This is a genomic window from Microbacterium trichothecenolyticum, assembly GCF_030818955.1.
Lineage (GTDB): Bacteria > Actinomycetota > Actinomycetes > Actinomycetales > Microbacteriaceae > Microbacterium > Microbacterium trichothecenolyticum_B.
The window spans coordinates 170,261-227,931 of the sequence record NZ_JAUTBF010000001.1; the positions used below are offsets into that span (position 1 = coordinate 170,261).

At 67.3% G+C, this 57,671-nt stretch carries 43 protein-coding genes (1 of these 43 cut by a window edge); 21 read left to right on the forward strand and 22 right to left on the reverse strand.

The genetic code is table 11. The annotated features are described in order from the left end of the window. Positions 1-24 precede the first annotated feature (24 nt). Genes QE412_RS00825 through QE412_RS00835 form a run of 3 tightly spaced genes read left to right on the forward strand, consistent with a single transcriptional unit; the run spans position 25 to position 2,833 of the window. On the forward strand, positions 25-1,356 hold the full coding sequence (locus QE412_RS00825; RefSeq protein WP_307478941.1) for a sensor histidine kinase: 1,332 nt from the start codon (positions 25-27) through the stop codon (positions 1,354-1,356). Continuing rightward, positions 1,344-2,009, forward strand: coding sequence for a LuxR C-terminal-related transcriptional regulator (locus QE412_RS00830; protein ID WP_307478944.1), 666 nt, complete (start codon positions 1,344-1,346; stop codon positions 2,007-2,009). The genes QE412_RS00825 and QE412_RS00830 overlap by 13 nt, the downstream gene beginning before the upstream one ends. Beyond that, positions 2,006-2,833, forward strand: a complete 828-nt coding sequence (locus QE412_RS00835) for a hypothetical protein (protein ID WP_307478947.1) — start codon at positions 2,006-2,008, stop codon at positions 2,831-2,833. The genes QE412_RS00830 and QE412_RS00835 overlap by 4 nt, the downstream gene beginning before the upstream one ends. A 20-nt stretch (positions 2,834-2,853) precedes the next feature. Here QE412_RS00835 and QE412_RS00840 read toward each other — a convergent pair whose 3' ends face one another. The 4 genes from QE412_RS00840 to QE412_RS00850 form a co-directional block, all read right to left on the reverse strand. Beyond that, positions 2,854-3,135, reverse strand: a complete 282-nt coding sequence (locus QE412_RS00840; RefSeq protein ID WP_307478950.1) for an EamA family transporter — start codon at positions 3,133-3,135, stop codon at positions 2,854-2,856. A 162-nt stretch (positions 3,136-3,297) separates the two neighbouring features. Further along, positions 3,298-3,828, reverse strand: a complete 531-nt coding sequence (locus tag QE412_RS17650) for an RNA polymerase sigma factor (protein ID WP_373426516.1) — start codon at positions 3,826-3,828, stop codon at positions 3,298-3,300. Then, on the reverse strand, positions 3,825-4,415 hold the full coding sequence (locus QE412_RS00845) for a hypothetical protein (protein ID WP_307478953.1): 591 nt from the start codon (positions 4,413-4,415) through the stop codon (positions 3,825-3,827). Before QE412_RS00845 ends, QE412_RS17650 begins: the two co-directional genes overlap by 4 nt. A gap of 267 nt (positions 4,416-4,682) precedes the next feature. Then, positions 4,683-5,129, reverse strand: a complete 447-nt coding sequence (locus tag QE412_RS00850; protein ID WP_307478956.1) for a MarR family transcriptional regulator — start codon at positions 5,127-5,129, stop codon at positions 4,683-4,685. A 63-nt stretch (positions 5,130-5,192) separates the two neighbouring features. On the opposite strand from QE412_RS00850, the gene QE412_RS00855 reads away from it, so the two are divergent. From QE412_RS00855 to QE412_RS00865, 3 genes are read left to right on the forward strand one after another with little or no spacing between them, the layout of a single operon-like run. Continuing rightward, the gene (locus QE412_RS00855; protein WP_307478958.1) at positions 5,193-5,588 is read left to right on the forward strand and encodes a hypothetical protein; all 396 of its coding nucleotides are present in this window, start codon (positions 5,193-5,195) and stop codon (positions 5,586-5,588) included. Then, positions 5,585-5,935 carry a hypothetical protein gene (locus QE412_RS00860; protein WP_307478961.1) on the forward strand — a complete coding sequence of 117 codons (351 nt, stop codon included), beginning with the start codon at positions 5,585-5,587 and terminating at the stop codon, positions 5,933-5,935. The genes QE412_RS00855 and QE412_RS00860 overlap by 4 nt, the downstream gene beginning before the upstream one ends. A 42-nt stretch (positions 5,936-5,977) precedes the next feature. Next, on the forward strand, positions 5,978-6,214 hold the full coding sequence (locus QE412_RS00865) for a hypothetical protein (protein WP_307478963.1): 237 nt from the start codon (positions 5,978-5,980) through the stop codon (positions 6,212-6,214). A 598-nt stretch (positions 6,215-6,812) separates the two neighbouring features. On the opposite strand, the gene QE412_RS00870 is transcribed toward QE412_RS00865, so the two are convergent. From QE412_RS00870 to QE412_RS00920, 11 genes are all read right to left on the reverse strand, one after another. Next, the gene (locus QE412_RS00870) at positions 6,813-7,661 is read right to left on the reverse strand and encodes a hypothetical protein (RefSeq protein WP_307478966.1); all 849 of its coding nucleotides are present in this window, start codon (positions 7,659-7,661) and stop codon (positions 6,813-6,815) included. A 254-nt stretch (positions 7,662-7,915) separates the two neighbouring features. Continuing rightward, the gene (gene hrpA, locus QE412_RS00875) at positions 7,916-12,055 is read right to left on the reverse strand and encodes an ATP-dependent RNA helicase HrpA (RefSeq protein WP_307478969.1); all 4,140 of its coding nucleotides are present in this window, start codon (positions 12,053-12,055) and stop codon (positions 7,916-7,918) included. Positions 12,056-12,267: 212 nt separating this feature from the next. Continuing rightward, positions 12,268-13,431: a glycoside hydrolase family 3 N-terminal domain-containing protein gene (locus QE412_RS00880; RefSeq protein WP_307478971.1), complete on the reverse strand. Its 1,164-nt coding sequence runs from the start codon at positions 13,429-13,431 to the stop codon at positions 12,268-12,270. Positions 13,432-13,480: 49 nt separating this feature from the next. After that, positions 13,481-14,719: an LCP family protein gene (locus QE412_RS00885; RefSeq protein WP_307478973.1), complete on the reverse strand. Its 1,239-nt coding sequence runs from the start codon at positions 14,717-14,719 to the stop codon at positions 13,481-13,483. A gap of 149 nt (positions 14,720-14,868) precedes the next feature. After that, complete coding sequence (locus QE412_RS00890; RefSeq protein ID WP_307478975.1) at positions 14,869-16,041, reverse strand: ABC transporter substrate-binding protein; 1,173 nt, start codon at positions 16,039-16,041, stop codon at positions 14,869-14,871. A 58-nt stretch (positions 16,042-16,099) separates the two neighbouring features. Continuing rightward, complete coding sequence (locus QE412_RS00895; RefSeq protein WP_307478977.1) at positions 16,100-16,876, reverse strand: ABC transporter permease; 777 nt, start codon at positions 16,874-16,876, stop codon at positions 16,100-16,102. A 73-nt stretch (positions 16,877-16,949) separates the two neighbouring features. Next, positions 16,950-17,750 carry an ABC transporter ATP-binding protein gene (locus QE412_RS00900; RefSeq protein WP_307478979.1) on the reverse strand — a complete coding sequence of 267 codons (801 nt, stop codon included), beginning with the start codon at positions 17,748-17,750 and terminating at the stop codon, positions 16,950-16,952. Beyond that, positions 17,747-18,721 (reverse strand): ABC transporter permease, encoded by a 975-nt coding sequence (locus QE412_RS00905; RefSeq protein WP_307478981.1) that lies wholly within the window; start codon positions 18,719-18,721, stop codon positions 17,747-17,749. Before QE412_RS00905 ends, QE412_RS00900 begins: the two co-directional genes overlap by 4 nt. Beyond that, the gene (locus QE412_RS00910) at positions 18,718-19,764 is read right to left on the reverse strand and encodes a TIGR03842 family LLM class F420-dependent oxidoreductase (RefSeq protein WP_307478984.1); all 1,047 of its coding nucleotides are present in this window, start codon (positions 19,762-19,764) and stop codon (positions 18,718-18,720) included. The genes QE412_RS00905 and QE412_RS00910 overlap by 4 nt, the downstream gene beginning before the upstream one ends. Positions 19,765-19,775: 11 nt before the next feature. Beyond that, positions 19,776-21,212: a dihydropyrimidinase gene (gene hydA, locus QE412_RS00915; RefSeq protein ID WP_307478987.1), complete on the reverse strand. Its 1,437-nt coding sequence runs from the start codon at positions 21,210-21,212 to the stop codon at positions 19,776-19,778. 1 nt (position 21,213) lies between these two features. Further along, complete coding sequence (locus QE412_RS00920) at positions 21,214-22,062, reverse strand: nitrilase-related carbon-nitrogen hydrolase (RefSeq protein ID WP_307478990.1); 849 nt, start codon at positions 22,060-22,062, stop codon at positions 21,214-21,216. A 137-nt stretch (positions 22,063-22,199) separates the two neighbouring features. Here QE412_RS00920 and QE412_RS00925 point away from each other — a divergent pair, with 137 nt between their 5' ends. The 4 genes from QE412_RS00925 (at position 22,200) to QE412_RS00940 (ending at position 31,465) form a co-directional block, all read left to right on the forward strand. Further along, positions 22,200-23,591: an aminotransferase class I/II-fold pyridoxal phosphate-dependent enzyme gene (locus QE412_RS00925; RefSeq protein ID WP_307478992.1), complete on the forward strand. Its 1,392-nt coding sequence runs from the start codon at positions 22,200-22,202 to the stop codon at positions 23,589-23,591. A gap of 53 nt (positions 23,592-23,644) precedes the next feature. Beyond that, positions 23,645-24,481 (forward strand): aldo/keto reductase, encoded by an 837-nt coding sequence (locus tag QE412_RS00930; protein WP_307478996.1) that lies wholly within the window; start codon positions 23,645-23,647, stop codon positions 24,479-24,481. A 16-nt stretch (positions 24,482-24,497) separates the two neighbouring features. Next, positions 24,498-26,315 (forward strand): thioredoxin domain-containing protein, encoded by a 1,818-nt coding sequence (locus QE412_RS00935; protein ID WP_307478999.1) that lies wholly within the window; start codon positions 24,498-24,500, stop codon positions 26,313-26,315. 431 nt (positions 26,316-26,746) lie between these two features. After that, complete coding sequence (locus QE412_RS00940; RefSeq protein ID WP_307479002.1) at positions 26,747-31,465, forward strand: PA14 domain-containing protein; 4,719 nt, start codon at positions 26,747-26,749, stop codon at positions 31,463-31,465. Here QE412_RS00940 and QE412_RS00945 read toward each other — a convergent pair. After that, entirely contained in the window at positions 31,418-31,699 is a 282-nt protein-coding gene (locus tag QE412_RS00945; RefSeq protein WP_307479005.1) for a hypothetical protein, read from the reverse strand. The genes QE412_RS00940 and QE412_RS00945 overlap by 48 nt on opposite strands. Positions 31,700-31,739: 40 nt before the next feature. Here QE412_RS00945 and QE412_RS00950 point away from each other — a divergent pair, with 40 nt between their 5' ends. The 8 genes from QE412_RS00950 (at position 31,740) to QE412_RS00985 (ending at position 46,839) form a co-directional block, all read left to right on the forward strand. Beyond that, positions 31,740-33,464 carry a hypothetical protein gene (locus tag QE412_RS00950; protein WP_307479008.1) on the forward strand — a complete coding sequence of 575 codons (1,725 nt, stop codon included), beginning with the start codon at positions 31,740-31,742 and terminating at the stop codon, positions 33,462-33,464. 1,181 nt (positions 33,465-34,645) lie between these two features. Beyond that, the gene (locus tag QE412_RS00955) at positions 34,646-35,281 is read left to right on the forward strand and encodes a tetratricopeptide repeat protein (protein WP_307479011.1); all 636 of its coding nucleotides are present in this window, start codon (positions 34,646-34,648) and stop codon (positions 35,279-35,281) included. A gap of 12 nt (positions 35,282-35,293) precedes the next feature. Then, positions 35,294-36,712: a hypothetical protein gene (locus QE412_RS00960; protein ID WP_307479014.1), complete on the forward strand. Its 1,419-nt coding sequence runs from the start codon at positions 35,294-35,296 to the stop codon at positions 36,710-36,712. A gap of 1,085 nt (positions 36,713-37,797) precedes the next feature. Beyond that, the gene (locus tag QE412_RS00965; protein ID WP_307479017.1) at positions 37,798-38,973 is read left to right on the forward strand and encodes a hypothetical protein; all 1,176 of its coding nucleotides are present in this window, start codon (positions 37,798-37,800) and stop codon (positions 38,971-38,973) included. Further along, entirely contained in the window at positions 38,967-39,452 is a 486-nt protein-coding gene (locus QE412_RS00970) for a hypothetical protein (protein WP_307479019.1), read from the forward strand. Before QE412_RS00965 ends, QE412_RS00970 begins: the two co-directional genes overlap by 7 nt. 426 nt (positions 39,453-39,878) lie before the next feature. After that, positions 39,879-41,570: a hypothetical protein gene (locus tag QE412_RS00975; RefSeq protein ID WP_307479022.1), complete on the forward strand. Its 1,692-nt coding sequence runs from the start codon at positions 39,879-39,881 to the stop codon at positions 41,568-41,570. A 2,035-nt stretch (positions 41,571-43,605) separates the two neighbouring features. Further along, positions 43,606-44,805, forward strand: coding sequence for a hypothetical protein (locus QE412_RS00980; RefSeq protein WP_307479024.1), 1,200 nt, complete (start codon positions 43,606-43,608; stop codon positions 44,803-44,805). 1,059 nt (positions 44,806-45,864) lie between these two features. Beyond that, the gene (locus QE412_RS00985) at positions 45,865-46,839 is read left to right on the forward strand and encodes a hypothetical protein (protein WP_307479027.1); all 975 of its coding nucleotides are present in this window, start codon (positions 45,865-45,867) and stop codon (positions 46,837-46,839) included. 1,890 nt (positions 46,840-48,729) lie between these two features. Here QE412_RS00985 and QE412_RS00990 read toward each other — a convergent pair. Together QE412_RS00990 and QE412_RS00995 are read right to left on the reverse strand one after the other, a co-directional pair. After that, entirely contained in the window at positions 48,730-49,491 is a 762-nt protein-coding gene (locus tag QE412_RS00990) for an AAA family ATPase (RefSeq protein ID WP_307479029.1), read from the reverse strand. A 4-nt stretch (positions 49,492-49,495) separates the two neighbouring features. Further along, complete coding sequence (locus QE412_RS00995; RefSeq protein ID WP_307479032.1) at positions 49,496-51,064, reverse strand: dolichyl-phosphate-mannose--protein mannosyltransferase; 1,569 nt, start codon at positions 51,062-51,064, stop codon at positions 49,496-49,498. Between the two features lie 23 nt (positions 51,065-51,087). Between QE412_RS00995 and rsmI the strand changes: the two genes are divergently transcribed. Beyond that, entirely contained in the window at positions 51,088-51,906 is an 819-nt protein-coding gene (gene rsmI / locus QE412_RS01000) for a 16S rRNA (cytidine(1402)-2'-O)-methyltransferase (RefSeq protein ID WP_307479035.1), read from the forward strand. Positions 51,907-51,949: 43 nt separating this feature from the next. Here rsmI and QE412_RS01005 read toward each other — a convergent pair whose 3' ends face one another. From QE412_RS01005 to QE412_RS01020, 4 genes are read right to left on the reverse strand one after another with little or no spacing between them, the layout of a single operon-like run. Further along, entirely contained in the window at positions 51,950-52,414 is a 465-nt protein-coding gene (locus tag QE412_RS01005; RefSeq protein WP_307479037.1) for a hypothetical protein, read from the reverse strand. A 39-nt stretch (positions 52,415-52,453) separates the two neighbouring features. Continuing rightward, positions 52,454-53,710 (reverse strand): oligosaccharide flippase family protein, encoded by a 1,257-nt coding sequence (locus QE412_RS01010; protein ID WP_307479040.1) that lies wholly within the window; start codon positions 53,708-53,710, stop codon positions 52,454-52,456. Further along, positions 53,707-54,909 (reverse strand): CDP-glycerol glycerophosphotransferase family protein, encoded by a 1,203-nt coding sequence (locus QE412_RS01015; protein ID WP_307479043.1) that lies wholly within the window; start codon positions 54,907-54,909, stop codon positions 53,707-53,709. The genes QE412_RS01010 and QE412_RS01015 overlap by 4 nt, the downstream gene beginning before the upstream one ends. 60 nt (positions 54,910-54,969) lie before the next feature. Next, positions 54,970-55,746, reverse strand: a complete 777-nt coding sequence (locus QE412_RS01020; RefSeq protein WP_307479046.1) for an IspD/TarI family cytidylyltransferase — start codon at positions 55,744-55,746, stop codon at positions 54,970-54,972. A gap of 166 nt (positions 55,747-55,912) precedes the next feature. Between QE412_RS01020 and metG the strand changes: the two genes are divergently transcribed. Beyond that, a complete protein-coding gene (gene metG / locus QE412_RS01025) occupies positions 55,913-57,487 on the forward strand; it encodes a methionine--tRNA ligase (RefSeq protein ID WP_307479049.1) in 1,575 nt (524 codons plus the stop codon). Between the two features lie 2 nt (positions 57,488-57,489). Beyond that, a protein-coding gene (locus QE412_RS01030) for a TatD family hydrolase (RefSeq protein ID WP_307479052.1) crosses the window boundary here: on the forward strand, positions 57,490-57,671 show its beginning. It continues 757 nt past the right edge of the window; the window shows 182 of its 939 coding nt (coding positions 1-182); the start codon lies at positions 57,490-57,492; its stop codon lies beyond the right edge, outside the window.

Below are 57,671 nucleotides of genomic sequence, written 5' to 3' on the forward strand. Positions count from 1 at the left end.
GGGCCGCGCTCTAGCGTGGAACCCATGACCACGGCATCCGTTCTCCCGCCCCCGCCGCCGACCGCGTCGAGCGGCGAACCCCGTCCCGCTGCCGCGGCCGGGGCGCCCGCCCTCACCCCCCGTGTGCGCATCGCCTCGCCCGGCCGTGTGGCGGCCGCGGCCGCGCACCTCATCGCCCTCGGTGTGATCGGCCCGACCGTCTTCACTGCGCTGTTCGGCCTCCTCGGGGTCGGGTTCGGCCTGCTCTTCGCCCTGCTCTTCGGGGTGGTGCTGCTCGCGGGTCTCGTCTACGCGCTGTTCGCCCTCGCGTGGTTCGAGCGGGCGCGCGTCGACGGCCTCTACGACATCGGCCTGGCGCCCCTCCGCCCGCGGCGCAGTCCCCGCACCGGCTTCGTGGGCGTGCTGCACACGGTCTGGCTGCAGGCGACCGACCCGGTGCAGTGGCGGGCTGTGGCGTCGTTCGCCATCGCCACGATCCTCGGACTCGTCGCCGTCTCTGCAGCCGGAGCGGTGGCGTGGGGGATCGCGCTGGCGGTCAGCCCCGTGTTCGGATGGTCCAACACCCGGCTGTTCGGGATCTTCCCCTTCGACGGGGCGCTCGTCCCCATCGCCGGCGTCCTGACCACGGTCGTCGCGCTCGCGGTCGTGATCGGCGCCGCTCTGCTGCACGGGCTCATCGTTCGCACCCTTTTCGTGCCCTCCCGCGAGGCGCAGCTCGAAGAGGCCGCGCGGACCTCCGACACCCGGCGCGAGGGTGCCGTGCGCGCCGCCGAGGTGGAGCGCACGCGCATCGAGCGCGACCTGCACGACGGCGTCCAACCGCGCCTCGTCTCCATCGGCATGACCCTGGGCCTGGCCCAGACCAAGATCGACGACGATCCGGAGGCTGCCAAGGCCCTCGTGGCCGAGGCCCACGCGTCGACCAAGTCGGCCATCACGGAGCTCCGGCAGTTGGCGCGTGGCATCCACGCCTCGGTGCTGGACGACCGGGGACTGGATGCCGCGCTCTCGGCCCTCGCCTCGCGCTCGCATATCCCCGTCACCCTCGACGTGCGGCTCCCGCGTCGCTGCACCCGGGCGGCGGAGGCGGCGGTGTACTTCGCCCTCGCGGAGGCGCTCACCAACGCCGCGAAGCACTCCCGGGCGACCGGATGCCGCGTGCACGTGCGCGTGCGCGACGACGGGACCCTGTGGGCCAAGGTCGAGGACGACGGCCTCGGCGGCGCGCGCGTCGTCCCGGGCGGCGGCCTGGACGGCATCGTCAACCGCGTCACCGCCGCGGGCGGGACGGCCCGGATCGACAGCCCCCAGGGCGGTCCCACGACGGTGGAGGTGAGCGTGCCGTGCGCGTCCTGATCTGCGAGGACTCCGTTCTCCTGCGCGAGGGCCTGGTCCGTCTCCTGGCCGACGACGGGCATGAGATCGTCGCCGCTCTCGCCGACACCGACGGGCTGGAGGCCGCGGTGGCGGACACCTCGCCCGACCTCTGCATCCTGGACGTGCGGTTGCCGCCGACCTGGACCGACGAGGGCATCCGCGCCGCGATCGCGCTGAGGTCGCGGCATCCCGGGCTCGCGGTCCTCGTGCTGTCGCAGTACGTCGAGGAACGCTATGCGAGCGATCTCATCGCCGACGGACAGGGTTCGCTCGGCTACCTGCTGAAGGACCGCGTGGCCGACGTCCGCGACTTCCTCGAGGCGCTGGGCCGCATCGCCGGGGGCGCGACCGTGCTCGACCCCGAGGTCGTGTCGCAGCTGCTGACCCGGCGCCGACGGGACGAGCGGCTGCAGAGCCTCACGGAGCGCGAGCGCTCCGTGCTCGCCCTCATCGCCGAAGGCCGATCGAACCAGTCCATCGCGCAGACGCTGTTCGTCTCCCCGGCGAGCGTCGAGAAGTACATCACCGCCATCTTCACCAAGCTGGGCCTCGAGCCCGACGAGACCGGCAATCGCCGCGTCATCGCCGCCCTGGTCCACCTGGGCCACGACCACCCCGGAGCCTCGTCATGACCTCGCCCACCCCCATCGGCACCCCGTCCGCGCCCCGCCGCCGCGGGGCCGCCCTGGCGATCTCGATCACCACGACCGTGGTGGGCGGATGCCTCCTGCTCGGCACGCTCGTCGGCACGGGCCTGTCCGCGGCGGCGAGTCTGCGCGACACCGGCACCGCGTTCGACGGCGGCTCGGTCGCGTCGCGCGGCCTCACCGACCTCGACATCGACGTGGCCGGTGGGGCGCTCACGGTCGAGTACGGCGATGTCGACGAGGCGCGGCTGGACACCGCGGGCCGCGGGCCCGGTGGATGGACGTTCGAGCGCGACGGCGACACGCTGCGGGTGGAGTCGCCCCGCGGTGGTTTCCTGAACGGCGCCGGCGGGGGGTCACACGCGACCCTGGTGCTGCCGCAGGCTCTGGCCGACCGTGCCGTCGACGCCCGGGTCGAGGTCGCCGGCGGCTCGCTCGACCTCGACGCCGATCTGCGATCCTTGTCGATTCAGCTCGCCGGCGGCGAGATCGACGTGACCGGGAGTGCGCGAGACGTCGACGTGTCCGTGACGGGCGGCTCGGCCTCGACCGACCTGTCCGGGGTGGAGACCGCCGCCTTCGACGTGGCCGGCGGCGAACTGTCGACCGAGCTCAGCGGCAACGCGCCGCAGAAGACCTCGGTGACGCTGACCGCCGGCTCCGCCGACATCACCCTCCCGGACGAGGAGTACCGGGTGACCAGCGACGGGAGCCTGGGGTCGGTCGACAACCGCCTGCGCACGTCATCCTCGGCCACCGCGGTCGTCGAGGTCCAGGCATCCCTCGGTCGGGTGACGCTCCGGTCGTGAGCCGCGCGAGGGGTCCTTCCCTATCGCTTGCGGCGCGCCCGAGCGACAGGGAATGACCCCTTGCGCGCGTGGGCGCTGGCGATCGCCGCCAGGACCAGCAGGATGCCGAGCAGCAGCGGTGGAGCGAGCGTCTCGCCGCCGACCGCGACGCCGAGCAGGACCCCGGTCACGGGGTTGAGCAGGCCGATGACCCCGACCGTTCCCGCGGGCAGGTGCCGGAGCCCGGTGAACCAGCACACGAAAGCCAGCGCCGTGGCCACGACGGCGATGCTGACGGAGGCGGCGACTCCTGTGGCATCCACTCGGGGCGGGGGGACCCTCGACGACACCCGCGACGATGACCAGCACGATGGTTTCGCACGCAAGCGAGGACTGGCGACCGGCCTGTCGTCTGTCTTTCGAAGTGCGGGTGTTGTCATCCCTGGACTGGCGGGCGTCCATGATGTGGCAGCAGCAGAAGGTATCTAACCTGCTGGCGAATGGTCGTCCCGAGTGAGACGCGCTGCGAGACGTCCCTTTGCTCGCGCGTAGCGTGTCCGCGCTGTTGACGGATTGAGCCGTAGAAGCGCGGCGGCCTCCGTGAGTGTGAAACCGTCCCAATGCACGAGCGTAATAATCTCTCGGTCTTGCGCAGACATACGGCGCAAGGCGAAGCGGATGGCGGCGTGGCGCTCGGCAGCTTCAACGAGATCGGCCGGGTCGGCGGGTAGTCCCACCTCCGCAGTGCGCACCGCGCTCTCAACCGCGAGGTCATGAGTTCGCCGACGGCGTTGGTGGCGACGCAGGATGTTGCGTGCCACACCGAAGCTCCACATCCGGGCAGCTGTCGCTTCGATCGGCAGATGTTCGCGGCGTCTCCAGATCACAGCGAATGTCTCATGAAGCAAATCGTGGTGGTCGACCGTGTCGCGGCGGAGAAAGTAACGCCGAAGGTCAGGGCCGTTGGTTCGAACAACCGTGGTCGCCCGCTCTTCGCGGGTCGTAGCCTCGCTCACCGGAATGGCCCCGTGCAGGTGTCGGTGCTGCCCCAGTGGGATGCCGCTCCCTGCAGCTCTGCGGGTAGTCGCCGCTCCATGACAGGGAGGATCGCGAGCTTGAAAGAGATCGCGTCTCGAACTTCCTGAGTGTCGACCGCCCACGTCTCGCCCGGTTGAGGTACTCGCGGGTTCGCTATCGCCTGGTCGTAGATGTCTTGACCAACACCATCCCAATCCGTTGCAGCAAGGGCCTCGGCAACGCGCTCTTCCAACGGCGTCCGCTCCGCGTCCCCGATATGTACCGCCCAGGTGCAGCTCACCTCGACCCCCGAGAGCGTGGTGTAGCTGACAGGGATTTGCGCGTCTGGCTCAACGTGGACGCCATTGATGCCCAACCACACCGGCGCAGCGATCGCAGCTCCAGTCGTGACCGCCACCGCCGCAAGCCCCGCGGGCACGAATACTCGCCAGTCATAACGTGACGAGCGACTCGGGCCGGCTGAGGCAGCTCGAACCCATGCTGCACGGACGAGACGAGTCGCCGATTCATCATCCAGGTGTCGGGCGGGGTCGATGGCTGTGAGCTCTTCGTCGGCGGAATGCACGGCGGGTCCTTCCACGTCGGGTTCTTTCGCGGCGCCTCTTCAACGGCACACACTCCATACATGCCACGAACGACGCTCAACGTCTCACAAATTCGAGCTCCACCCGGTTCGCCTCATCAAACTGAAGATGCACGCGCCACCCCCGCGCGTCTCGGGTGGTGCGAAACCGATCGGTTCCGGACCGATCGACGGCTCGCCGACTTGCTCGCGTGTGATTCGCATGGATTGGTGGCCGGAATTTCTCGGCGGTAACTGTCGTCTTGTGGATCACGTCCGAGTGGACGAGGTCTGCTTCTGTAGCAGCGTGGTGACGTTCTCGAGATAACGGGCGATGGCCGCCCGCTCTGCGTCCGAGAAACTGCTCGACACATCAACGAGCTGCGCGACGTAGCGCTCGGATGCTGAGGAAATCAACTCGGTGTCCAGGTGAACGAGGGAGATCAGTACTCGCCGCCGGTCGTTCACGTCGGCGTTGCGAGCGACGTGGCCGCGGGCAACGAGCCGGTCGGTGATCTTGGTGGCTGCGGCGGGTGTAATCGACAGGCGTTCCGCTAGCTCTCCTGTCGAAATGGCATCGGTGTCGAACAGGATCGCAAGCGTGTAGAGCTCCTTGATGGACAGCCCCAGTTCGGTCGCGAGGGCACTCTGGAAGACCGCAGCAGAGACATTCAGTCGCTGTTGAAGGTTGATGAGTGCATGGACCGACGTTGACATGGTTCCTTAACCCGAGTTAACTATTAACTCTAGTTAGCCAACTCTAAGCAAGGCTCCTCAAACGTGTCAAAGATTCAGAACGCCAGCCCGGGATGGCAATACGTTGCGGCAACTCTGCACATGATGGCGCTTGCCGCGCTGAACGCTACTGTCCTCGTGCTGTTGCTCATCGTGCGCCCCGAGCCGTTCCTTCTGCTTCTGCTCAGGACGATCTTCGCCCTCCTGCTCAGCGTGTACGCCATGTATCTCACCCGTGGGCTGCGGGAGCGCACCGGGCGTCGCGTGATCACGGTCCTTGCCATCATCTCGGCCTACGCGTTGTTCGCCTCGGCGATCTTCCTGTGGCTCATCGATAACCTGCCCTGGTGGATGGTCGTCACGCAGTGGGCGACCGTGGTCGTCTACATCACCTTTGGGCTGTTGCTGACTTCCCTCCCGCGAGTCAGGAGTCGCACATGACCCTGGAACGGCTTATTCGCCGCGATGGCGACGCTGAGATTGTCGGCTTGGTGCGTTCGCACGGCGACGGACTCTTCATCCCTTGTGGGCCGCATGGCGCCCCGCTGGCGTCGCCGATGCCCCCCGATGAAGCCGAACTATATGTTCACCGGCACGGACTCGAGAGTCTGATGGACACCTGGTTGTTCCAGCAGGGCGAAGAACAATACTCGTGCAAGATCCTCGAAGCCCGCCCCGGGTATGCCCGATACCAAATCACCGACTACGGACACCCTCACGCCTTCACCACACGGGAAACACGCGACCCAGCCAACGAACTCGCCTGGTCGCGCCACAATCGCCCATGACCCGCAGATCGCCAAAAACTAACCGGCGATCGCATGTGGGAAATGTTCACGCAGCCTTTCGCTGCACCGAGGTACGACGAGGTGGAAGCGGCATCCCAGGAGCTGGGAGAGCTTCCGGACCGGGCGGAGCTCGAGAGGCAGATCCGGTATCTGCAGGAGGATCAGAACGACCCGGACTCGGCGTTGTTGACGGCAGTGTTTGAGGAACGTCTGGCGAGCCTGCAGCAGATGCACGCGCGGGTGCTCGCGCTCGAGGCGAAGATCCCCGCGGACTACTGACCTTCCGTCCAAGCGGACAGGAAGACCTCGCGGCCTCTGGCGCGAAGGCACGGTTCCACGCGAACGTCGCCGCTATCGAGACGGTGCGCGTGCTCGAGGCGGAACAGCGGCCGGCGACCGCCGACGAGCAAGCGGTGTTGGCCCGGTGGTCAAGCTGGGGTGCGATCCCCGAGGTGTTCGACGAGCGCCGCGACTAATGGGCGCGCGAGCGCGAGCAGCTGCAGAGGGAGCTGACGGAGGCCGAGCTTTCCGCGGCCCGCCGCACCGCGATCAACGCCCGTTACACCGACCCCGCCTACGTCGAGGCGATGTGGGAGGCGATGCAGCGCCTCGGCTTCGAGGGCGGGCGCGTGCTGGAGCCCGGAAGCGGTGCCGGCACGTTCATCGGCTTGGCGCCGACCGGGGCGTAGATGATGGCCGTCGAGCTCGACCCGCTCACCGCGTCCATCTCTCGCGGCCTGTACCCGGCCGCAGAGATGCGTACCGAGTCGGCCGGCGGGCTCCGGCGTCGCGCCGACCCGGGGCGCGTGTGGCGACCCGGGTGCGCGATCGCGGGACGACGAAGGGCCGCGCCGTCCGGCGCGGCCCTTCGCGGGGATCAGGCCTGGGGCGTGTCGTCCGTGCCGCGCGCCGCCGCGCGTCGGCGCGACAGGATCAGCCACACGGTCAGACCGATGATGACGAGGAGCGCGACGCCGAGCAGGATCCACGGCAGGATCGAGCCGGAGTCCGAGGTCGCGGTGGGGGTCGGGCTCGCCGAGGGCGTCGCGGTCGCCGTCGGGGCGGCGGTGGGTGTGGCCGGCGCCGGCGACACCTGCACGACGGCGGACGCCAGGACCGTCTCGCCGTCCGACAGGGCGATGGTCACGGAACCCTCCCGGGAGGGCGTGAAGTCGACCGTAGCCGTGCCGTTGCTGGCGGGGGCCGTGACTGACGGCCCCGAGGAGCTGCCGCTGGAGAAGGAGCCCGCGTCCGGGGAGTCGAGGCCGAAGTCGACCGTCTGCAGACCGGCGACCTTCGCCACCACCTGGGTCGTCTGTCCCACGACGAGCGGGGAGCCGACCTCGATGATGGGGGTCTGTGAATCCTGCGTGGGCTGGGGGGCCGAGCCGGTGACCGTGATCTGGACCTGCGCGAGCGGACGCTCACCGTTGGAGATGTCGACGAAGAAGCTTCCGGTCTGCGATGCGCGGAAGAAGGCCGTGGCCTGTCCGCCGGAGACCGGGACGTTCAGCGTCTTGGAGCCGCTGTCGCCCGTCGACGCCAGGAGGACACCGCTGGCGGGGGTGCCGAGGCCGAAGCCGATCGAGTCCATTCCGCCCAGGCCGGTCGCGGTGAGCGTCGTCGTCTCTCCCACGGCGATGGCGGTCGGGCTGGCGGAGAGGGCGGGCGTGCTGGCGGAGGCCGAGGCGGCGGTGGTGCCGGTGAGGGCCAGGCCAGCCGTCACGAAGGCAGTGAGGGCGAGACGAGCAAAGCGATTCATGAGATCTTCCGGGATCGAGAGCCGACCGACTCGTCGCCCATGATCGTCAAAGACGGGTGGCATCGAGACCGGCTGTGGACGAAGAGTCCGATGCGCCCATTCCCTCGGAGGGGATCGATCGTTGCCGGTCGAAGGTCGCTTCCCGACCATGCCAGGTTTCGCTCATCGGCCCCAAGAACAAGGTGCGGTCATTACGGCGGGACAGTAATGACCGCCGCTCAGCCCTTCAGCGCCTTCGCGATGCGCTGCGGCGAGACCGGTTCGGCGGTGCCGAGGCGCTGGGCGAACAGGCTCACGCGCAGCTCCTCGAGCAGCCACCGCGTCTGGACGAGGTTCGCCGCGGCCTCGGCGGGAAGGGGCACCGCGCCCCCGGCATCCACGAAGCCCGCCGCGGCGCGCTCGTACTCGGTCATACGCTGACGGTCGCGTCCGGGGTTGTCGGACAACGTTTTCACCCGCTCCAGCGCGCCCGCAAGGTAGCGGGGGTAGTGCTGCAGCCGCTGCAGGCCGGTGCGCGACAAGAAGCCGGGGAACAGCAGCCCCTTCACCTGGCCGCGCACGTCGTTAAGGGCTCCCAGCAGCGTGATGGATGCGGCGTCCTTCATCGCCCGCTCCACCTCGCGCTGCGCGAGCAGGATCTTCGCCGCGAGCGACACCGTTTGGAAGGTGCGTTCGACCGACGCCGCCGAGAACGCATCGCGCACGCGCTCGAACTCCGCTCGCGTGCGGACGATCCCCGTCGGCGCTTCGCGCAGCAGCACGTCGTCGGCCAGGGCCACGCGCGCGTCCTCGATGAGCGCTTTGGCGTTCTGGTACGGGGATGCCGCGAGCGCGAGCTTCTCGTTCGCGGTGAGGTGGTCGAGCACGTACGTGGCGGGGGAGGGGACGGCCAGCAGCATCAGCCGTCGGATGCCGGCCCGCGTGAGCCGCGTGGCCTCCTCGGGGGTCGCCTCGACGCGCAGTGCCACGCTGTCGCCCTCGTCGACGAGCGCCGGATAGCCGCGCACGACGCCACCGGCGACGGGGGTGTCGACGACCTCGGTGAGTTCGTCGAGATCCCAGGTCGTGAGCTTCGAGCGCGAGGCGAAAGCGGGGGAGGCCTCGGCGACCTGGGCGGCAGTCCGAGCCGCGGGGCGTGCGACCGTCGCCTCCACGCTGGAGCGGGCGCGGTCGGCGAGGCGGCGCTGCAACGCCCCGAGGTCGCGGTCGCTGCCGACGGCGCGGCCGCGGGCGTCGACAGCGCGGAACGACGGCAGCAGGTGCGCAGGCACGCGCTCGAGCTCGAAGTCGGCGGCGCTCACGCGCTGGTTCGCGACGCGCTGCACGAGCGCGGCGAGGGCGTCGACGAGCGTCGTTCGCGGCAGGCCGTTCGCGTGCTCGGGGCCCTTCTCGGCGAGCTCGGCGCTGAATTTCTCGGCCCAGTCCGCGGCCGGAACGACGTTGCGTCGGATGGTCTTCGGCAGCGCCCGGAGCAACGCCGTGACGAGCTCGTCACGCATGCCCGGCACCTGCCAGTCGAAGCCGTCGGGACGCAGCTGCGCGAGCAGCGGCAGCGGCACGACGACCGTGACGCCGTCGTCGGGCGCGCCCGGCTCGAAGCGGTAGGCGAGGTTGAGGGTCTGATCGCCCTGGCGCCAGCGCGCGGGGAACGCCCGGTCGTCGCCCTGCGCCCGGTCGCCGGTGAGGTCGGACTCGCGTAGGTCGAGCAGGTGCGGCGTGCGGTGGATGGCATCCTTCCACCAGGCCTCGAACGAGCGCACGTCGGTGACGTCGGCGCGGATGCGGGCGTTGTAGAACGCGAACACCGCTTCGTCGCCGATGAGGATGTCGCGGCGGCGCTCGCGCTCCTCGATCTTCTCGAGCAGGCGGCGCTGCTCGACGTTGCGACGCAGGAACGCCGTAAGGCGCTTGTCGAGCACCGAGGGGTCCCACTCACCCTCGACCAGCGCGTGCCGCACGAACATCTCGCGCGCGAGCGGACGGTCGAAACGGGCGAGCTGCACGCGGCGACGCCCGACGAGCTCGACCCCGAAGAGCGTGACCTTCTCGTACGCGGCGGCGGAGCCGGCATCCTTCGACCAGTGCGGCTCGCTCAGCGAGCGCTTCACGAGGTCGGGGGCGAGCTCTTCGGCCCACGCGGGGTCGACGGCGGCGACCGTGCGGGCGAAGAGGCGCGAGGTCTCGACGAGCTCGGCCGCCATCACCGCCGAGGGGCGCTTCTTCTTCAGCCCGGAGCCGGGGAAGATCGCGAACCGCGCCCCGCGCGCGCCGATGTACTCGCCCTTCGTGGGGCGGGCGTCGCCGGGGGCTTTGCGGTCCTTGGCCTGCGCGATCGTGCGGGGATCCAGGATGCCGATGTGCGACAGCAATCCGGAGAGGATAGCGCGGTGGATGGCGTCGCCTTGCGCGTGGCCCTCGGGCTGGCCGGTCGACGGGGCTGCGGCATCCCGCGTCTGAGCACGTCCGCGGTGGTCGCGCCCGCCGCCGCCGTCGCGCCCGCCGCCCTCGGCGCCGAGTGACCGCAGCTGCCGGTGCACGTCGACCCACTCGCGCACGCGCACGTAGTTGAGGTGCTCGCTGCGGCACAGACGCCGGAACGCGCTCGAACCGAGCTCGGCCTGCTTCTCCTGCAGGTAGTCCCAGAGGTTCAACAGGGAAAGGAAATCGCTGGTCGGGTCGGTGAAGCGCGCGTGGAAGCGGTCTGCCTCTTCGCGGCGGTCCTCGGGGCGCTCGCGCACGTCCTGGATCGACATGCCCGACACGATCGCGAGCACCTCGGCCTGCACGTCGTTTCGCCGGGCCTCGATGAGCATGCGCGCGAAGCGCGGGTCGATCGGCAGGCGGGCGATCTCGCGGCCGATCTCGGTCAGGCGGGGGCCGCGGTCGTCGTCGCGCCCGTCTCGTCCGCCGCGCCCGCGCGACGGGTCGCGGTCGGGCCGGTCGTCGCGGGGTCGCGCGCCCGGTGCCGGCAGCTTCACCGCGCCGAGTTCGACGAGCAGGTCGAACGCGGCCTTGACGCCCCGCGAGTCGGGCGGGGTGAGGAAGGGGAACGCCTGGATGTCGCCGAATCCGAGCGACAGCATCTGCAGGATGACGGATGCCAGCGACGTGCGCAGGATCTCGGGCTCGGTGTACTCCGGGCGACGGGTGAAGTCGTCTTCGGAGTAGAGCCGGATCGCGACACCCGGCGACGTGCGGCCCGCGCGGCCCGAGCGCTGCTGCGCCGACGCCTGCGACACGGCCTCGATCGGCAGACGCTGGATCTTCGACCGGTTGCTGTAGCGCGAGATGCGGGCGGTGCCGGTGTCGACGACGTACCGGATGCCGGGGACGGTGAGACTCGTCTCGGCGACGTTGGTGGCGAGGATGACGCGGCGGCGCACACCCGCGACGGTGGACCGCTCGAAGACCCGGTGCTGCTCCGCGGCGGAGAGACGGCCGTACAGGGGCAGCACCTCGGTGGGAGCCGCATCCTTCTGGTACGCCCCGCGGATGGCATCCGCCGCATCCCGGATCTCGGCCTCACCGGGGAAGAAGACGAGCACATCGCCCGCCGGCTCGCGGTCGAGTTCACGGAGCGCCGCGACGACGGCTCCGACTTCGTCCGCGTCGTCCCCGTCGCGTCCGGTCTTGGCGGCGGGCCGTGCCGGGCTCCGGACTTTCTTCGGCTGTGGCGCCGGGATGCCGGCATCCAAGGTCTCGTCGTCCGAATCCTCCGGAGCCCGGTCCGCGCCATCGAGCGGCCGATACCGGATCTCGACCGGATACGTGCGGCCCGACACCTCGATCACGGGCGCCGGCACCGGCTCGCCGCCGGGCTGGGCCGGGGGAGCGGCGAAGTGGCGCGCGAAGCTCTCGGGGTCGATCGTCGCCGAGGTGACGATGACCTTCAGGTCGGGGCGCTTCGGCAGGATGCGGCGGAGGTAGCCGAGCAGGAAGTCGATGTTGAGCGAGCGCTCGTGGGCCTCGTCGACGATGATCGTGTCGTAGCGGCGCAGCAACCGGTCGCGGTGGATCTCGTTGAGCAGGATGCCGTCGGTCACCAGCGCCACGCGCGTGTCGGCCGACACCTTGTCGGTGAAACGCACCTTGTAGCCGACGGTCGAGCCGAGCGGCACCTGCATCTCCTCGGCGATGCGCTCGGCGATCGTGCGCGCGGCGATGCGGCGGGGCTGCGTGTGCGCGATGGAGGTGCGGCCGAGCTCGAGGCAGATCTTCGGCAGCTGCGTGGTCTTGCCCGACCCGGTCGCGCCCGCGACGATCACGACCTGGTTGTCGCGGATGGCGCGCGCGATCTCGTCCCGCGCCGCGCTGACGGGCAGCTCGGGCGGGTACACGATGACGGGTTCGACGGACACAGCCTTCCAGCCTATCGCGCGGCGCCAGCCGCAAGCGTTGACTTCGGGGATATGCCCGAGCGGAGCCGGGCCCGGCGCGCGTTTACCCGAAATCAGCGGGTGGGATCCCTCCGCCGAGCTCGCGGCAGCGGGCGTCCAGCCCCGCTGACTTCGGGCGAAAGCTCACGCGGCACGTGAGTGGTCGTACGTACGGCCGAAGTCAGCGCGCGGGGTCAGGGCATCGACGCCTTCTGTGTCAGAATCCGGGATGCCGCGGCGTCCACCTTCGCGGCGAACGCGCTGTCGCTCTGCGCCTTCGACAGCACCGCCTGGTGCATCTCGGGGTACACCGACGAGTCGGCCGAGACCAGCAGCAGGTCGATGCCCGCCTCGACGGCGAGGATCGCACGGTCGGCGGGCGACCACGCCTGCACCTGCTGTGCGGCCGAGAGGTCGTCGGTGGTGACGACGCCGTCGAAGCCGACGGTGTTGCGCAGCACGCCCACGACGGTGGGAGAGAAGGCGGCGGGGGAGTTCGGGTCGATCTTGTCGTACACGGCGGTCGAGAGCATGACCACGGCCGAACCCTGCGGCAGCACGGTGGAGTACACGCCGACGTCGGCGCCGTCGGCGGTGACGAAGTCGTCGGTGACGCCGGCGGTGGTGTCGGTGTTGTCGCCGACGTGTCCGAGGCCGGGGAAGTGCTTGAACGTCGGGAGCACCCCGCCGTCGCGCATGCCCGCGGCGAATGCCCCGGCCTTGGCGGCGACGGTGGCGCCGTCGTAGCCGTACTCGCGATCGAGCTGGCCGATCGGCGGGTTGCTCTGCGCGGTCTCGGGGCTCGTGACCACGTCGGCCACCGGCGCGAGGTTCATGTTGACCCCGGCCTGGGCGAGCTGACCGCCCCAGGTCGCGGCGTTGCCGCGCAGGGTGCTGTCGTCTTGCTGACCCTGATCGACGGCGGAGGGGATCTCATCGAACCCGGGGCCCGAAAGAACCTGGACCTCGCCGCCCTCCTGGTCGGTGGCCACCCAGAGCGCGGGCTGGCCGCCGGCCTGCGCCGACGTGAACGTCGACACGAGGTCGGCGGTCGCCTGGGTTCCGGCATCCGATCGTCCATGCAGGAAGATACCGCCGATGTGATCGTCGCTCACTGCGGAAAGGGTCGTCTGGTCGGCACCGTCGACCGAGGTTCCCACCATGAACATCTGCCCGACCTTGTCGTCGAGACTCATCCCGGCCGCCGGATCGGGCGTCGGCGTCGGCGTCGGGGTGGGGGTCGGGCTGGGAGTCGGGGATGCCGTGGGGCTCGGTGCGGGAGCCGGCGGGGGCACGCACCCGGTCAGCGTCAGAGCCGTCAACAGGAGCAGGGCCGCGGAGCGCGAGGCGTTCTTCACCCGTTGATCGTCTCGTATCCGACGCCTCGATGCGTACTCCGATGTGATATCAGCCGTTTCCGACCGCGCACGTCGCCTGGTCGGCCTTCGATCCGCTCACGTTGGCGGGCAGCTCGACGACCCCCGGGGCAGACGTGTCCGCCGTGGCATCCGGTGCCGGCGTGGTCTCGACGGGAGTGGGCAGCGGCTGCGACGGGTCGATCTCGACGCCGCCGTTGGCCCCCGCCTCGCCGGTGAGGGCGAGCGGGGCGTTGCGGGCCAGGGCGTCCCACAGCACGGCCGCGGCAGCCTCGTCGGGGATCACGCGATCGGTGTCGTCGGGGTCGTCGATCACCGGGAACTGCACGAAGGTGACGTCGTCGAGCGGCACGTCTTTGAGGGTGTAGCCGAGCTGGGCGAGGCGCAGGGGGTCGGCGAGACTCTCGCTCGGGGTGATGTTGTCGACGGCGGTGTTCGCCAGGCCGATCAGCGTGGCGGGGTTGGAGAGGACCTCGTCGCTGCGCAGCTTGTTGAGCAGGCGCGAGAGATACTGCTGCTGGTTGCCGATGCGGGCGAGGTCGCTGCCGTCGCCGATGCCCTTGCGGGTGCGCAGGAACGCCAGGGCGTCGTAGCCCTTCACCACGCGGGGTCCCGGTTCCCACGAGATGCCCGCGTCGGGATCGTCGATGCCGTCGCCGCCGATGCACACCTCGACGCCGCCGATCGCGTCGGTGATGTTGACGACGTTGCCGAAGCTCACCTTCGCGGCGAACGGGACGGGCTGCCCGGACAGGTCCGACACCGTGTCGGCGACGCAGGTCAATCCACCGTGCTCGTACGCGGTGTTGATGGGAGCCTTCCAGAGGGCGGAGGCGGTCGAGCCGTCCTCCCGGGTGCATTCGGGGAGAGGGATCTGCAGGTCGCGGGGGAACGACACCACGGTCACCCTCCGCGGGTTCGTCGACACGTGCGCGAGCAGGTTGACGTCGTTGCGCGATCCCTCGGCGCCGGGGTCGCTGCAGCGCTCGCCGAAGGCGTCCTTGACCTGGTCGTCGCATTCGTCGGTGCCGACGACGAGCAGCGAGAACGGCTCGTCGTAGGCGCTCAGCGACGGGGGCTGCGAGGGGGCATCGCTGAGGGGCACCGCGGCATCCTGCAGGCGCTGTGAGAGCGACCATGCGTACACGCCGCCCGCCGCCAGCGCGAGAACGACGATCACCGCGGTGGCGAGGATAGTCGTCCGGATCCAGCGCCGACGCGGCGGTGCCGGGCGCACGCGCGAGCGTCGGGTCGGGGGCGTGCTCTGCATCGGGTCAGTCAATCACGCCGTTCAGGTCGTCCCCGTCTGCACACGGCGGAGACGGGGGAGTCGTCGGCGCGCGGGGAACCTGACAGCACACGCACGACGGGGCGACCGGAACCTCCGGCCGCCCCGTCGTGCGTGTGCTGACCCGTGTTCTACTGGCCGCCCTCGGTGAGTGTCACCTGGATCGGGGTGTACGTGCCGTCGACCGTCACGCCCTCGTCTTTCAGCTCGCTCAGCGCGGCTTCGATGTACACGTTGGAGTGCGCCGAGTCGGCGGGCTCGGTGGTGATGAGGTGCAGACCGTCCTGGTTCACGGCCTTCAGGGCGCCCTGAACAGTCTTGTCCCAGGCGCCGGAGTCGATCTTGCCGAACTCGCCGCCGGTCCAGATGAGCTTGTTGACCTCGTTCATCTGCCACAGCTGGTGCGTCGGACCGACGGGGAACGCGTCCACGCCGGGTGCCGTTGCCGCCTTGTAGGTGATGGAGGCGGCCTCGGTGGGGTTGTCGCGCGCGAACACCCATCCCTTTACGACCGCCTTCAGGAAGCGCTTGGCGGCGTCGGCGTACGCGGGGTCGTCGGCGAGGCGCTTCGTGTCGGCCCAGATGGCGTCCTGCAGCATCGCGCCGGCGGTGTCCTCGTACGAGATGACGTTGATGTCGTCCATCGTGTAGAGCTTCCCGGTGGCGGGGTTGACCGTCTCGAGCAGTTGCGCCAGCTCGTTGTAGGTCATCGCCTGTGCGGCATCCACGTCTTTGTCGAGCAGGGCGTTCATCGAGAAGTCCTGCGTGGTGATCTGCACGGTCGAGGCGTCGAGGCCCTTGTCGGCCATCGCGGCGAAGATCTCCCACTCGTTGCCGAATCCCCACGAGCCGATGCGCTTGCCTTCGAAGTCGTCGACGCTGGTGATGTTCGAGTCCTTCCACGACACCTGGGTCGTGCCCGATTTCTGGAACACCTGCGCGATGTCGGTGAGCTCGACGCCCTGGTTCTCGAGGGTGCCGAGCACCTTGGGCACCCAGGCGACGGCGAAGTCGACGTCGCCGGCGACGAGGGCGTCCTGCGGCACGATGTCGCCGCCCGAGGGGATGACGTCGACCGTGTCGAAGCCCTCCTCTTGGAAGTAGCCCTTGTCGAGCGCGACGTAGTAGCCGGCGAACTGCGCCTGCGGCAGCCATTGCAGCTGCAGTTTCACCGTGGTCAGCGGGGTGAAGTCGCCGTCGGAGGCGGCGGGCGTGGAGCCGCCGCCCGAGCAGGCCGAGAGGGTGAGGGCCGCGGCGGCGACCCCCGCGATCGCGCCGAGGGCGCGACGGGTGCTGTGTCTCATGGATGGTCCTTCCGGTTCTGTTGGTGCAGGTGTCGGGTGGAGCAGGCTGTGAAGACGTCTAGGGCCGTAGCGCCCCGAGGCGCCGCGCCACGACCCGTTCGAGCAGGGCGGTGACGACGAAGAAGATCAGGCCGATCGCTATGCCGCCGCCGACGAACGCCCAGGCCAGGGCTGCGCGCCCCGATTTGGCGTAGGTGGCGATCGCGGTGCCGATGCCGTCCGCGGGTCCACCGAAGTACTCGGCGACGAGGGCGGAGATGACGGCGAGGGATGCCGCGACCCGCACGCCCGTGAGCAGGTACGGCAGTGCGACGGGAAGCGTCAGACGCCAGAACGTCTGCCCGCCCGTGGCGGCCGTCGCCCGGAACAGGTCGCGCTGCACCGGACGTGTCTGCCGGAGCCCCCGGAGGGTGTTGACGAACACGGGCACGAACGCGGCGATCCCGGCCACGGCTTGACGGCCGAACTGGCTCGACGCGCCGAACATCGTGTTGAGGATGGGGGTGAGGGCGACGATCGGCACCACCGCCAGTGCGGCGACGAGTGGTGCGGTCATCCCGTCGACGGGGCGCCAGGTCGCGGCGAGCGCGGCGAGGAGCACCGCGATGACGGTGCCCGCGAGCAGCCCGACGAGCGCGTTGGTGCCCGTGATCCCCGCGGCCTCCCACACGAGCGGGAAGCGCTCGACCAGTTCGGTCGCCACGGCGAACGGGTCGGGCAGCATGCGCGGGGCGCTGCCCGAAGCGACGAAGGCGTACCAGGCGAGAAGGCCCGCGAGGCCGACGACGACGGGTGCGGCCAGGCGCGCCCAGGCGGGAAGGCGGGCGGTGTTCATCGACCACCTCCGACGGTGATGGATGCCATGGGGCGCCGGCTCGCGGCATCCGGGGTTCCGCGCTGCACCCCGCTCATCGCTCGTTCGCCCGGTGGACGGGAGCGCCGTGCAGCGCCTCGCGGACGGCGGTGACCCGGGCGAAGAACTCGGGCGATTCGCGCAGGGCCTCGTCGCGCGGACGGCCCGGGCGGGTGTCGATGACGTCGGTGATGCGTCCCGGCCGGGGGCTCATGACCACGACCCGGTCGGACAGGAACACGGCCTCGGGGATCGAGTGCGTGACGAACACGACGGCGGCGCCGGTCTCTGCGGCGATGCGGGCGAGCTCGGACTGCAGCCGTTCGCGGGTCATCTCGTCGAGCGCGCCGAACGGCTCGTCCATCAGCAGCAGCTTGGGTTGCGCCGCGAGGGAGCGGGCGATGGCGACGCGCTGCTGCATGCCGCCGGAGAGCTGGTCGGGGTAGCGGCCGGTGAACTCGGTGAGGCCGACGAGCTCGGCCAGCTCGGCGACCCGCGCGTCGCGGCGGGCCTGGGGCCACTTGTGCAGGTCGAGCGGCAGGGCGATGTTCGCCGCGACCGTCAGCCAGGGCAGCAGGGCCGCCTGCTGGAAGGCGATGCCGTAGTCCTGGTCGAGCCGCGCCTGGCGTGCGGTCTTGCCGTACAGCGTGAGCTCTCCGCTCGACGGGACGTCGAGGTCGGCGATGAGGCGCAGCAGCGTCGACTTGCCGCAGCCAGACGGCCCGATGAGCGAGACGAACTCGCCCGCGGCGACCTCCAGCTCGACGGCGGTGAGGGCGGTGACCTCGCCGCCGGCGCTGGGGAACACCTTGCCGATGCCGGAGGCCCGGACGGCGAGGTCGGTGAGAGTGTTCATGCGGTGTCCTCCCCGCGACGGAAACGGTGCAGCGCGACGCCGATGAGGGCGACCCCGCCCGCGGCGAGGAGTCCCATCACGACGGTGCCGAGAGTGGGCGCCCAGGGGGCGGCGGGGTCGGACGAGGCCTGACCCGCGAGCTGGATGAGCATGCGCCCGATGCCGCCGCGCAGGCCGATCGACACCTCGGCGACGACGGCTCCGACCACCGCGGAAGCGGCGGCGAGCCGCAGGGCGGGCAGCAGGTGCGGCACGGCGGCGGGGAGCCGCAGACGCACGAGCGTCTGCCACCACCCCGCCGAGTTCGCCCGCATGAGATCGAGGTGAAGCGCATCGGGAGCCGAGAGGCCCCGGAGCATGCCGATGGCGACGGGGAAGAACGCCAGGTACGACGAGATCAGCGCCACCGAGAACCACGGCGGCCAGGGAAAGCCCGAGCGGTCCACCTGCGTGCCGATCGCGTTGACGACGGGCGCGAAGGCGATGAGCGGGACGATCTGGCTCACGACGATCCAGGGGAGCAGCCCCGCCTCGACCAGGCGCCAGCGCTGCATCGCGATGCCCAGGAGCGACCCGACCACCACGCCGATGAGCCAGCCGAGCGCGGCCAGCCCCAGCGTCATCCCGGCCGCGCCCGCGACCGAGACGATCAGCGGCGGGGTGTCGCCCCCGCTCGTGGGCGCGAACATGCGCGCGACCATGTCCCACACGTGCGGCATGGCGCGATCGTGTGTGCGGGGGAGCAGGATGACGCCCGACCCGGCCGATCCGTCTCCGCCCACGGTCACGCCGTCCGCGGGCCCGAGCAGTTTGTACAACTCCCACAGCACGACGACCGCCGCGACGCCGGCGACGCCCCAGCCCACGCGGACCGCCGTGGCGTTGCCGCGGGAGGAGCGGATGCCACGCGGCATCCGTTCCTCCCGGGCGACGGCCGCCGCGGTCCCTGGGGCCAGCACCTGGTCGGTCACCGTTTCGCCGTCACCGGGGGAGTGAGTGCGGGGATCACGGTCTCGCCGTAGACCCGCATCGTCTCCTCCTTGTTGTCGTGCTGGAGGTAGCCGGCGAACTGCGTCACACCCAGGGCCCGCAGCTTCTCGAGCTTGGCGATGTGCTCCTCGGCCGTGCCGAGCACGCAGAACCGCTCGACGATCTCGTCGGGCACGAAGTCGACGTGGTCGTTGTTGCTCTTGCCGTGCGAGTTGTAGTCGTACCCCGTGCGCCCGGCGATGTAGTCGGTGAGCGCGGCGGGCACCTCGGCGGTGGTCCCTGAGCCTGTCGAAGGGCCGTACTTCGACACGATGTCGGCGACGTGGTTGCCGACCATCCCACCGAACCAGCGGCACTGCTCGATCATGTGCGCGCGGGCCTCGGGGGTGTCCTCGCCGATGTACATCGGGGCGGCGACGCAGAAGGCGATGTCGTCGGGGTCGCGCCCGGCTTCCTCCGCGGCGCGGCGGACGGTGGCGATCATCCACTCGGCGATGTCGAGGTCGGCCAGCTGCAGGATGAAGCCGTCGCCGACCTCACCGGTGAGCTTGAGCGCGAGGGGGCCGTACGCTGCGACCCACACGTCGAGCTTCGATCCGCGACTCCACGGGAACTGCAGCGTCGCACCGTTGTACTCCACCGCGCGGGAGTTGCCGAGTTCGCGGATGACGTGGATGGATTCGCGCAGCGCCTTCAATGTCGTCGGCCGGCCGTTCGTCACGCGCACGGCTGAATCGCCGCGACCGATGCCGCAGATCGTCCGGTTGCCGTACATCTCATTGAGGGTCGCGAAGGTGGAGGCCGTGACCGTCCAGTCGCGGGTCGCGGGGTTCGTGACGAACGGCCCGACCGTCACCCGGCGCGTAGCGGCGAGGATCGCCGAGTGCACGACGTACGGCTCCTCCCACAGCAGGTGGGAATCGAAGGTCCAGACGTGGCTGAAGCCGTGCGCCTCGGCCAGCTGCGAGAGCTGCACGACGCGGGCGGCGGGCGGGTTGGTCTGCAGAACGACGCCGAAATCCATGGTGTCTCCTCTCAGACCAGGTACTGGCTCAGGCCGCGCTTGACGAAGCGCCCGTCGCCCTTGGTGCCGATGTAGGCGCCGTCGTCGACGACGACCTTGCCGCGTGAGATGACGGTGTCGACGTGCCCGTCGATCTCGTAGCCCTCCCACGCGGAGTGGTCCATGTTCATGTGGTGGGTCTTGCCCACGCCGATCGAGGTGTGCCCGGCCGGGTCGTACACGACGATGTCGGCGTCGGCACCGGGGGCGATGACGCCCTTCTTGCCGTACATGCCGAACATGCGCGCCGGCGTCGTGCTGGTCAGCTCCACCCAGCGCTCGAGCGTGATCTGCCCGGTCACGACGCCCTGGTACATGAGATCCATGCGGTGCTCGACCGAGCCGATGCCGTTGGGAATCGCGCGGAAGTCGCCCTGGCCGAGCGTCTTCTGGTCTTTCATGCAGAACGGGCAGTGGTCGGTCGACACCATCTGGATGTCGTTGGTGCGCAGCGCCTGCCACATGTGGTGCTGGTGGCCCTCGTGCTTCGAGCGCAGCGGCGTCGAGCACACCCACTTCGCGCCCTCGAAGTCGCCCCATTCCTCGCTCGACGCGCCGAGCTGGTCTTCCAACGACAGGTAGAGGTACTGCGGGCACGTCTCGCCGAACACGTTCTGCCCGTTGTCGCGCGCCCACGCGAGCTGCTCGACGGCCTGCTTGGCGCTCACGTGCACGACGTAGAGAGGTGCGCCGGTGAGGTTCGACAGCATGATCGCGCGGTGGGTGGCCTCTTCCTCCATCTGCCAGGCGCGCGCGACGCCGTGGAAGTACGGCGAGGTCTTGCCCTTCTCGATGAGCTGCTCGGCGAGGACGTCGATCACGGGGCCGTTCTCGGCGTGCATCATCGTCAGGAGCCCCGTGTCGGCGGCGACCTGCATCGCGCGCAGGATCTGCGCGTCGTCGGCGTAGAAGACGCCCGGGTACGCCATGAACATCTTGAAGCTCGAGATGCCCTCGTCGATCAGTCCGGGCAGGGCCGCGAGGGAGTCGGCATCCACCCCTCCGACGATCTGGTGGAAGCCGTAGTCGATCGCGCAGTTGCCGGCGGCGAGTTCATGCCAGTGGGCCAGACCGTCTTGCACGCGCTCGCCGGAGCGCTGCACCGCGAAGTCGACGATGGTGGTCGTCCCGCCCCAGGCCGCGGCGCGGGTGCCGGTCTCGAACGTGTCCGACGCGCTCGTGCCGCCGAAGGGCAGCTGCATGTGGGTGTGCGCGTCGATGCCGCCGGGGATCACGTACTTGCCGGTCGCGTCGATGACGGTGTCGACGGATGCCGAGAGGTCGTGGCCGAGCAGCGTCGAGCCCGGCGCGAGCACGGCGGCGATCGTCTCACCGTCGAGCAGCACGTCGGCGGCGCTGCGCCCGGTCGCCGAGACGACGGTGCCGCCGGTGAGGAGGGTGGTGGCCATCTCAGGCCTCCACGATCTCGCCGTAGGTGTCGGGCCGGCGGTCGCGGTAGAACTGCCAGTCGTCGCGCATCTGCTGCACGAGGTCCAGGTCGAGGTCGCGGATGAGGATCTCCTCGTGCTCGTTCGACCCCAGCGCGCCGACGTGATTGCCCCGCGGGTCGATGACCTGGCTGGTGCCGTAGAAGGTCACGGCATCCTCGCCGTACTCGTTGTCTTCGCGGCCGACGCGGTTGGGCTGCAGCACGAAGTAACCGTTGGCCACCGCGGCGCATGGCCCCTCGACCTCCCACAGGCGATTCGACAGGCCGGGCTTGGTCGCGTTGGGGTTGAAGACCATGTGCGCGCCGTTCAGGCCCAGCTCGCGCCAGCCCTCGGGGAAGTGCCGGTCGTAGCAGATGTACATGCCGACCTTGCCGACGGCGGTGTCGAAGACGGGGTAGCCGAGGTTGCCCGGGCGGAAGTAGAACTTCTCCCAGAACTTCTCGACGTGCGGGATGTGGTTCTTGCGGTACTTGCCGAGGATGGTGCCGTCGGCGTCGACCAGCACCGAGGTGTTGTAGTACACCCCGGTCTGCGCCTCTTCGTAGACGGGGAGCACGCTCACCAGGCCCAGCTCCTTCGCGAGCGCCGCGAAGCGCTGAACGATGGGGCCGTCCACCGGCTCGGCGTAGCGGTAGTACTTCTGGTCCTGGGTGATACCGAAGTAGGGGCCGTAGAACAGCTCCTGGAAGCACACGACCTCGGCGCCCGCGGCCGCGGCATCGCGGGCGAACTGCTCGTGCTTGTCGAGCATCGACTCCTTGTCGCCTGTCCAGGTGGTCTGCGTGATGGCTGCGCGCACCGTCGTCATGGGACTCTCCTCGCTCTCACGACCGTTTCGCATCCGGTCGCGTCGTGTTCTGTTACTGTCGCGACTGAACATTTCCCGACGATTTCGGCGCGTGACAGGACCGTGAAAACACGGGGCCCCAGGGAGAGTGAGGAGCCATGCTGTCGGCTGAGGCACTGACGGAGCGCTCGTCGGCGGGTCTGGCCTCGGAGATCGCCCGTCTCGTGACCGACGGGACGCTCCTTCCCGGCGAACGCCTGCCGACGGTGCGCGCGGTGGCCGCTCAGCTCGGGCTCTCGACCGGAACCGTGGCGGCTGCCTGGCGAGCGCTCGCCGACGCGGGCGTCATCGTGTCGCGCGGGCGCGCGGGTACCTTCGTCCGCGACGAGCGCCGCGAATGGCTGAGCCCACGCGTGCGGGGACTCGCGCGCGTCGAGCTCCCCGGCTCGCCCGCGCCCCCGCGCGGCCTCGGGGGACGCGTCGCCGCCTCCGCCCGGCTCGACCTCTCGCTCGGAACTCCGGATCCGGCGCTGCTGCCCTCGATCGAGCGGGCGCTCTCCCTCGCCCGGCCCCGCGCCGACACCGGGCGCTACCACGACCTTCCCGTGCTCCCCGAGCTGTACGACGTGCTGCGCGAGCAGTGGCCGGTGAGCGGTGTGGAGGCCCTCACGGTCGTCGACGGCGCCTTCGACGGGATCTCCCGGACGGTCGATCAGGTGGTGCGCTTCGGCGACCGGGTCGCCGTGGAGTCCCCGGGCTTCCCGTACATCTTCGACCTCGTCGACGCCGCCGGCGGCATCCCGCTCCCGCTGGAGAGCGACGCCGACGGGATCCTTCCCTCCGCGCTGGCGCGGGCTCTCGCGCGGCAGCCCTCGACCCTCATCCTGCAGCCGCGCGCGCAGAACCCGACGGGGGTGTCGATGTCGGCCGAGCGCGCGCGACGGCTCGCGAACGTGCTCGTCACCGTGCCGGGAGGTCGTCGCGTGACCGTGATCGAAGACGATCATTCCGCGCTCATCGCCACGGCTCCGGCCGTCACGCTCGGGCGGTGGATCCCCGCCCAGGTCGTGCACGTGCGCGGTTTCTCGAAGTCGCACGGGCCCGACCTGCGGATCGCGGCGCTGGGCGGACCGGCCGACATCGTCGAGAAGATCGTGCGGCGCCGCATGCTCGGCCCGGGATGGACCTCCCGCCTGCTGCAGACGGTGCTGCGGGAACTGCTGACCGATTCCCGCTCCATCGCGGCCGTCAGCACCGCGCGTCTCATCTACCGCGACCGCCTCGACCGGGTCGCCGACGCGCTGCGCCGGCTCGGCGTCGACGTCGGTGCACCCGACGGCATCAACCTCTGGCTGCCCGTGCGCGACGAACGCGCCGCGATCGTACGGCTCGCCGCCGAGGGCATCGCGGTGGCGGCGGGGGAGCCTTTCGTGGTGCACCCGGTGTCGGGGACCGGCTCGGTTCGGGTGACGGCCGGCTCGGTCAGCGAGAACGTGCGTCTGGTGGCCGAGGCCCTCGCGCGCGCCGCTGAGGCCTCACCGCTGGCATGACGCGCGGCGTCAACCCCGAGACGTCTCCGAATCGATTCGCCTAGGCTCGACGCATGACCGTTCCTTCTGTTCAGCTCAACGACGGAAACTCCATCCCCCAGCTCGGTTACGGCGTGTTCCTCGTGCCCGCCGACGACGCCGAGCGCGCCGTGTCCGAGGCCCTCGAGGTCGGCTACCGTCACATCGACACGGCGGCGATCTACAAGAACGAAGAGGGGGTCGGCCGGGCCATCGCCGCCAGCGGCATCCCCCGCGACGAGCTCTTCGTCACCACCAAGCTCTGGAACGACCGGCACGACGGCGACGAGCCGCTCGCCGCGATCGACGAAAGCCTGCAGAAGCTCCAGCTCGACGCCGTCGACCTGTACCTCATCCACTGGCCCACCCCGAAGAACGACAACTACGTCAACGCGTGGCAGAAGCTCATCGAGATCCGCGAGGCCGGCAAGACCCGCTCGATCGGCGTCTCGAACTTCCTCGTGCCGCACCTCGAGCGCATCGTCGCCGAGACCGGCGTGACGCCCGTCGTCGACCAGATCGAGCTGCACCCCGCGCTCAGCCAGCGCGAGATCGCCGCCTGGGGTCACGAGCACGACATGCACATCGAGTCGTGGGGCCCGCTCGGCCAGGGCAAGTACGACCTGTTCGACATCCCCGCGGTCGAGGATGCCGCCGAGGCCCACGGCAAGAGCCCCGCGCAGGCCGTGCTGCGCTGGCACATCCAGCACGGCTTCATCGTGTTCCCCAAGTCGGTGCGTCGCGAACGCCTGGAAGAGAACTTCGACCTGTTCGACTTCGAGCTCAGCGCCGACGAGATGGCCGCGATCGACGCCATCGACCCGGGCGACGGCTCGGGCCGCGTGGGCACGCACCCCGACGACCTGAACTGACCCCGCGCACCCGGGCATGAACCGCCTCGCGAACGCCTCGAGCCCCTACCTGCGGGCCCACGCCGACAACCCCGTCGCGTGGTTCCCGTGGGGGGCCGAGGCGTTCGCGCGCGCGGCCGAGAGAGACGTGCCCGTCATGATCTCGATCGGCTACAGCACCTGCCACTGGTGCCACGTGATGGCGCGCGAGTCGTTCCAGGACGAAGACACCGCCGCCGTCCTGAACGAGGGCTTCGTCTCGATCAAGGTCGACCGCGAAGAGCACCCCGACGTGGATGCCGCCTACCTCGACGCCGCCTCCGCGTTCACGCCCCACCTCGGCTGGCCGCTCACCGTCTTCGCCACCCCCGAGGGCCGCGTCTTCTACGCGGGCACGTACTTCCCGCCCACCCCGCGCCCGCCGCAGCCGTCGTTCCGTCAGGTTCTCGCCGCCGTCCGCGAGGCGTGGACCGAGCGGCGCGACGAGGTGGATGCCACCGGCGCCTCGCTCCGCGACGCCCTCGCCGCCGCGGCGACGGCCCCCGCCGACGCGCCGCCGTCGATCGACCAGCTCGCCGCCGCCGCCCGCACCGTCGCCGCGCGCGAGGATCGCGAGTACTTCGGCTTCGCAGCTGGCCCCGCGTTCGAGACGCCGAAGTTCCCCAACACCCCGGTGCTGCGATTCCTGCAGCACCCCGCGCTCGCCGCGGAGGCGCCGGACGCTGCCGCCGTGGCATCCCGAGCCCTCTCCGCGATGGCCGGCTCCGACCTGCACGACGAGGTCGAGGGCGGCTTCTTCCGCTACGCCACGCGCCGTGACTGGAGCGTGCCGCACTACGAGCGCATGCTCACCGACAACGCCGGTCTCGTCGAGGTCGCCCTCGCCGCCGGCGACGAGGCCACCGCGGCCGATGCGGCGCGTTTCCTCGTCGACGTGCTCCAGCTGCCCAGTGGCGGCATTGCCGCAGCCCAGGATTCCGAGTCGATCATCGACGGGCGCCGGTCCGAGGGCGGGTACTACCGGGTGGCCGACCGGTCGGGTCTACAACCCCCGGCGCTGGATGCCAAGGTCGTCACCGGCTGGAACGGTCACGCGATCGCAGCCCTCGCCGCCGCCGGCACCCGCACCGACCCGCGCTTCGTCGAGGCCGCGCGCTGGGCCGCCGACGCCGTGCTCGAGAGCAATGTCGCCGACGACGGCACGCTCCGTCGCGCCTCACTCGACGAGATCCGCTCCGCCGCTCCCGCGACCCTGGAGGATTACGGCGGGCTCGCGCGCGGCCTGCTCGCCCTCGCACGTGCGACCGGCGAGGTGGCCTACGCCGAGCGGGCGCGGGCGCTGGTCGACCTGTGCCTGGGCGCCGACGGCATCCATCCTCCCGGCGGCGGTGACGCCGTACTCGCCGCGCAGGGCATGCAGCCGCACGGCGTGCCCGGCGACGGCGCCTCGCCCTCCGGGCCGTCGGTCTTCGCCGCGGCGGCACTCGATCTGTGGCGCCTGGGCGCGGGGCAGCGGTACCGCGCCGCCGCCGAGACGCTCGTGCGAGCCGCCGCCGACACCGCCCTGGCGTCGCCCCTCGCGCACGGTGCGATCCTCGAGGTCGCGGTGGGGCTGGTATCCGCCCCCCGCCAGGTGGTCGTGGTGGGGGAGCCGGATGCCGAGATCGCCGACGCCGCGCGACGCGTCGCCGCCGACGTGGTGGCGGTGGTGTCGCCCTCTCAGGCGAAGGACTTCGCGTCGGCGGGCTTCGAGCTGTTCGCGGGCAAGGTCGCGCGGGGCGGCGAGGCCACCGCCTATGACTGCCGCGCGTTCACGTGCGCACTGCCGACGACCGATCCGGCGCAGCTGGCCTGACACGGGTCGGCTCGGATCCCCGCAGCGGATTCGCCTGCCGAATCGCCTCTCGGCTGTCGCGCCGACCATCGTCCCTCTCCCGCCGTTTCGTCTCGGGGATATGGATGCCGCAGGGGCGCCGCTCCGAATATGACGCGCCCTTACGGTGTCGGTGCCCCGAGCCGTCGATCGATCGCTCCGACCGGGCGAGCCGTCGTCTCCCCGCGGATGAGCGCCGGGTGAAGTCCGGCACGTCTCGGCCCCTGCCCGATGTGTGCTGTGGTGGGTGAAGGGGGCTCTGGCAGGCCATTTTGCTGCGTTATTCGGTTGCGGGATGCGTTATGCGTCTTTTTAGCGTGATTCTTCTGAAGTAACGCTGTGAGTACTCTCGGCGAAACCTGGATCTGCAGGTGTCGGTCGGCGGCCGGGTCGGCGCCGTTGAGGGGGTACGTGTGCGTCATCCTGCGCGAATTTTCTGGGTCTCACTCGTTGCGATCGTCGCGATGGTGGTGGGGGCGGCGGTTCCCGTCCAAGCGGCCGTCGTGTCGCGGGCGGACACGGGCGATGTCGCTGCCGAGCAGCCTGCGCTGCCCGGGGGTGAGGCGCCGGCCGCAGAAGCCTCGGTGCCCGAAGGCGTCTTCGATTCTCCTTCCGACGTGGCCGCCGCGCCGGAGCCGGTGTCGACGGTGGCCCCGGAGGCACCCGTGACGACCGCGTTCGATTCGAGCCAGATCGATCGAGCCCACCTCGAGGTGGTTGCGCGCACCGAGGACTCGACCACCTACCGGACGCCGGACGGTGGCACGGCGAAGTACCTCACGCCCGGTCCGCAGAACGTGCAAACGGATGACGGGTGGAAAGAGATCAACACCGACGTGTCGTCTGCCGACGAGGGGTGGGAGGTCGACGATCACCCGCTGAGCCCGCAGTTCGCGAAGTCGGCGGCCGACGCGGATGCGTTGTCGGTCAGCCGTGACGGTCACGACGTGTCGATGTCGTTGATCGGCGCGGTGGATGGGGATGTGGCGGCGCCGTTCTGGTTCTGGGACGACCACTCCGAGCTCACCTATCGCGACGTCAAGCCGGGCATCGACTTGCAGTACGAGGTGCAGTCGGGAGGGATCAAAGAGAACCTCATTTTGAAGACCGCGCCGTCGTCGAACGGGTGGGTCTGGCGACTGGATCCGGGCTCTCTGACCCCGTCGCTGGCCAAGGACGGTTCTGTGGTGATGTCGGATGCGTCCGGGGGTGCGGTGTTGGCGATTCCGGCGCCGGTGGCGTGGGATTCGTCGGGGCAGGCGGGAGAGCGTGAGTCGGTCACGATCGCTCCCACACCGCGGCTCACGAAGGCTCTCGATGGCACGTGGCGGTACTGGTTGCAGGTGCCCTCTGCCTGGCTCAAGGACTCGAAGCGGGTATACCCGGTCACGATCGACCCCGGTTTCAGCATCACGGGGAGCACCGCGTACAAGTCCGATGGGGTGGTCTTCAACAACACGCTCTACGTCGGCAACACGCGCGAGAACTACACCAACCGGTACTGGCGGTCGGTGGTGACCGTCGACTATGGCGATATCCCGGGTAAGTTCATCGCCGGCGCGCAACTGAGCCTCGGGTACGCGAATTACGGCACGACGTCGCAGCAAGACGGTTGGGTGCAGCACGCCTCGTGCTTCGGCTACAACTGCATGACCACCCACATCGCCTCCTATCGTCTCGGCACGGGGTGGACAGACACCGAGGGCTGGGGCATGGCTCAGCGCCTCGTGGATCGATTCCGGATCAACGACAGACCCGCGTGGCTCATCGGGGGCTACGAGGGAGGCTCCTACTCGTTCAAGAGCCTGAACGTGGGGATGTGGATCGACTACTGGGACTATCCGTCGGTGTGGACGGGGTCTCCCGGAAATGGTGCGACCGGGGTCGGGCTGACTCCCACGCTCACGCTGGGGGCCTCCAATCCGGGCAACAGAACCCAGCACTACGCGTTCGAGGTGGCCACCGATCCGGGGATGAGCAACCTGGTGTACTCCACCCCGTGGTTGTCGGGTCAGAGCACGCAGGTTCCGGAGGGAGTGTTGCGCCCGGGAACGGACTACTACTGGCGCTCCCGCGTCGTCGATGACGCGCACGGGCATCTGGGGCAGTCGACGGACCGGTATTCGGGTGTGGTGAAGTTCACCACCAACCAGGTTCCCGTGCCCCCCGTGGGCACGGCGACGCCTGGTGCGTTGCCGACCGAGGCTGTTCCGGCGGTCACGACGTTGACGCCGACGCTTCAGGTGGATCATGTCGCCGACACGGATTCGGCGGGCGGGTCGATGTCGTACGAGTTCAAGCTCGCGACCGGGTCGGATGCGAAGTCGGGTGCCGTGGTGACTTCGGGGTGGATCACCCCCGGCTCGGATGGCAAGGCGAGGTGGACGGTGCCTGCGGGCGCGTTGCAGGACGGCGGTGTCTATTCCTGGACGGTTGCGTCGCGGGACGGGCAGGACACCAACCGTTTCAACACGTGGGTGAAACGCTTCCGCACCGATCTGCGTCTCGGTGCGTCCGGACCATCTCCGTTCGACACGGCCGGGCCGGTCACCACGAACCTCGCGAACGGGAACGCGACGGTGTCGTTCGCCTCGCCCACCGTGACCACCCTCGGTGGGCCGATGGGGATGTCGTTCACCTACAACTCTCAGGAGGTCCCGGGCGCGAATCGGGGTGTGACGGGTGAGTATTTCGATGCGCGGGTGAACGGTGGTGCGCCGAGCAGCTTCGACCTGACCGACAAGGTTCCCGTGCTGGTGCGTACCGATCCGGGGGTGTCCTTCGACTGGGGAACCGGGTCACCAGCTGACGCCGTGCCCGCGGACTACTTCATGGCCCGGTGGTCGGGCTACGTCACTCTTCCGGCGGCGTATGTCGGGAAGCAGGTACAGTTCGGGGTGCGTCAAGACGACGGTGCGCGCTTGTGGGTCAACGGCGAGAAGCTCGTCGACAACTGGAACTTCTCCTCACCGACCACGACGTGGGGAGCAGCCCGCACGTTCGGCGGGAGCGCTATGCCGTTTCGTTTCGAGTTCTTCGAGAACACCGTCACCGCCGTGGCGGAGATGTGGGTCAAGGTCGACGGAAACGAGTTCGTCGTGCCGCCGGACTGGTTCACCAAGAAGGTGCGGACGCTCCCGCAAGGGTGGGGTGGGTCGGTGCCGATCGCGGGCGCGAGCGCGAACTGGGTGTCCGCGCAGATCACGGATTCCTCGATCATCCTCACCGATGTCACCGGCCGTGTGCATACCTATCTGAAGGTCTCCGGCGGCGGGTACCAGGCACCGTCGGGAGAGTACGGCGTGGCCAGCCTCGACGGCAACGGGTGGGTGGTGTTCACCGACGAAGACGGCACCGTGTACCAGTTCACCAAAGAGGGACGCGTCGCGTCGGCGACCCCGCCGGAAGACGTGCGTAAGGCGGCGGCCCCGCAGACCATCCTGAACGCCAACGGCGTGGCCACGCAGATCGTCGACCCGGTGTCCAAGAGCGGCAGTACTTACCTGCGACAGATCGCCTTCACCTACCAAGATGGCGGGCAGACCGCGTGCCCGACGCAGACCGGCTCCGGTTACGCGAAAGCTCCCGTAGACATGCTGTGTCAGATCGCGTACCCGGACGGGACGAACACGCAGTTGTTCTACAACACCGCGGGACAGCTCGCGCTGATCCTCGACCCGGGTAACGAGCGCACCATGTTCGGCTACGACTCCGACGGGTTCCTCAACCAGATCCGCGACGTCACCGCCAACGACAGCATCCCCGTCACCGCTGCCGCGGCCACCAACGACCCTGCGTCCACCCTCATCACGTACACGGGCGGCAAGGTCGCCACGGTCACGCTGCCCGCACCGGATGGTGTCACGCAGGCTGATCGTCCGTCCCGTACCTATGGGTACGAGTCGGGACGCACCTCGCTCACCATCGCGGGCCTGTCCAACGCCACGCAGTGGGCTGAATACGACAGCGCCTGGCGGCAGACCGCCAGGGTCAGCGCCATGGGTGTCCGCACGACTCAGACCTGGGATCCAGCGAAAGACCTCGTGCTCTCCACCACCGACTCCACAGGCCTCGTGTCGACCCGCGTGTACGATGCGGTCGATCGTCCGGTCGAATCCTTCAGCGCCGCCCCGGCCGCCTGCTTCGGCTCCGACCGGCGCCCCGTCTCCGGGGCGGAGAGCGTCAGCGGGTGCGGCGTCACACCGGCGAAATCGAGCACGGTGTATGACGAGGGTCTTCACGGTCTCCAGGTCGCGTATTACAGCAACACGCGCAAGCTCTCGGGCAAGCCCGAGGTGTATGCGCTGGGTGTGGGCGGTCCTGACGGAGCGTTCCAGAGGGACTGGGGACAGGATTCGCCGGTTCCCGGTGTCGTCTCGAATGATAACTTCTCGCTCCGCGCGACGGGATTGGTGACGTTCGCCCAGGCGGGCTCGTATCAGCTGCGCAGTTACAGCGACGACGGCGTGCGGGTGTGGCTCGACGACGTTCTGCTGGTTGATCGGTGGGTGGATCAGTCGCCGACCGATGTCGACAGCCCGCCGTTTCAGGTGGCCGAGGGCGAGGTGCGCCGGGTGCGGCTGGAGTACTTCGACAGCGGCGCCGGCGCGCGCGTCGACCTGCAGTGGAAGCTGCCGGGGGCGGCAGGCTTCCAGATCATTCCGGGCAGCCGGCTGCGCCCCGACTACGGGCTGGTCACCCGCTCCGTGGTCGATGACGCGACGTCCGTCCCCGGTGCCGCCGCGCCGTCGGTGGTGAGCGAGAAGACCTATCAGGATCCGATCGTCGGGCAGGTGTCGGCGGCGACCGTCGACCCGGGCGGCCTGGGGCTGAAGAGCACGGCGAGTTGGGAGACGGTGAATGGGTCGGGCTGGCTGCGGCAGAAGTCGAAGGCTCTGCCCCGCCGCCGCGGCATCCGGTTCGATCACGGATGCCAACAGCACGACGCGCGCCTATTACGGCGACACCGAGCCGCTGACGGAAGACACCTGCGGCGTGCCGTCGGGAACACGTCAGTTTGGGATGCTGAAGTCATCGACCGGTCCGACGCCGGCCAGCGGGCCGGCGATCGTGACCTCGTACGTCTACGACGTCATGGGGCGCACGGCGGGCACGCGCGTCACCGGCGATGAGGCGTGGTCGTGCACGACGGTCGACGCCCGCGGCCGCACGGTCAAGGAGGTATCGGTCGGTGCAGCCGGCGTTGCAACCGATACCGTCACGACGACGTACACGCCCACGTCGACCGGGCTCACCGTCACGGTGGTCGGCTCGCCGGTGACCGGATCGAGCACGTCGGCGACCACGACGAAAACCGACCTGCTCGGGCGCGTCGTGTCGTACACCGACGTGTGGGGTGTGGTCACGACCCCCGTCTACGAACCGCTCACCGGACGCGTGCTCCGGGTGACGACCGCGGGACCGGGTGTTCCGTCGTCGACGACGGCGTTCGCGTACGACCGTGACGGCAAGACGACCACGGTGACGTTCAACGGTCAGGTGTACGCGGCCTCGTCGTTCGACGCCAAACAGCGGATCGCGCAGGTGGCGTATCTGGGCGGGTCATCGCTGGGTGTGGCCTGGGATGACAAACGCGGCACGATCGGGTCGCAGACGTGGTCGTTCCCGTCGTCGGCGTCGATCACCGATGAGGTGACGCGGTCGGTGGCGGGGCGGATCGTGCGGGAGAGCATCTCGCAGGGTGACCGGGTCTTCGAATCGACGTACGGGTATGACGCGGCGGGACGGCTCGTGTCAGCGAAGATTCCGGGGCACGAGTTGTCGTACGAGTTCGCGTCGTCGGGTGGGTGCGGGCCGAACACCGCCGCCGGTGCTTCAGGTAATCGGACGCGGTCTGTCGATCGGTACACCGCGCCGGGTTCTTCGGCGGCGAGCGTGACCACGGCCGAGTACTGCTACGACTGGGCGGACCGGTTGTTGTCGAATCCGGTGTGGGGCTCGGTGCCGGGGGCGTCGCAGATCGCGGACGGTTTCAACGCCGACGAGATCACCTATGACGTGCGGGGCAACACGACGCGGTTGTCGAACCTGCTGTTCTCCTATGACGCGGAGAACCGTCACATCGGGACGCGGACGTATGCCGGGTCGGTGGTGTCGGTGGTGCGGGATGGTTCGGGTCGTGTGGTGTCGCGGACGGTGGATCCGGCCGGTGATGCTCCGTCGGTGACGTCGCGGTATGTGTATGCCGGGGCCGGGGATTCCCCGTGGGCGGTGGTGTCGGGGGATGCCGGGGCGACGGTGTTCTTGTCTCTGCCGGGTGGGGTGACGGTCGATGTCCCGTCTTCTGGTGTGGCGTCGTGGTCGTATCCGTCGTTGCAGGGTCACACGCTGACCACGGGCGACGGGGCTACCTCGTCGGGCGTGCAGCTGTATGACCCGTTCGGTCAGCCCCTCGAGGCGGGCACTCTCGCGCTCGGTACGGGCGCGGCGAACGAGTCGGGTTCGGTGAACGGCACGACGGGGTGGCATCAGGGCGCGCAGAAGCTCACCGAGGCGTTGGAGACGGCGCTGGTGGTCGAGATGGGTGCCCGGTTGTATGTGCCGGCGTTGGGACGGTTCTTGCAGGTGGACCCGGTCGAGGGCGGCGTCGACAACGACTACGTCTGGCCGACCGACCCGATCGGGAAGAACGACCTGACCGGACGGGCATGGTGGGACGATATGGTCGCTGCCGCTGGTCAGGCCGTCAATGCGGTTGGAAAGTGGGCCTGGGATAACAGGCTCATGCTGGCGCATGCTGCCCTGAACGTTGTCGCTGGCGCGCTGACCGTCGCCGCGACCGCTGCTGTGTGCGTCGGGACCGTTGGCGTGGGCTGCGTGATAGCGGCCGGAGCGGCGTTTGGGCTATTGACGAATGTTGTTCCTCACTTTGTATTGGACCGAGCGGTGGGGCACAAGACAACCGCACGAGAGGCCATAAGTTACGTAGTTGCCGCGCCGATACGAGGGGCTGCCGGGATTCCGATGCGCCAGGCGCAACAGGCCGTTGTGGGTGCGGTTGTTGGGGCAGCCAGGTGGGCTGCAGGAGGAGCTGCACGTGCCGCCAGTTCCGTTATTCGCAGTGCATATCGGTCCATAAGGACCTTCAGCGGAGGGTTGCGTTTATATTGAGCCAAGACTACAAAGCGTTTTTCGCGAGCTTCTCGAGAAGGCGTTCATTTTTCTGGTACTTCTGCTTAGGCCCGTCCGTCATAGTTCTCACATTCTATCCTCTTGCGGGAGACTACTATTGGATATGGCTCTTGTCGCTACCGCTCATCATGATCCTTGGGATCGGCGAACTTGTTCGGTATTTCAGAATGAGAAAGAATACGGCTTCGAGTGCCGATTCTGAGGTGTCCGATATTTAATTTCCCGCGCTTGTCCTTGATTGGGTAGACCAATTTCATTGTTGGACCTGCTGTTCTCGTATGACGCGGAGAACGGTCACATCGGGACGCGGACGTATGCCGGGTCGGTGGTGTGGGATGGGTCGGGTCGTGTGGTGGCGCGGACGGTGGATCCGGCCGGTGAGGCGCCGGCGGTGACGACGCGGTACGTGTGTGCCGGGGCCGGGGATTCCCCGTGGGCGGTGGTGTCGGGGGAGGCCGGGGCGACGGTGTTCTTGTCGCTGCCGGGTGGGGTGACGGTCGATGTTCCCGCGTCGGGTGTGGCGTCGTGGTCGTATCCGTCGTTGCAGGGTCACACGCTCACGACCGGCGATGGGGCCACCTCGTCGGGGGTGCAGCTGTACGACCCGTTCGGTCAGCCGCTCGAGGCGGGCACTCTCGCGCTGGGGACGGGGGCGGCGAACGAGTCGGGTTCGATGAACGGGACGACGGGGTGGCATCAGGGCGCGCAGAAAGCTGACGGGGGCGTTGGAGACGGCGCTGGTGGTCGAGATGGGTGCGCGGTTGTATGTGCCGGCGTTGGGTCGGTTCTTGCAGGTGGACCCGGTCGAGGACGGCGTCGACGACGACTATGTCAGGCCGACCCGACCCGATCGGGAAGAACGACCTCAGCGGGCAGTTCGCTATTGCGGCGGCGGCACCCCTCCTCGCATTCGGACCTTGGGGGTGGGCTGCGCTGGTCGCGGTCGTGGTGGTTGTGGCCCTCGTTGCCATCGCATCTACGCTCGGTTTCCAACGTGGGCTCAGCACGATGTTCTCGCGGAAGCAGAATGGTTCAACGCCCAAGGAGCATACGAAGGGTGCCAGGCCGTCGACTCTGAACAAGCATCAGAAGGGGCAGACGCGCAAAGATCAGAAGTTTATCGATAAGAAGAGACAGAAGCCGAAATGGAGAAACTATAAATGACCGAAGAAGCCGAGCCCGCTTCGAAATCTGATGCTGGCGATGATCGATCATTTCAAGAAAAAGTCAGCCTGACGGCCGAGGATCTCATAAGGGATGCTCAACGCTGGTACGAGAAAGAAGACTATTCGGCCGCGCGCGAACTAATGGAACGCGCTAAAGATATTGGCGGAGGTGGTGATGAGTTTCATCACAACTTGGGTTTGATATATATGGCGCAAGGTGATTACCTGGAGGCCATTCGATCATTCGAAGAGTCTGTCGAGTCAATTCCAGATGGCCTCGTTAATCGCGGCTACTGCTGGGAGCTTGTTGGTGACTCTGAGAGGGCCAGGGCTGATTACTTAGCCGCCTTGCAAGTTGACTCACAAGACGTCGCCGCCCTCGTCAATCTCGGGACTCTCGACTTGGCGGAAGACCGTGTGGACGAAGCAAAAGCCGTGCTTTCCAGGGCCGTTGGCATTGATCCCCGGTGTAATTGGCAGCTGGCTGACGTTTTTCTCGAGTTGGGAGATCTTAAATCGGCAGAGCGCGCCCTAGAGCTGGCGGAGAGGGCGGGGGAAGAGCGCGCTACGGCTCAATTGTCTGAGGTTCGCGAAATGATCCGGATTGATTCTGTTCGGCGACTGCAGTAGTACGGCGCGTTGGTGATCCTTCCCGGCGCGCAGCTCCGACCCGACTACGGACTCGTGACGTTGAGAACGGTCGACGACGCCACGACCGTCGCGGGGGCGGCGGCACCGTCGATGACGACCGCGAATGCGTACGCCGACCCTGTCGTCGGTCAGGTCTCCGCGGTGACCGTCGGCCCGGGTGGTCTCGCGCTGAAGAGCACCGCGACCCACGAGACGGTGAACGGTCCCGGGTGGCTGCGACAGAAGTCCAAGGCCCTGCCCGCTGCCGCGGCATCCGGCTCGATCACGGATGCCACGAGCACGACCCGCGCCTACTACGGCGACGCAGAGCAACTGACGGAAGACACCTGCGGCGTGCCCGCAGGAACGCGCCAGTTCGGGATGCTGAAGTTCGACGCCAAACAGCGGATCGCGCGGGTGTCGTATCTGGGTGGTTCGTCGCTGGGTGTGGCCTGGGATGACAAGCGCGGCACGATCGGGTCGCAGACGTGGTCGTTCCCGTCATCTGCGTCGATCACCGATGAGGTGGCGCGGTCGGTGGCGGGGCGGATCGTGCGGGAGGGCATCTCGCAGGGTGATCGTGTTTTCGAGTCGACGTATGGGTATGACGCGGCGGGACGGCTCGTGTCGGCGCGGATTCCGGGGCATGAGTTGTCGTACGAGTTCGCGTCGTCGGGTGGGTGCGGGCCGAACACCGCGGCTGGTGCTTCGGGTAATCGGACGCGGTCTGTCGATCGGTATACGGCGCCGGGTTCTTCGGTGGCGAGCGTCACCACGGCGGAGTACTGCTACGACTGGGCGGATCGGTTGTTGTCGAATCCGGTGTGGGGTGCGGTGCCGGGTGCGTCGCAGATCGCGGACGGGTTCAACGCTGACGAGATCACGTACGACGTGCGGGGCAACACGACGCGGTTGTCGAACCTGCTGTTCTCCTATGACGCGGAGAACCGTCACATCGGGACGCGGACGTACGCGGGGTCGGTGGTGTCGATCGTGCGAGACGGGTCGGGTCGTGTGGTGTCGCGGACGGTGGATCCGGCCGGTGATGCTCCGGCCGTGACGACGCGATACGTGTACGCCGGTGCGGGGGATAGCCCGTGGGCGGTGGTGTCGGGGGATGCCGGGGCGACGGTGTTCCTGTCCCTGCCGGGCGGGGTGACGGTCGATGTCCCGTCTTCTGGTGTGGCGTCGTGGTCGTATCCGTCGTTGCAGGGCCACACGCTAACCACGGGCGACGGAGCCACCTCGTCGGGCGTGCAGCTGTACGACCCGTTCGGTCAGCCCCTCGAGGCGGGCACCCTCGCGCTGGGCACGGGTGCGGCGAACGAGTCGGGTTCGGTGAACGGGACGACGGGGTGGCATCAGGGGGCGCAGAAGCTGACGGAGGCGTTGGAGACCGCCCTGGTCGTGGAGATGGGCGCCCGGTTGTAGGTGCCGGCGTTGGGTCGGTTCTTGCAGGTGGACCCGGTCGAGGGCGGCGTCGACAACGACTATGTCTGGCCGACGGACCCGATCGGGAAGAACGACCTGAGCGGGCGGGCGTGGTGGGAAGACGTGGGTCGAGCAGTTACTGACTCCGCGGTCGGGAAGGCAGCGCTATTCGCCTGCGGGTTCATCCCAGGATGGGTAGGCGCTGCATGCGGAGTAGTTGAGACCGTCGCGTATCTGGCACAGGGGCGGATAGGCGAGGCCGCAGTCGCGGCAGTGGGAGCGCTCGCTGGCGCTGTAGGTGTGAACGGTGTTCTAAAGGCGGCGGCATCAACAATCAAGGCGACTGCTAGGGCTCGTGTCGTCAATCAAGTCGGTTCCTTCGCTGGGCATGGGGTATATCGCCGGGCCGTTCGATCGGCGAAATCCCAGATCGAACTCCCTTCGACTGCGGCAACAAATGTGGCCGTTAATGCCGCAGGAGACGCTCTGCGCCCGGAATCCTCCAAGTGGACGTACAAGCGAATGCGAGATGCCTTCATGAGAAGATGGGTTCGGTGATTCGTGAGCGGAGTAACAGTTCCGGGATCTGCTCGCGGGGTTCGTGTCGCCGGTATGTCTTGCGGGCTCACATTCTCGACCGCAACCATCCTGGGAACAGCAGGCGGGCGTCCGCCCGAGGGAGTTGTTGGGGTTGGCACTGTTCTACTCGCCGCCATGATTTACGCAGTATGCGCATATTCAATTCTGCGACCATGGTTTATGGGCGTGTGCATAGAGCGCGATGTTGTTGTGGTACGTAGCTGGTTCCGCGATTATCGCGTCCCTCTGGTGAATATCGAGAGAGTCTCGACTGTCCCGTATCTCGGTTCGGCTGCTGTGGGTGAAGTGGGATGGTTGCCGTTTGTGGGTTCCATATCAATTCTGCGCTTAGAAGGAGAAAATGGGAGCAGTAAATCCTTTCCAAGTACAGTTGGCGGGATGCGAACCGTACTTCGGGTAGCGCGGACTATTCGTGATGTCCAGTCCACGTCTGAATCTCAACTTGGCCCGGTCGGGGAGTGACCACAAGTGGTGTAGGTCCGGGGGTGTCGCAGATCGCGGACGGGTTCAACGCTGACGAGATCACCTATGACGTGCGGGGCAACACCACGCGGTTGTCGAACCTGCTGTTCTCCTATGACGCGGACAACCGTCATGTCGGGACCCGGACATACGCGGGCTCTGTGGTGTCGGTGGTGCGGGATGGGTTGGGTCGTGTGGTGTCGCGGACGGTGGATCCGGCCGGTGATGCGCCCGCGGTGACGTCGCGGTACGTGTACGCCGGGGCAGGGGATAGCCCGTGGGCGGTGGTGTCGGGGGATGCCGGAGCGACGGTGTTCTTGTCCCTGCCGGGTGGGGTGACGGTCGATGTTCCCGCGTCGGGTGTGGCGTCGTGGTCGTATCCGTCGTTGCAGGGTCACACGCTCACGACGGGCGACGGGGCCACCTCGTCGGGGGTGCAGCTGTACGACCCGTTCGGTCAGCCGCTTGAGGCGGGCACTCTCGCGTTGGGCACGGGTGCGGCGAACGAGTCCGGTTCGGTGAACGGGACGACGGGCTGGCATCAAGGGGCGCAGAAGCTGACCGAGGCGCTCGAGTCGGCGTTGGTGGTCGAGATGGGTGCGCGTTTGTATGTGCCGGCGTTGGGTCGGTTCTTGCAGGTGGACCCGGTCGAGGGCGGCGTCGACAACGACTACGTCTGGCCGACCGATCCGATCGGGAAGAACGACCTGAGCGGGCGGGCCTGGTGGGAAGACGTGGCGAGGGGGATTCAGTCCGCAGCTCAAGCCGTCACCGATTCGCCCATTGGCAAGGCGGCACTTTTCGCGTGTGGGTTTGTTCCAGGCTGGATAGGTGTTGGTTGCGCGATCGTCGAAACCGTTGCATATGTTGTCCAAGGCCGCGCGGGTGAGGCAGCCGTTGCTGCTGCGGGAATCGCCGCAGGCGCAATTGGTATGAGAAGCACTTTGAAGGCGGCGGCGTCAGCCATCGAAGCCACTGCTCGAGCGCGCGCAGTTCGTCAACTCGGAAGTCTCCCGGGTAGACAGGGGACTAGGCCGTACGTCCGAAATGCGGCGAGGCAGATCGAAGGGCCAGCGAATGCCGCGATGAACATTGCCAACAACGCTCTCGCGGACGCCGCGCGCCCGTACGCGACGAAGTACAGGACGCCGTCGCTAATCGGCGCTACGCGGGCAGCAAGGCGGTACTTGCTGTGGTGAAGAAATCCGGTGTCTACGTCCATGGCTCGGCGAAGGGCGTTCGAGTCGGTGGAGCGATTCTGGGCGGCGCATGGATGGTGATGGCTTTACCTCCTCTCTTCATCGAGTCCGAGAATCTCGGCCTTCTTCCCCTCTCTCCACTCTTTCTGTATTGGATTATCCGGCCGTGGTTCATGGGGGTTTGGCTCACAGAGGAGCATGTGGTGGTGAAAAGTTGGTATCGGCGATATCGGCTACCCGTGGGCGAAATTTCCTCCGCGTCAGTAGCGGGTTACTTCGGCCTTCTATCCAAGGGGGTGATCCGATGGATACCTTTCGTCGGCGCGGTGGGCACACTACTCATCACAGAGCAGTCCGGTCGACGTCGCGATTTCCCGAGCACGATAGCGAAACGCAAGGCGGCACTGAGGCTGGCCATACGAGTCCGTCATCATGTAGGAATCGAACACCCGCGGTCGGACGTGTCTGCGCTGGAATGAGCCGGATCGTGGCGAGGCCCTCTGGTTTTCAGATGCCGGAGCGCGTTAAGGGGCCGATACAGGATTCCTTCGTCAGAAGATGGGCGAGGTGACTCGTGGGTGGGCGAAGAAGCGGTTTGGGAAAATTCGCAGTATGTGTCGTTGTCGTGATTTTATCATTTGCTATGCCGTTTTATGTGGGAAACACGTTCGCACTATTGGCCATATTAGGGGCCATGGGCGCATGCCTTCTGGTCGCCAAGTTCACCTTCCGAGATCCCGCAAAAAGGAATTTCGAAAATAGGCGCGAAGTATCTGACGAGGGCACCCGCGATGCGCCGACCATATTGATCATGGCAGTCCCAGTAGTCGTTTCCGTTGCGACTATCGTCGCGATCATCTGGGCCTCAGGCGCCGGCATATGACGCTCCAGACGCGGGATCGGGTGTGCCGTCGTCGACGACGGCGTTCGCGTACGACCGAGACGGCAAGACGACGACGGTGACGTTCAACGGGCAGGTGTACGCGGCGTCGTCGTTCGACGCGAAGCAGCGCATCGCGCAGGTGTCCTACTTGGGCGGCTCGTCGCTGGGGGTGTCGTGGGATGACAAGCGCGGCACGATCGGGTCGCAGACGTGGTCGTTCCCGTCGTCGGCGTCGATCACTGATCAGGTGACGCGGTCGGTGGCCGGGCGGATCGTGCGTGAAGGCATCTCGCAGGCGGGTCGTTCGTTCGATTCGACGTATGGGTATGACGCGGCGGGGCGGTTGGTGTCGGCGAAGATTCTGGGTCATGAGTTGTCGTATGAGTTCGCGTCGTCGGGTGGGTGTGGTCCGAATACCTCGGCGGGTGCGTCGGGCAACCGTACGCGGTATGTCGATCGGTACACGGCGCCGGGCGCGTCTCAGGAGGCGGTGACGACGGCGGAGTACTGCTACGACTGGGCGGACCGGTTGCTGTCGAATCCCGTGTGGGGTGCGGGGCCGGGGGCATCGCAGATCGCCGATGGTGTGGGTGCGGATGAGATCGCATACGACGTGCGGGGGAACACGACCCGTTTGTCGAACCTGTTGTTCTCGTACGACGCGGAGAACCGCCATGTCGGGACGCGGACGTACGCCGGCTCGGTGGTGTCGGTGGTGCGGGATGGTTCGGGTCGTGTGGTGTCGCGGACGGTGGATCCGGCGGGTGATGCTCCGGCGGTGACGTCGCGGTATGTGTATGCCGGGGCGGGGGATAGCCCGTGGGCGGTGGTGTCAGGGGATGCCGCGGTGACGGTGTTCCTTTCACTGCCGGGCGGAGTGACGGTCGATGTCCCTGCGTCGGGTACGGCTTCGTGGTCGTATCCGTCGTTGCAGGGTCACACGCTGACGACGGGCGACGGGGCCACCTCGTCGGGGGTGCAGCTGTACGACCCGTTCGGTCAGCCGCTTGAGGCGGGCACTCTCGCGTTGGGCACGGGTGCGGCGAACGAGTCGGGTTCGGTGAATGGGACGACGGGGTGGCATCAGGGTGCGCAGAAGCTGACCGAGACACTTGAGTCGGCGCTGGTGGTCGAGATGGGCGCCCGGTTGTATGTGCCGGCGCTGGGTCGGTTCTTGCAGGTGGATCCGGTCGAGGGTGGTGTGGACAACGATTACGTCTGGCCGACGGACCCGATCGGCAAGAACGACCTGAGCGGGCGGGCCGTGTGGGAGGACGTTGCCGACAACGCCATTATGGTCGGGGCACTCGTCGGACTCGCCGCCCTAGTCTGCGTGGTATGTGCTGTCATCGGGACAGTGGCGGCCGTTGCGAGTGTGAGTATGGGCGTTTACAAGGTGGCGACGGGTCGCCCGGAGGGCCTAGTCGATATCGCAACTGGTGCTGCTGGGGGACTATTCAGTGCCGGTGCGAAGATGTTCCGTGCCAGCAGCGCTGCTGCCAAGACCGTCGCACGAGTTCAGGGAACAGCAGCGAAGGTGGCACCACGGACCTGGTCTAGGCAGAGAACTGCGGCAGCGAGAGCTGATAGATGGGGACTCTCATTTAGTGTGACGGACACAACTCGAACCGCTTATCAGAAGCGAACAGAGTGGACCCCGAGGCGCACTTATGCGCCTGGGAGGACATGGCAAGGACGGGGGTGGCGGTTGTGAAATCTTTCGTCCTCCGATATGCCAAAACTCTCGCTACCTTCGCACCAATGATTGTCATCGTTTTTTACATACCGCCAGGATCGTTGTCGTCAAAAATAATCCAGACGATCATTTTTGTATTTCTGCTATTGTCTGCGCATCTTCTAGAGTTTGCAGTTTATTCGCGTCATCCCATTCGCCGGCAAGCTCTAGATCGGGCGGATCTGGCGAAACTGCCTCCAGGGCAAACGCGCCGGACTCTTCGACAGAAGTTCGAGCATGACCAAAGGGAGGTGCGAAATGAGTCCGCGAAGGATTCGAGCCAAGCAAGCTCAGAGCGGCACTCTGGAGAACTAATTTGATCCACAGGCGGAGGCGACAGGTTAGTGGTGTCGCCGTCAGGGAACACCACCCGGTTGTCGGACTTGTTGTTCTCGAACGACGCGGAGAACCGTCATGTGGCGACGCGGACGTACGCGGGCTCGGTGGTGTCGGTGGTGCGGGATGGGTCGGGTCGTGTGGTGTCGCGGTCGGTGGATCCGGCGGGTGATGCGCCGCGGGTGATCACGCGGTATGTGTATGCGGGGGCGGGGGATTCTCCGTGCGCGGTGGTGTCGGGGGATGCCGGTGCGACGGTGTTCTTGTCGTTGCCGGGCGGGGCGACGGTTGACGTTGCCGCGTCGGGTGCGGCGTCGTGGTCGTACCCGTCGCTGCAGGGTCACACGCTCACAACGGGCGATGGTTCCACGGTGTCGGGCGTCCAGTTGTATGACCCGTTCGGTCAACCTTTGGAATTGGGGGACGTTCGCGTTGGGCACGGGCGCGGCGAACGAGTCCGGTTCGGTGAACGGGACGACGGGGTGGCATCAGGGTGCGCAGAAGCTGACCGAGACACTTGAGTCGGCGCTGGTGGTCGAGATGGGCGCCCGGTTGTATGTGCCGGCGCTGGGTCGGTTCTTGCAGGTCGACCCGGTCGAGGGCGGCGTCGACAACGACTACGTCTGGCCGACTGACCCGATTGGGAAGAACGACCTCAGCGGGCGGGCCTGGTGGGAAGACGTGGGTCGAGCAGTTACTGACTCGGCGGTCGGGAAGGCGGCTCTGTTGGCGTGTGGGTTTGTTCCTGGTCTCATCGGCGGGATCTGTGGAGCGGTGGAAAGTGTTGCGTACCTGATCCAGGGGAGACTCGGAGATGCTGGCGTGTCGGCGGTAGGGGCAGTAGCGGGAACTCTTGGGATGAAGGCGGTTTTCAAGGCGGCGGCGTCTACTTTGCAAGCGACAATCGCGGCGCGAGCGTTGGCGCAGAACGGTGCAATATCATCACGTCGAGCAACCAAGCCGATCGCACGCACAGTCAGGGCTCAATTGGAGCTTCCTCTCACTGCGACATTCAACTTGACCAATTCTGCGGTGGGTGATCTCGTGCGCCCTTCCGTTCAGTGGATGAAAATCGACGTGTCAGGTGGTCCCCGTCGTCCTGGAGGTCGTGGACGGGTGCGAGCTTGGTAGTCCAGCGGTTGCCCGGCTCGGCGAATGGAGCGCGTCTGGGTGGGGCGTTTTTCGCCGTGTTCTTTGGTTGGCCGATGCTGACATACGACTGGTCCGTGCCCGGTACGAAGATGGCGCTCTGGATCCTGCTACCCGTTCTATTCTGGACTGCTCGCCCATGGTTTATGGGCGTCTGGCTGACGGATGACAGCGTCATTGTGCGAGATTGGTTTAGGGTCTCACGAATATCTTTAGGCGACATTGAGCGAGTATCTGTTGTCCGGTATACGGGAAGTTTCTCGTGGGGTTCTATCGGTTGGATTCCGTTCGTCGGTCCCGTCGCTGTCTTGAAGATCGTCGACAAGCTTGGGAAGGAGAGAGACTTCCCGGGGACGATCGGGCGACGCTCGTCTGTTCTGAGGACGGCTGCCCATATTCGTCGGCGCGGGGGTATCAGTTCTCCCCGGCTTGATTTTGACCCCATGCAATGAGGAGTTATGAAGTTCGCGTCTCGGCGGATCGGTTGTTGTCGAATTCGGTGTGGGGTGCGGGGCCGGGGGCGTCGCATGTGAATGACGGTTTCGGTGCGGATGAGATCGCGTATGACGTGCGGGGCAACACGACGCGGTTGTCGGACTTGTTGTTCTCGTACGACGCGGAGAACCGTCATGTCGGGACGCGTACGTACGCGGGCTCGACCGTGTCGATCGTGCGTGATGGTTCGGGTCGTGTGGTGTCGCGGTCGGTGGATCCCGCGGGTGATGCGCCGCGGGTGATCACGCGGTATGTGTATGCGGGTGCGGGGGATTCTCCGTGGGCGGTGGTGGCGGGGGATGCCGCTGCGGTGGTGTTCCTCTCGTTGCCGGGTGGGGTGACGGTCGATGTTCCCGCCTCGGGTGTGGCGTCGTGGTCGTATCCGTCGTTGCAGGGGCACACGTTGACGACGGGGGATGGGTCGTCGTCGTCGGGGGTGCAGTTGTATGACCCGTTCGGTCAGCCGCTCGAGGCGGGCACCCTCGCTCTGGGCACGGGCGCGGCGAACGAGTCCGGTTCGGTGAACGGGACGACCGGGTGGCATCAAGGGGCGCAAAAGCTCACCGAGACGCTCGAGTCGGCGCTGGTGGTCGAGATGGGCGCCCGGTTGTACGTGCCCGCGTTGGGACGGTTCTTGCAGGTCGATCCGGTCGAGGGCGGCGTCGACAACGACTACGTCTGGCCCACCGACCCGATCGGGAAGAACGACCTCACCGGGCGTGCCGAGGGCGATGAGTGGTGGAGAACCGTCGGAGCGATCGCCGTGGCGGGACTGGCCCTTGCAGGGACAATCGCCTGCGCGGCCACCGTTGCTTGCGGCGTTGCTGTCGCGGTGGGCATCGGAGTGGCCGCGGGGGCGGCGAGTTACGCCGTTAGTACAGGGGGAACCAAGCGATTCAGCTGGGGGGGGCTCGCCGCTTCGGCGGCGCTCGGCGGCCTCACCGCGGGAAAGGTGCCCGCAATGGGAGCGGGCGCTCGTTCGCTATTTTCTTTCTCGCCGGGCCTCGCGCAGCGGCTGTCCACATCCCGATTTCTTGGAGAGAGTAGCCGATTGTTTGGCTCTGCAAACCTAGGCACGCGGAGCGGTGCCTTGAATAATCCTGCATGGAGATTCAGAGTGGGATGGTCGACGTTAGGCAGGCGTGTGACGGGTACCACCACTCACGCAGTATTCCGCGTGGCGGGACCTGGTAAAGGGCATTACAACATCTTCCGAGGGCGGTCTCTCTGTTGAGCGGTGAAGAACAGCTTCGGCGGCTGCGGTCGGAGATCGAGACATGGGGTTTTTATACTGCACATGAATTGCCGGGATCCGAAATCATCTATGCGGAGAGTCGGAACGGGAGTGGCTTGCCCATCGAAATGATCGTCGCGGATGGGTGTATCACATTCATATCGCTCGGAGAATACTTCTGGGCAGACTATGCGGCTTCAGATGTCGTTCAGACAGAGGCTCTCGGAATCATAGAGCTCGTCGTCTGTGGCGGCGCGGCCATTATCCGAGGGAAGCATGGGTGCCAGTTGTTGTGTGGCACGTTACAGCTGGACCGCAGCGCAAAAGAGAAAGTTCTGCGGCAATGGTCTCCTTGGCGTCCGCCTTCGCGTGTCTACGCTTCAATCTCGCTGCCAATAAAATGCTGACACGGCACTTGGCATGGTAAATCCATCGGCCACATACCTCCACGGTTCATCGAATGGCGCGCGAATCGGCGGACTTATCCTTGGGGGTGCATGGCTACTGGTGGCCCTGTCTCCCGTTTTCGTCGGATCGGGAACACTCGCATTGCTTCCGTTGTGCCCACTTTTCTTGTACTGGATGATTCGGCCCTGGTTCATGGGGGTTTGGTTGTCGGATCACGAGGTAGTGATATGTAGTTGGTACCGGACGTATCGAATACCTGTCGAGGATGTTGCTTCTGCGTCTGTGACGGGTTACCTCGGTCTTCTTTCCAAAGGGGTGATTCGATGGATACCTTTCGTTGGTCCGGTAGGAACGCTGTTCATCGCGCAACGATCGGGTCGACGTCGCGACTATCCGGGCACAATAGCGAGACGCAAGCAGGCGTTAAGGCTGGCATGGCACATTCGTCAGCATGCCGGAATCGATCGCCCGCGATCGGATGGAAATGTACTCGAGTAACCTCCCGGAGTCGGCAGATGACAACCCGATCGGTGGCGGGTCGTGTCGTGCGTGAGAGCATCCCGCAGGGTGGTCGGGTTTTCGAGCCGACGTACGGATGCGACGCGGCGGGTCGTTTGATGTCGACGAAAGTTTCGCGGCACGAACTGACGTATGAATTCGCGTCGTCGGGCGGATGCGGCCCGAACGCGTGGGCGGGGGGCATCGGGCGATCGAACGGGGGCGTCGCAGATCGCCGACGGGTTCGGTGCGGATGAGATCTCGTACGACGTGCGGGGCAACACGACGCGGTTGTCGGATCTGTTGTTCTCGTACGACGCGGAGAACCGCCATGTCGGGACGCGGACGTATGCCGGGTCGAAGGTGTCGCTGGTGCGTGATGGTTCGGGTCGTGTGGTGTCGCGGACGGTGGATCCGGCGGGTGATGCTCCGGGGGTGACATCGCGGTATGTGTTTGCCGGTGTGGGTGATTTTCCGTGGGCGGTGGTGTCGGGGGATGCCGGTGTGACGGTGTTCTTGTCTCTGCCTGGTGGGGTGACGGTCGATGTCCCGTCTTCGGGCCCATCGTCGTGGTCGTATCCGTCGCTGCAGGGTCACACGCTGACGACGGGCGACGGGGCCACCTCGTCGGGGGTGGAGCTGTACGACCCGTTCAGTCAGCCGCTCGAGGCGGGCACCCTCGCGTTGGGCACGGGGGCGGCGAACAAGTCCGGTTCGGTGAACGGGACGACCGGGTGGCATCAAGGGGCGCAAAAGCTCACCGAGACGCTCGAGACGGCGCTGGTGGTCGAGATGGGCGCCCGGTTGTATGTGCCGGCGTTGGGTCGGTTCTTGCAGGTCGACCCGGTCGAGGGCGGTGTCGACAACGACTACGTCTGGCCGACAGACCCGATCGGCAAGAACGACCTGAGCGGGAGGGCCTGGTGGGAGACGTGGGGAAGGCCATCACCAACAATCCGGTCCTTGAGTTCGGTTGTATATTCGCTTTCGGCATGGCTGGAACGGCCTGTTCTGTGGTCAAGATGGCGGGTTACGCGTTGCAGGGAGACTGGACTGGGGTTGGCATCGAGGCCCTGGGAGCTGTTAGCGGTGGTTTTGCATCGAAGGCCGTGGCAGCCATACAACTGATGGTGACGACAACCAAGGTCGTCTCGTCGCTCGCTGGTGCTTACACAAGAGCGAGCTTGAGGCCCGCGAACACTGCCGCGCGTTGGTACGGACGTATAGCGGAGACCACCACGGCGAACGCGTGGGGCGTCGTATCCAGAAGGACGCCGATATCTACACCGTCGGCCCCTGGTAAGCGTGACCCGATCGCGAGTTCATACGCTCGAGGCGCTCGGAAATTGTTGGTTCGTTTCTATTGAATTTGGTTGTAGCTGAGATGAATTTTCGCAAGGGGTGCAGAACGGGTCGTCTCGCAAGGTTGCTCGTCGCGACGATTTTTCTCAACTGGCTTCCCGTCGGGGCATTTTTTGCGAGTCTCGATTTATCCACCCTAAACAAATTCCTCGTGATCGGTTCAACTTCGCCGGTAATCCTGAGTCTTCCGTGGGCATGGATACGTGTTTGGTGGACAGGGATAACAATTGAAGGTGACCGTCTCGTGGTTCGCTCTTGGTGGACGCGAACGTACTCGCGTGGCGTGGTAGTCCGAGCGTCGGGTGTGCCAGACGAGGGATGGTTCTACATTATATTTTGGCCTGTTGTAAGCGGGGCTTGGCAGAGCGGCGTCGTTCAGCTCGAAACTCGAGACGGGGTTATCTCCCTCGGCGGTTCTCTTTCCTCTCTGACGTGCGCCCGCCTGCAGGCTGAACGGATTAATCAGTGGCTTGGCTTGGAAGTTGGAGCAGGCGTTGGACCGAGGCGGAGGCGGAAGTTGGACCAGGACTCGGGCCCTTGACACTTGATGAGGTGTCGAGGTCGGTGGCGGTTCGTGTCATGCGAGGTCAGTTGTGACTTCTCCTGGACTGCTCGATGTCGGGATCTGTCGGCATGGTTGCGGCTTTTTCTGTGGGCGCGACGGCATGGTTGCTTCCGGCCATGATCGTGACAGAAATCGCGACTTACTTCGGTCCGGCGGAGCGTACGGGTGCCCTCTTCCGCGCAATCTTGCTTTATCTCTTCGGCGCGATCTGCGTAAGGGCTCCTTCGATCCCTCCTCTTCTCGTCATGGCGGTCACGTCCGCGTGGCGACGGTCCCGGACGTGAACGCCGGCCTAGCGAGATGAATCCGAGGGTGAACTCTGCCTCCGCTCATGCCCTCGTTCCGCGTTCGACACTCGCTCCTGAACGCTCCCTCTGTACATGATCAGGACTGCCTGAGTTCAGGCGACGTCGCCCGCCACGCCGGCGGCTTCCGGGGTGTCCATGCGCTTTGTCCTTCGTCTCGTTGTCCTTTTCGTCGTGACCGGTGCTGCGCTCGTGGCCGGTTTCACGGGGTCGACCGGCACCGCGCACGCAGAGGTTCTGCCGAGGGTCGCGGAGGCCGGGGATGTCGATTCTCCCGCTCTCCCCTCGGCCGACGACACGTCGACAGAGCCGCAGATGCCCCAGGGATCGTTCGATATCCCGCCTCAAGTGGTTGTGGATCCGGCTCCACCTGTCGAACCGCTGGCCCCGCCGCCCATCGGTAGTGCGGTGGCGACGTGGAATTACACGTTGACCCCTGAGGATCGCAAGCTCTTCGAAGAGACTTTTCGGCCGACATCGAAGAGCTCCCCGGTCGGTGGCGCGACGACCGAACTGCCTGCGGAGGTCGCGCCCGCGGTCGGGGGTCAAGGTGCCGTCGCACCGTCCGTCATCAAGCCGATCGCCCAGCGGGCACCGTTCCTGCGTGCAGCGGGCGGATGCGTGGGGCGCGGTACAGCCGTGAACTCCGCACCGGTCGGCAAGAGTGTCTGTTGCGCTGAGGTGCTTCCCGCATGCATCGCGCCGAGAAGCAATCTTCGGCTGATCGCGCCGCGGGTCCCAGGCTGATCGGTCACGGAACGCCGGCTCGGGCGGCGAGCCCACCCGTCACTCCAGCAGGTGCCGCAGATACCGCCCCGGCGCCTCCAGAAACCCGCGGTGCAACCGCACCAGGTCCAGGTCTTCCCAGGCGCTCTCGCGGATGCCCCACGCGCCCAGCTCCAGGATCGTCGCCCCCGGCAGCGCCGCGAGGACGGGGGAGTGGGTCGCGCAGATCACCTGCGTGCCGCGCGAACGCATGCGGTCGAGGGATGCCAGCCAGCGCAGCGTCGACGAGAACGACAGGGCCGCCTCGGGCTCGTCGAGGCACGCGAGGCCCGCGACGTAGCGCTCGTGGTCGAGCACCTCGTCGAGGAGGCTGTTGAACGACTCACCATGGCTCATTTCGTGCAGGCTGGGCGCCGGACCGCCGAGATCGTCGCGCCATGAGTAATACCCGTGCATCGTCTCGGCCCTCAGGAAGAAGCCCCACCGGGGCGCGCGCGGACTCCGCTCGATGCGCAGCCACTCACCGAGCGGACTCTCGGTGCGTCGGGTCTCGCCGCCGCCGTTCGTCGACCCGCCCTCGGCGGGGAGCCCCGCTGCCTCGGCGATGCCCTCGATGAGCGTCGACTTGCCCGAGCCGTTCTCTCCCACGAGGAACGTCACCCCGGGTCCGAACTCCCAGCCGTCGCCGGCCGCGACCTCCAGGAACTGTGCAACAGCGGGAATGGTCGTGGGCCATGCGGCACGATCGACCGGCGCATCGCGGAAGAGCTTGACCCGCTGCACGGGCCGCGGATCGTGCAGCCACTCGTCGCCGCGGGTCACGTCATCAGATCCAGCTCGGCAGCCAGTTGTGCAGACGCCAGAACTCGTACGGCACGGGCAGACCCGCCCACACGGGGTACCAGAACGCCGAGACGAGCCCGCACACGACGAGGAACACGATCACGACGCCCTGACCGCTTGCGCGGGACATGCCCCGCACACCCCGGGCGACGTCGCGCAGGGCGAAGGCCAGCGCCAGCACGAGGAAAGGCAGCATCGCCACCGTGTAGAACTGGAAGATCGTGCGCTCGGGGTACAGCAGCCACGGCACGTACGTGGCTGCCAAGCCCGTCAGCACGAGCGCGTGACGCCAGTCGCGAACGAGCACGAAGCGCACGAGCAGATACACGGATGCCGCGATCCCACCCCACCAGATCAGCGGGTTCGCGAGGCTCGAGATCGCCTCGGTGCACCCGTTCGGCAGCGCGCAGCCGTTCACGCCGAAATCGTCCTGGTGCCAGTACATCGAGGTCGGACGGATGAGGAACGGCCACTGCCACGCGGGGCTCGCGTAGCTGTGCGGGGTGACGAGCCCGACGTGGAAGTTGTACATCTCCTGGTGGTACGCCCACAGGCGCTGCAGCGGTTCGGGCACCCATGCCCAGAAGCCGGTCGCGTTCACCGGCGCGCCGCGCATGTAGCCGCCGCTGGTGAACAGCCAACCCGACCAGGTCGTCAGGTACACGACGGCGGCGACCGGTACGACCAGCACGAACGACACGACGCCCTGGCGGGCGGCATCCATCGGCCACTGCACGATCCCGGCCCGGCGGCGCACGAGCGCGTCGGTCACGACGGCGTAGATGCCGACGGCGGCGAGCACGTACAGGCCCGACCACTTCACGGCGGTCGCGGCGCCTGCCGCGGCGCCCGCGGCGAGCAGCCACGGACGGTTCCACAGGAGCGGACCCCACATCGGATACTCGTCGCCCCGTGCCGCGACGAGATCCGCGACCCGGTCACCGGTGCGTCGATGGTCGAGGGCGACGAACCAGAACGTCAGCACGACGAAGAAGGTGAGGAAGATGTCGAGCAGCGCGATGCGGCTCAGCACGATGCCGAGGCCGTCGATGGCGAACAGAGCGGATGCCACGGTCGCAAGCGGGATGGACCGCGTGAGCGTGCGGGCGAACAGGTAGATCAGCAGCGCGGTGGCCGTGCCGAAGACGGCGGCCGAGAGACGCCAGCCGGTCGCCGAGTCGGGGCCGAGCAGCGCCATGCCGGCGCCGATGAGAATGCGCCCCAGCGGGGGATGCACGACGTAGCTGCCGATGCCCGTGAAGATGTCGGTGTCACCGGTCGCGAAGCGCCCGTCGGAGCCCTCGGGCCATGTCGAGGGGTAGCCGAGCAGCCACTGACTCCACGAGTCCTTCACGTAGTACGTCTCGTCGAAGACCAGCTGGTGCGGATCGCCGATGTCGATCAGGCGCAGCACGGCGGCGGCGAGCGTGACGAGGGTCGGCGCGAGCCAGCGCCACATGCGAAGCTGTCGTGGGTCGACGAGCAGCGCGTCGCGCCAGCGATCCAGGCGTGTCCGCTCGTCTGAGAGCAGCAGGGCGGGGGCGTCGGTCACGGCTCCCAGCCTAAGGTGGAACGGTGATCATCCTCGCGGCCACCCCCATCGGCAACCTGGGCGACGCCTCGAGACGGCTCATCGAGGCCCTCGAGAACGCCACGGTCGTCGCCGCCGAAGACACGCGCACGACGCAGCGACTGCTCGCCGGCCTGGGTGTCGAGAACCGCCCGCGACTCATCGCTCTGCACGACCATAACGAGAAGGAGCGCGCGGCTGAGCTCGTCGAGCTGGCGCGCGAAGACGACCTGCTCGTGCTCAGCGACGCCGGCATGCCCACCGTCAGCGACCCCGGTTTCGGGCTCGTCGCCGCCGCAGCTGCCGCGGGCGTCACCGTCACCGCCATCCCGGGGCCGAGCGCCGTGGTGACCGCCCTCGCCGTCGCCGGGCTTCCCACCGACCGCTTCGCCTTCGAGGGCTTTCCCCGCCGAAAGCCCGGGGAACGACGCAAGGCCTTCGCTCAGTTGGCGTCAGAGGAGCGCACCCTGGTGTTCTTCGAGTCGCCGTCGAGGGTGGCATCCACTCTCGAAGACCTCGCGAGCGCGTTCGGTGCCGATCGCCCCGCCGCCGTCTGCCGCGAGCTGACGAAGCTCTACGAAGAGGTCAAGCGCGGCACCCTCGCCGAGCTCGCGGCCTGGGCGGCCGAGGGCGTGCGCGGCGAGATCGCGATCGTCGTCGGCGGCGCCACCGCGCGCGAGGTGGCGTTCCCGGATGCCGTGACCCAGGTGCTCGAGCTCGTGCGCGGCGGCACGAGGCTCAAAGAGGCTGCCGCCGAGGTCGCCGCTCAGACCGGTCACTCCTCACGGGAGCTGTACCAGGCGGCGCTGGCCGTCAAGCGCTGAGCCCCGGATGAGCACGACGCCGGGAGGCAGCCGGCGCGTGTCCTCAGGGACGCTCGCGCTCGCCGACCTTGCGCGCCGGCGCACCGGCCCAGATCTCCCACGGCCCGGTGGACGTATTCAGAACAGAATTCGCTCCGAGAACCGTACCTTCGGCGATGGTGAGCAGACCTTTCTGACTCACGACCACCGCATTGGCCCCCAGAATGACCTCGTCTTCGATGACGAAACCCCTGAAGCTGGGATCCTGCTCGCGCCAAATGTCACCGCGCCCGACCGTGACGCCTTGATGCAGCATCACATTGCGCCCGATTCGGCTCTGACGGTGGACGACGACGTTACCTGCGTGGCGCAGAACGAGTCCGTCTCCCGGTTGCAGTGCCTCAGCGGGAATATCGATGCCACGCAGCTTGAGCGCCTGCCGCAAGACGGGTCCGATGATCGGGCGCTTCTGGCCGAGAATGAGTCCCCGATACAAGCGGTCGATGGGGCGCACGGGGAGTCGGAACATGAAGAAATCCTACTGCAACGGTTTCGCGCGCCTCGATCCTTACATTCTCCGGAGGCGTCGTAGATCATCACGAGTGATGATGAGAAAGTCCTTCAGCGGTCGCGAGGATCGCCTCTTCAATGCTCCGAGGGCGATCGACGCGGAAATGGTGTACGCGACCAGACAGGCGAGAGCACCACCGACGGCCCCGATCGTCGGTACCAGGACGAACAGCAGAACCAGGTTCACGGCCAGAGCGGATCCCTCGGCGACGCCGTAGATCCCGGGCCGCGAGATCGCGACCAGTCCGTCGGCCCATACGCTCACAAGGGTCAGGGGCCACGCTGCCAGGAGGAGGATGCGCAGAGGCGCGACGCTCGGCGTGAACTCGTGGCCGAAGAGCAGATAGATGACCGGCTCCGCGATGATCTGCAGACCGATGATGGCCAGGAGCGTGAAGAAGCTGGCCAGCCGCGAGACCAAGGCCGTGGCAGACAACGTCGAGTCCTGCGCCACCTTGGCGAAAGTGAAGTTGCGCAGGGCCTTCGCGACGAGGGGGAGCAACTGGCTCAGCGAGATGGCAACCGCGTAGTAGCCGAGCGCGACGGAACCGGCAAGCGGCAGCATGACGACCTGATCGACACGCTGGTTCAGCACTCGCACGATCGTTATGGCGGCGAACTTGTTCTTGTAGGAGCCTTCGAAGCGCGTGAGGTTCATCTCGTGCGGGATCGTCTGAGGCGTCTTGGCCCGTGTGAACTCGGCCCAGAAGAACAGCCCGCCCGCGACGGCCGCCACGAGGGTGGCGATGCCCGCACTGAGGACGGTGAGTTGCCCGAGGATCAGGAGCACGATCAGCAGGGCCAGACGACCGAAGTTGGCGACCCAGGACTCGGCCTGGATCGACGCGTAGGCCTTGGAGCCCCGTGCTGCCGCGCGAGAGATCTCGGTGACGACGAGGAGGGGGAGCGCGACGGCGGCGAGTTGCATGTACAGCGCCGCTTCTTCGCTTCCGGAGAGGACGGTCTTCGACCAGACGACCAGAGCGACGCTGCCCGCCGCCACGGATAGGAGGAGAGACCACTTGTGTCGGCGGAAGTAGCCCGCGCCCGGACGCCCGTACCTGGCGGCGCTCACCGATGCCGCGTCGGGGCTCCCCGCGGAGGCCAGCATCGTCACCACGACGACGGCGGAGGCTACCGCGGCGATCTCACCGCGTCCTTCGGGGCCGAGCGCACGGGCGAGCAGGGGGCCGCTCAGGAACGTGGCCAACGGCGCGGCGAAGGCCGCGAGGAGCAGTCCCGCGAACCGCTTCATTCGGCATCCCGAGGTCGAAGTCGCCGACCGTGGCGCGTCGTGACCATCAAGGTCGCGACGTCAGGCCCCTCGTCCGTGACCTGTAGCCGGGTGCGGAGAGAGGCGAGGGAACTCTCCCGCCACACGCCGCCTGAAGAGATGGCATCCAGAGCCTCCTCGAGTGCGCCGACCTCTCGGAGGACGAGGTCGGGGGCACAGTCCCGGAAGTCGGGCGACTTGAGCCCGCGTCCGCCCACGTACGCGGACTCGTCGGGGAGATGGAAGGCCAAGGACTTGCGTGTCCAGAGGTAGTCCACCCAGATGCTCGAGTAGTCGCTGATCATCAGGTCGACGTGGGCGATCAGCTCGTAGAGAGAGACGCCGGCCGCCCAGATCGCACCGGTCGTCAGAACGTCGGCGTTGAGAGTCGTGAACTGCGCGCGATCGCTCGGATGGGGCTTGACGACGAAATTGATCTCGCTCGCTTGCAGCACGGCGAGGAAGTCATCCCCCAGGAGGGCTCCCTCGGAAGGCGATGCGGGCGCGGGGGTGCTCTTGACACTGGCACGGTAGGTGGGCACCCACAGGACGAGCGGCAGGCGAGGATCGAGGCCGAGCTTGGCGAACACCGCCGCACGCGGACGTGCCCCCCTCACGAAGGGTCTTCTTCCGCTGAAGGAGGAGATCTCCGTTCGCGGCGGCATCCCCAGATCCGCCGCCGCTTGCCGGGTCCAGCTCGGGACCTGGCCGCACAAGACCTGCGCGCCGATCCGATCACGTCGGGTCCCGTTGAAGGTGCGCTTGGGACCTACTCCGTGCCAGAGATTGACGTGCCGGCGCCCTCGTCGAGGCGTCGGGGACTCCCACAAACCGTGGGTGTAGAAGACGTGCCGAGCTCGGATGAAGGCGAGGTAGCCCCTCAGCGATCGCTTCGCCACGATCGAGATCCCCCGGGTCGGAAGTCCCAGGATCGTGGAGGCGGTCGACAGCGCCGAGGCGGCGACGTCCGTGTCGGTCGCGATCAGCACCACGCGGGCATCGGATCTCTCGGCGAGAAGAAGGGCCGTTCCCAGGGACTGTTCTTCTGCCTCGGGGTACCCGTACACCACCGTGGTCTCGTCGGCGGGGAGCACGCTCATGAGTGCGGTCCCCGTGAACCGGAGCAGGCGTCGTCTCAAAGAGGTGACGATCGCACTGACGAGGGGAAGGCGGGAACGCACGTGGGTACTCCTAGGCATGGTCGATGCAAGCCCGCGATGGCGGGAGAGCGCTTCTCGACGTCACTCGTCCAAAAGCAGTTGACCGGCGATCACTCGGTCCAGCGGCGTTGTGATCTTGATGTTGTTCAACGTTCCGGGCACGGTGATGATGCGCAGGCCGGGGTAGCGTGCATGGACCTCTTCGAAAACCGTCGAGTAGCCCTCCGCGGACACCCCGTCCGGCGGGAACGTCTCGCGGAGCTGGCCCAGGTGGAAGCCCTGAGGCGACTGGCCTCGCAGGACCTTCGCTCGGTCGACGAACCCCGTCACCTCCGTCTCATCGACGACGAAGAGGGGATCGGCGGAGGGGATCACCGGCACGACCGCATCGGCGTGTTCCAAGGCCGAGTTGACGAGCTCGATCAACTCGGAGTTCGCAAGCGGTCGAACGCCGTCGTGAATCAGAACGTGCGTGTCGTCTGGACCATTCATCGTGGAGATCGAGTTGGCCACGGACTGATTACGCGAATCCCCTCCATCGACAATCTCGAACTTCTTGAATCTCAGCGCATTACGGGCGATCATTTCGATTTCCGGCCGGAACTGCGTATTGGCGGCGACCACGACGCGACGGACGGAGGGAATGAGGTCGAATTTGCGCAGCGTGTGATACAGGATCGGCTGTCCGGCGAGATTGATGAGCTGCTTCGGGATATCCGCCCCGAAACGGGAGCCGTTACCACCAGCAAGGACAACCGCCTCGAAGCTGATTGTGCCGTCGTTCACCGGCTCCCCCTCGTCCGATCGTTCGCGCGATTCGCGTGCATCGCGACCGACCTTTGGCTCAGCAATCTGCATGAACTGCAGGTAAACGTCGGTGCAACGGAAGTTTACAACGACCTTTTGCGTGTCTGATGCCGTGGCGCGGCGGTTTGGTGCGTGTGCGCGTCGGCGATGGAACGGGCGAGCTCTGAGGCCCCGTCACACGGTCGGCCGCGTCGATGCCTCCCCGTAGAATCTTCTAGTGACTTCCGGCCGTTCCTTCTACATCACGACGCCGATCTACTACCCCAGCGATCTGCCCCACATCGGGCACGGGTACACGACCGTCGCCGTCGACACGCTCGCCCGCTGGCATCGCCAGGCGGGAGATGACACCTGGATGCTGACCGGCACCGACGAGCACGGCCAGAAGATGCTGCGCGCCGCCGCCGCCAACGGCGTGACCCCCCAGGAGTGGGTCGACAAGCTCGTGACCGAGTCGTGGTTCCCGCTGCTCGAGACGCTCGACGTCGCCAACGACGACTTCATCCGCACGACGCAGCCGCGCCACGAGGAGCGCGTGCAGCAGTTCGTGCAGGCGCTCTACGACCGCGGCTACATCTATGCGGGCGAGTACGAGGCGCTGTACTGCGTGGGCTGCGAGGAGTTCAAGCCCGAGGCCGAGATCGTCGACGGCACCGGTCCCTTCGAGGGGCTCAAGGTGTGCGCGATCCACTCCAAACCGCTCGAGCTGCTGCAGGAGAAGAACTACTTCTTCAAGCTGAGTGAGTTTCAAGACCGCCTGCTCGAGCTGTACAAGACCGAGCCCGACTTCGTGCGGCCCGAGTCGGCGCGCAACGAGGTCGTGTCGTTCGTGCGCAGCGGCCTGAAAGACCTGTCGATCTCGCGTTCGGCATTCGACTGGGGCATCACCGTGCCCTGGGACCCCGCGCACGTCATCTACGTGTGGGTCGATGCGCTGCTCAACTACGCCACGGCCGTGGGCTACGGCAACGACCCCGAGCAGTTCGCCCGCCGCTGGCCCGCGTTCCACGTCGTCGGCAAAGACATTCTGCGTTTCCACGCCGTCATCTGGCCCGCCATGCTCATGGCCGCCGGCCTCGACGTGCCCCGCGGCGTCTTCGCCCACGGCTGGCTGCTCGTCGGCGGCGAGAAGATGTCGAAGTCCAAGCTCACCGGCATCGCCCCGACCGAGATCACCGACGTCTTCGGCTCCGACGCGTACCGGTTCTACTTCCTGTCCGCGATCGCGTTCGGCCAAGACGGCTCGTTCTCGTGGGAAGACCTTTCGGCCCGCTACCAGGCCGAACTCGCCAACGGCTTCGGCAACCTGGCATCCCGAACGATCGCGATGATCGAGAGGTACTTCGAGGGGATCGTCCCGCCGGCCGGCACCTCCACCGAAGCCGACCTCGCGATCCAGAAGACGGTGGCGGATGCCGCGGCTGCCGCCGACGCCGCCGTCGAGCGTTTCCGCATCGACGAGGCCATCGCCGCCATCTGGACGATCGTCGACGCCGTGAACGGCTACATCACCGAGAACGAGCCGTGGGCCCTGGCGAAAGACGAGACGAAGCGCGAGCGCCTCGGCACCGTGCTGTACACCGCCGCCGAGGGCCTGCGCGCACTCGCGGTGCTGCTGTCGCCGGTCATGCCGGCCTCGACCGAGAAGCTGTGGATCGCGCTCGGCGCGGCCGAGAGCATCGGTCGCCTGCACGACCAGCCGCTGCGCGAAGCGGGGGAGTGGGGCGTACTGCGTGCGGGATCGTCGGTGAACGGCCTCGCGCCGCTCTTCCCCCGCGTCGAGCAGGCGTGAGCATGACGGGTGAGCCCGCCGCCGGCTCGACCCCCGTCGAGCGCCCCCGCGGCACGATCGACGGAGGCGACCCCAGTCAGTACGTGCGCGAGCGTTCCGCCGACGGCCGCCGCGACGTGAGCTATCCGCCCGCGCCCGAGCCGCTCGGCGTGCCCGTGTACGACAACCACACGCACCTCGAGAT

What these genes read in the sequence shown, in the direction of transcription:
- QE412_RS00860 (WP_307478961.1), top strand. Translation starts at nt 5,585, where the DNA reads ATGACCCTGGAACGGCTTATTCGCCGCGATGGCGACGCTGAGATTGTC.
- QE412_RS00925 (WP_307478992.1), top strand. Translation starts at nt 22,200, where the DNA reads ATGCTGTCGGCTGAGGCACTGACGGAGCGCTCGTCGGCGGGTCTGGCC.
- QE412_RS00865 (WP_307478963.1), top strand. Translation starts at nt 5,978, where the DNA reads ATGTTCACGCAGCCTTTCGCTGCACCGAGGTACGACGAGGTGGAAGCG.
- QE412_RS00895 (WP_307478977.1), bottom strand. Translation starts at nt 16,876, where the DNA reads ATGAACACCGCCCGCCTTCCCGCCTGGGCGCGCCTGGCCGCACCCGTC.
- hydA (WP_307478987.1), bottom strand. Translation starts at nt 21,212, where the DNA reads ATGGCCACCACCCTCCTCACCGGCGGCACCGTCGTCTCGGCGACCGGG.
- QE412_RS00900 (WP_307478979.1), bottom strand. Translation starts at nt 17,750, where the DNA reads ATGAACACTCTCACCGACCTCGCCGTCCGGGCCTCCGGCATCGGCAAG.
- QE412_RS00885 (WP_307478973.1), bottom strand. Translation starts at nt 14,719, where the DNA reads ATGCAGAGCACGCCCCCGACCCGACGCTCGCGCGTGCGCCCGGCACCG.
- QE412_RS00985 (WP_307479027.1), top strand. Translation starts at nt 45,865, where the DNA reads ATGAATTCGCGTCGTCGGGCGGATGCGGCCCGAACGCGTGGGCGGGGG.
- QE412_RS00955 (WP_307479011.1), top strand. Translation starts at nt 34,646, where the DNA reads ATGACCGAAGAAGCCGAGCCCGCTTCGAAATCTGATGCTGGCGATGAT.
- QE412_RS00850 (WP_307478956.1), bottom strand. Translation starts at nt 5,129, where the DNA reads ATGTCAACGTCGGTCCATGCACTCATCAACCTTCAACAGCGACTGAAT.
- QE412_RS01010 (WP_307479040.1), bottom strand. Translation starts at nt 53,710, where the DNA reads ATGAAGCGGTTCGCGGGACTGCTCCTCGCGGCCTTCGCCGCGCCGTTG.
- QE412_RS00935 (WP_307478999.1), top strand. Translation starts at nt 24,498, where the DNA reads ATGAACCGCCTCGCGAACGCCTCGAGCCCCTACCTGCGGGCCCACGCC.
- QE412_RS00910 (WP_307478984.1), bottom strand. Translation starts at nt 19,764, where the DNA reads ATGGATTTCGGCGTCGTTCTGCAGACCAACCCGCCCGCCGCCCGCGTC.
- QE412_RS00930 (WP_307478996.1), top strand. Translation starts at nt 23,645, where the DNA reads ATGACCGTTCCTTCTGTTCAGCTCAACGACGGAAACTCCATCCCCCAG.
- QE412_RS00835 (WP_307478947.1), top strand. Translation starts at nt 2,006, where the DNA reads ATGACCTCGCCCACCCCCATCGGCACCCCGTCCGCGCCCCGCCGCCGC.
- QE412_RS00890 (WP_307478975.1), bottom strand. Translation starts at nt 16,041, where the DNA reads ATGAGACACAGCACCCGTCGCGCCCTCGGCGCGATCGCGGGGGTCGCC.
- QE412_RS01005 (WP_307479037.1), bottom strand. Translation starts at nt 52,414, where the DNA reads ATGTTCCGACTCCCCGTGCGCCCCATCGACCGCTTGTATCGGGGACTC.
- QE412_RS00920 (WP_307478990.1), bottom strand. Translation starts at nt 22,062, where the DNA reads ATGACGACGGTGCGCGCAGCCATCACGCAGACCACCTGGACAGGCGAC.
- QE412_RS00825 (WP_307478941.1), top strand. Translation starts at nt 25, where the DNA reads ATGACCACGGCATCCGTTCTCCCGCCCCCGCCGCCGACCGCGTCGAGC.
- QE412_RS01020 (WP_307479046.1), bottom strand. Translation starts at nt 55,746, where the DNA reads ATGCAGATTGCTGAGCCAAAGGTCGGTCGCGATGCACGCGAATCGCGC.